The organism is Caballeronia sp. GAWG1-5s-s (genome assembly GCF_023631445.1).
GTDB lineage: Bacteria > Pseudomonadota > Gammaproteobacteria > Burkholderiales > Burkholderiaceae > Caballeronia.
In genome coordinates, this window is the sequence record NZ_JALQDC010000003.1 from 342,392 (window position 1) to 398,279 (window position 55,888).

At 64.5% G+C, this 55,888-nt stretch carries 51 protein-coding genes and 1 tRNA gene (1 of these 52 only partly in view); 32 read left to right on the top strand and 20 right to left on the bottom strand.

Annotated features, from left to right (window positions below):
• The 5 genes in view from NCR34_RS04025 to NCR34_RS04045 are tightly spaced (at most 14 nt apart) and all read left to right on the top strand, a layout consistent with a single transcriptional unit that may run on beyond the window.
• A protein-coding gene (locus NCR34_RS04025) for an amidohydrolase family protein (protein ID WP_250499125.1) crosses the window boundary here: on the top strand, nt 1-799 show its 3' portion. It extends 266 nt beyond the left edge of the window; 799 of the gene's 1,065 nt are visible here — the last part of the coding sequence; the start codon falls outside the window, past its left edge; it ends in the stop codon at nt 797-799.
• A complete protein-coding gene (locus NCR34_RS04030) occupies nt 796-2,082 on the top strand; it encodes an MFS transporter (protein WP_250499126.1) in 1,287 nt (428 codons plus the stop codon). The genes NCR34_RS04025 and NCR34_RS04030 overlap by 4 nt, the downstream gene beginning before the upstream one ends.
• Complete coding sequence (locus NCR34_RS04035) at nt 2,079-3,317, top strand: MFS transporter (protein ID WP_250499127.1); 1,239 nt, start codon at nt 2,079-2,081, stop codon at nt 3,315-3,317. Before NCR34_RS04030 ends, NCR34_RS04035 begins: the two co-directional genes overlap by 4 nt.
• Nucleotides 3,318-3,331: 14 nt before the next feature.
• Nucleotides 3,332-4,648, top strand: a complete 1,317-nt coding sequence (locus tag NCR34_RS04040; RefSeq protein ID WP_250499128.1) for an MFS transporter — start codon at nt 3,332-3,334, stop codon at nt 4,646-4,648.
• On the top strand, nt 4,645-5,589 hold the full coding sequence (locus NCR34_RS04045) for an amidohydrolase family protein (protein ID WP_250499129.1): 945 nt from the start codon (nt 4,645-4,647) through the stop codon (nt 5,587-5,589). The genes NCR34_RS04040 and NCR34_RS04045 overlap by 4 nt, the downstream gene beginning before the upstream one ends.
• Nucleotides 5,590-5,716: 127 nt before the next feature.
• Here the strand turns inward: NCR34_RS04045 and metG are convergent, their stop codons facing one another.
• Nucleotides 5,717-7,855: a methionine--tRNA ligase gene (gene metG, locus NCR34_RS04050; RefSeq protein ID WP_250499130.1), complete on the bottom strand. Its 2,139-nt coding sequence runs from the start codon at nt 7,853-7,855 to the stop codon at nt 5,717-5,719.
• Nucleotides 7,856-8,077: 222 nt separating this feature from the next.
• Here metG and NCR34_RS04055 point away from each other — a divergent pair, with 222 nt between their 5' ends.
• Together NCR34_RS04055 and NCR34_RS04060 are read left to right on the top strand one after the other, a co-directional pair.
• Nucleotides 8,078-8,257 (top strand): type II toxin-antitoxin system HicA family toxin, encoded by a 180-nt coding sequence (locus tag NCR34_RS04055; protein ID WP_248321540.1) that lies wholly within the window; start codon nt 8,078-8,080, stop codon nt 8,255-8,257.
• Between the two features lie 35 nt (nt 8,258-8,292).
• Nucleotides 8,293-8,712, top strand: a complete 420-nt coding sequence (locus NCR34_RS04060) for a type II toxin-antitoxin system HicB family antitoxin (RefSeq protein ID WP_250499131.1) — start codon at nt 8,293-8,295, stop codon at nt 8,710-8,712.
• Between the two features lie 227 nt (nt 8,713-8,939).
• On the opposite strand, the gene NCR34_RS04065 is transcribed toward NCR34_RS04060, so the two are convergent.
• Complete coding sequence (locus NCR34_RS04065) at nt 8,940-9,596, bottom strand: YiaD family glycine zipper/OmpA-like lipoprotein (protein WP_248321544.1); 657 nt, start codon at nt 9,594-9,596, stop codon at nt 8,940-8,942.
• 259 nt (nt 9,597-9,855) lie between these two features.
• Here NCR34_RS04065 and apbC point away from each other — a divergent pair, with 259 nt between their 5' ends.
• From apbC to NCR34_RS04085, 4 genes are all read left to right on the top strand, one after another.
• Nucleotides 9,856-10,944, top strand: coding sequence for an iron-sulfur cluster carrier protein ApbC (gene apbC / locus NCR34_RS04070; RefSeq protein WP_250499132.1), 1,089 nt, complete (start codon nt 9,856-9,858; stop codon nt 10,942-10,944).
• 119 nt (nt 10,945-11,063) lie between these two features.
• Nucleotides 11,064-11,609: a superoxide dismutase family protein gene (locus tag NCR34_RS04075; protein ID WP_250499133.1), complete on the top strand. Its 546-nt coding sequence runs from the start codon at nt 11,064-11,066 to the stop codon at nt 11,607-11,609.
• Between the two features lie 159 nt (nt 11,610-11,768).
• Nucleotides 11,769-12,338 (top strand): dCTP deaminase, encoded by a 570-nt coding sequence (gene dcd / locus NCR34_RS04080; protein WP_014190693.1) that lies wholly within the window; start codon nt 11,769-11,771, stop codon nt 12,336-12,338.
• Nucleotides 12,339-12,442: 104 nt separating this feature from the next.
• Nucleotides 12,443-14,728, top strand: coding sequence for an arginine/lysine/ornithine decarboxylase (locus NCR34_RS04085; RefSeq protein ID WP_250499134.1), 2,286 nt, complete (start codon nt 12,443-12,445; stop codon nt 14,726-14,728).
• Nucleotides 14,729-14,806: 78 nt separating this feature from the next.
• Here the strand turns inward: NCR34_RS04085 and gstA are convergent, their stop codons facing one another.
• Complete coding sequence (gene gstA / locus NCR34_RS04090) at nt 14,807-15,412, bottom strand: glutathione transferase GstA (protein ID WP_250499135.1); 606 nt, start codon at nt 15,410-15,412, stop codon at nt 14,807-14,809.
• 180 nt (nt 15,413-15,592) lie between these two features.
• Between gstA and NCR34_RS04095 the strand changes: the two genes are divergently transcribed.
• Together NCR34_RS04095 and NCR34_RS04100 are read left to right on the top strand one after the other, a co-directional pair.
• Complete coding sequence (locus NCR34_RS04095) at nt 15,593-16,081, top strand: type VI secretion system amidase effector protein Tae4 (protein ID WP_250499136.1); 489 nt, start codon at nt 15,593-15,595, stop codon at nt 16,079-16,081.
• Nucleotides 16,082-16,110: 29 nt separating this feature from the next.
• Nucleotides 16,111-16,464: a T6SS amidase immunity protein Tai4 family protein gene (locus NCR34_RS04100; protein WP_250499137.1), complete on the top strand. Its 354-nt coding sequence runs from the start codon at nt 16,111-16,113 to the stop codon at nt 16,462-16,464.
• Here the strand turns inward: NCR34_RS04100 and NCR34_RS04105 are convergent.
• The 3 genes from NCR34_RS04105 to NCR34_RS04115 all read right to left on the bottom strand — a co-directional run bounded on the left by NCR34_RS04105 (nt 16,451) and on the right by NCR34_RS04115 (nt 19,763).
• Nucleotides 16,451-17,383, bottom strand: coding sequence for a bestrophin family protein (locus NCR34_RS04105; RefSeq protein WP_250499138.1), 933 nt, complete (start codon nt 17,381-17,383; stop codon nt 16,451-16,453). The genes NCR34_RS04100 and NCR34_RS04105 overlap by 14 nt on opposite strands.
• Nucleotides 17,384-17,480: 97 nt before the next feature.
• Nucleotides 17,481-18,884 carry an argininosuccinate lyase gene (gene argH, locus NCR34_RS04110; RefSeq protein WP_250499139.1) on the bottom strand — a complete coding sequence of 468 codons (1,404 nt, stop codon included), beginning with the start codon at nt 18,882-18,884 and terminating at the stop codon, nt 17,481-17,483.
• Nucleotides 18,885-18,938: 54 nt separating this feature from the next.
• Entirely contained in the window at nt 18,939-19,763 is an 825-nt protein-coding gene (locus tag NCR34_RS04115) for a helix-turn-helix transcriptional regulator (RefSeq protein WP_250499140.1), read from the bottom strand.
• 158 nt (nt 19,764-19,921) lie between these two features.
• On the opposite strand from NCR34_RS04115, the gene NCR34_RS04120 reads away from it, so the two are divergent.
• Both NCR34_RS04120 and NCR34_RS04125 read left to right on the top strand, forming a co-directional pair.
• Complete coding sequence (locus NCR34_RS04120) at nt 19,922-20,683, top strand: class I SAM-dependent methyltransferase (protein WP_250499141.1); 762 nt, start codon at nt 19,922-19,924, stop codon at nt 20,681-20,683.
• 140 nt (nt 20,684-20,823) lie between these two features.
• Entirely contained in the window at nt 20,824-22,428 is a 1,605-nt protein-coding gene (locus NCR34_RS04125) for a tetratricopeptide repeat-containing glycosyltransferase family protein (protein WP_250499142.1), read from the top strand.
• Between the two features lie 21 nt (nt 22,429-22,449).
• Here NCR34_RS04125 and ppc read toward each other — a convergent pair whose 3' ends face one another.
• Entirely contained in the window at nt 22,450-25,557 is a 3,108-nt protein-coding gene (gene ppc, locus NCR34_RS04130) for a phosphoenolpyruvate carboxylase (RefSeq protein ID WP_250499143.1), read from the bottom strand.
• 280 nt (nt 25,558-25,837) lie between these two features.
• Here ppc and hemC point away from each other — a divergent pair, with 280 nt between their 5' ends.
• From hemC to NCR34_RS04145, 3 genes are read left to right on the top strand one after another with little or no spacing between them, the layout of a single operon-like run.
• Entirely contained in the window at nt 25,838-26,884 is a 1,047-nt protein-coding gene (gene hemC, locus NCR34_RS04135) for a hydroxymethylbilane synthase (protein WP_250499144.1), read from the top strand.
• A complete protein-coding gene (gene hemDX / locus NCR34_RS04140; RefSeq protein ID WP_250499145.1) occupies nt 26,884-28,932 on the top strand; it encodes a fused uroporphyrinogen-III synthase HemD/membrane protein HemX in 2,049 nt (682 codons plus the stop codon). Before hemC ends, hemDX begins: the two co-directional genes overlap by 1 nt.
• Entirely contained in the window at nt 28,932-30,125 is a 1,194-nt protein-coding gene (locus tag NCR34_RS04145) for a heme biosynthesis protein HemY (protein ID WP_206468200.1), read from the top strand. Before hemDX ends, NCR34_RS04145 begins: the two co-directional genes overlap by 1 nt.
• A 108-nt stretch (nt 30,126-30,233) precedes the next feature.
• Here NCR34_RS04145 and NCR34_RS04150 read toward each other — a convergent pair whose 3' ends face one another.
• The 5 genes from NCR34_RS04150 to trxB all read right to left on the bottom strand — a co-directional run bounded on the left by NCR34_RS04150 (nt 30,234) and on the right by trxB (nt 34,050).
• On the bottom strand, nt 30,234-30,557 hold the full coding sequence (locus NCR34_RS04150) for a rhodanese-like domain-containing protein (RefSeq protein WP_175939728.1): 324 nt from the start codon (nt 30,555-30,557) through the stop codon (nt 30,234-30,236).
• Nucleotides 30,558-30,630: 73 nt separating this feature from the next.
• The gene (locus tag NCR34_RS04155; RefSeq protein WP_244848127.1) at nt 30,631-31,284 is read right to left on the bottom strand and encodes a protein-L-isoaspartate O-methyltransferase family protein; all 654 of its coding nucleotides are present in this window, start codon (nt 31,282-31,284) and stop codon (nt 30,631-30,633) included.
• 115 nt (nt 31,285-31,399) lie between these two features.
• Complete coding sequence (locus NCR34_RS04160) at nt 31,400-32,020, bottom strand: trimeric intracellular cation channel family protein (RefSeq protein ID WP_175939730.1); 621 nt, start codon at nt 32,018-32,020, stop codon at nt 31,400-31,402.
• A 10-nt stretch (nt 32,021-32,030) separates the two neighbouring features.
• The gene (locus NCR34_RS04165) at nt 32,031-32,822 is read right to left on the bottom strand and encodes a Smr/MutS family protein (RefSeq protein WP_250499146.1); all 792 of its coding nucleotides are present in this window, start codon (nt 32,820-32,822) and stop codon (nt 32,031-32,033) included.
• A 220-nt stretch (nt 32,823-33,042) separates the two neighbouring features.
• Nucleotides 33,043-34,050, bottom strand: a complete 1,008-nt coding sequence (gene trxB, locus NCR34_RS04170; protein ID WP_175939732.1) for a thioredoxin-disulfide reductase — start codon at nt 34,048-34,050, stop codon at nt 33,043-33,045.
• A gap of 345 nt (nt 34,051-34,395) precedes the next feature.
• On the opposite strand from trxB, the gene NCR34_RS04175 reads away from it, so the two are divergent.
• Together NCR34_RS04175 and lolA are read left to right on the top strand one after the other, a co-directional pair.
• Entirely contained in the window at nt 34,396-36,723 is a 2,328-nt protein-coding gene (locus NCR34_RS04175; protein WP_250499147.1) for a DNA translocase FtsK, read from the top strand.
• Nucleotides 36,724-36,753: 30 nt separating this feature from the next.
• Nucleotides 36,754-37,425, top strand: a complete 672-nt coding sequence (gene lolA / locus NCR34_RS04180; protein WP_250499148.1) for an outer membrane lipoprotein chaperone LolA — start codon at nt 36,754-36,756, stop codon at nt 37,423-37,425.
• A gap of 45 nt (nt 37,426-37,470) precedes the next feature.
• On the opposite strand, the gene NCR34_RS04185 is transcribed toward lolA, so the two are convergent.
• Nucleotides 37,471-37,929 carry a hypothetical protein gene (locus NCR34_RS04185; protein WP_250499149.1) on the bottom strand — a complete coding sequence of 153 codons (459 nt, stop codon included), beginning with the start codon at nt 37,927-37,929 and terminating at the stop codon, nt 37,471-37,473.
• 404 nt (nt 37,930-38,333) lie between these two features.
• Nucleotides 38,334-39,638 (bottom strand): putative hydroxymethylpyrimidine transporter CytX, encoded by a 1,305-nt coding sequence (gene cytX, locus NCR34_RS04190; protein ID WP_250499150.1) that lies wholly within the window; start codon nt 39,636-39,638, stop codon nt 38,334-38,336.
• Nucleotides 39,639-39,870: 232 nt separating this feature from the next.
• Here cytX and NCR34_RS04195 point away from each other — a divergent pair, with 232 nt between their 5' ends.
• The 3 genes from NCR34_RS04195 (at nt 39,871) to NCR34_RS04205 (ending at nt 42,802) form a co-directional block, all read left to right on the top strand.
• A complete protein-coding gene (locus NCR34_RS04195) occupies nt 39,871-41,187 on the top strand; it encodes a replication-associated recombination protein A (protein WP_250499151.1) in 1,317 nt (438 codons plus the stop codon).
• 118 nt (nt 41,188-41,305) lie between these two features.
• A complete protein-coding gene (gene serS, locus NCR34_RS04200) occupies nt 41,306-42,601 on the top strand; it encodes a serine--tRNA ligase (RefSeq protein ID WP_250499152.1) in 1,296 nt (431 codons plus the stop codon).
• Between the two features lie 110 nt (nt 42,602-42,711).
• Nucleotides 42,712-42,802 (top strand) — tRNA-Ser (locus NCR34_RS04205).
• A 134-nt stretch (nt 42,803-42,936) separates the two neighbouring features.
• Here the strand turns inward: NCR34_RS04205 and NCR34_RS04210 are convergent.
• Entirely contained in the window at nt 42,937-43,287 is a 351-nt protein-coding gene (locus tag NCR34_RS04210; RefSeq protein WP_206467760.1) for a hypothetical protein, read from the bottom strand.
• A gap of 220 nt (nt 43,288-43,507) precedes the next feature.
• On the opposite strand from NCR34_RS04210, the gene map reads away from it, so the two are divergent.
• The 5 genes from map to minE all read left to right on the top strand — a co-directional run bounded on the left by map (nt 43,508) and on the right by minE (nt 47,064).
• Nucleotides 43,508-44,290 (top strand): type I methionyl aminopeptidase, encoded by a 783-nt coding sequence (map, locus tag NCR34_RS04215; protein WP_250499153.1) that lies wholly within the window; start codon nt 43,508-43,510, stop codon nt 44,288-44,290.
• Nucleotides 44,291-44,481: 191 nt separating this feature from the next.
• Nucleotides 44,482-45,006, top strand: a complete 525-nt coding sequence (locus NCR34_RS04220; protein ID WP_175939740.1) for a GNAT family N-acetyltransferase — start codon at nt 44,482-44,484, stop codon at nt 45,004-45,006.
• Between the two features lie 117 nt (nt 45,007-45,123).
• Nucleotides 45,124-45,906, top strand: coding sequence for a septum site-determining protein MinC (gene minC / locus NCR34_RS04225; RefSeq protein ID WP_250499154.1), 783 nt, complete (start codon nt 45,124-45,126; stop codon nt 45,904-45,906).
• A gap of 78 nt (nt 45,907-45,984) precedes the next feature.
• Nucleotides 45,985-46,800, top strand: coding sequence for a septum site-determining protein MinD (minD, locus tag NCR34_RS04230; RefSeq protein WP_175939742.1), 816 nt, complete (start codon nt 45,985-45,987; stop codon nt 46,798-46,800).
• Nucleotides 46,801-46,809: 9 nt separating this feature from the next.
• Nucleotides 46,810-47,064: a cell division topological specificity factor MinE gene (gene minE / locus NCR34_RS04235; RefSeq protein WP_106855712.1), complete on the top strand. Its 255-nt coding sequence runs from the start codon at nt 46,810-46,812 to the stop codon at nt 47,062-47,064.
• A 106-nt stretch (nt 47,065-47,170) separates the two neighbouring features.
• On the opposite strand, the gene NCR34_RS04240 is transcribed toward minE, so the two are convergent.
• Together NCR34_RS04240 and NCR34_RS04245 are read right to left on the bottom strand one after the other, a co-directional pair.
• Entirely contained in the window at nt 47,171-48,550 is a 1,380-nt protein-coding gene (locus NCR34_RS04240; protein ID WP_250499155.1) for a chloride channel protein, read from the bottom strand.
• A 262-nt stretch (nt 48,551-48,812) separates the two neighbouring features.
• The gene (locus NCR34_RS04245; RefSeq protein WP_250499156.1) at nt 48,813-48,992 is read right to left on the bottom strand and encodes a hypothetical protein; all 180 of its coding nucleotides are present in this window, start codon (nt 48,990-48,992) and stop codon (nt 48,813-48,815) included.
• Nucleotides 48,993-49,225: 233 nt separating this feature from the next.
• Between NCR34_RS04245 and opgC the strand changes: the two genes are divergently transcribed.
• Complete coding sequence (gene opgC, locus NCR34_RS04250; RefSeq protein ID WP_250499157.1) at nt 49,226-50,395, top strand: OpgC domain-containing protein; 1,170 nt, start codon at nt 49,226-49,228, stop codon at nt 50,393-50,395.
• Nucleotides 50,396-50,931: 536 nt separating this feature from the next.
• On the opposite strand, the gene NCR34_RS04255 is transcribed toward opgC, so the two are convergent.
• Both NCR34_RS04255 and NCR34_RS04260 read right to left on the bottom strand, forming a co-directional pair.
• Nucleotides 50,932-52,236 (bottom strand): MFS transporter, encoded by a 1,305-nt coding sequence (locus tag NCR34_RS04255; protein WP_248321584.1) that lies wholly within the window; start codon nt 52,234-52,236, stop codon nt 50,932-50,934.
• A gap of 290 nt (nt 52,237-52,526) precedes the next feature.
• Nucleotides 52,527-53,024, bottom strand: coding sequence for a TonB family protein (locus tag NCR34_RS04260; RefSeq protein WP_250499158.1), 498 nt, complete (start codon nt 53,022-53,024; stop codon nt 52,527-52,529).
• Nucleotides 53,025-53,157: 133 nt separating this feature from the next.
• On the opposite strand from NCR34_RS04260, the gene NCR34_RS04265 reads away from it, so the two are divergent.
• Nucleotides 53,158-53,316 carry a hypothetical protein gene (locus NCR34_RS04265; RefSeq protein ID WP_175939749.1) on the top strand — a complete coding sequence of 53 codons (159 nt, stop codon included), beginning with the start codon at nt 53,158-53,160 and terminating at the stop codon, nt 53,314-53,316.
• Between the two features lie 18 nt (nt 53,317-53,334).
• Here NCR34_RS04265 and NCR34_RS04270 read toward each other — a convergent pair whose 3' ends face one another.
• On the bottom strand, nt 53,335-53,652 hold the full coding sequence (locus tag NCR34_RS04270) for a hypothetical protein (protein WP_250499159.1): 318 nt from the start codon (nt 53,650-53,652) through the stop codon (nt 53,335-53,337).
• 894 nt (nt 53,653-54,546) lie between these two features.
• On the opposite strand from NCR34_RS04270, the gene NCR34_RS04275 reads away from it, so the two are divergent.
• Both NCR34_RS04275 and NCR34_RS04280 read left to right on the top strand, forming a co-directional pair.
• The gene (locus NCR34_RS04275; RefSeq protein WP_250499160.1) at nt 54,547-55,347 is read left to right on the top strand and encodes a hypothetical protein; all 801 of its coding nucleotides are present in this window, start codon (nt 54,547-54,549) and stop codon (nt 55,345-55,347) included.
• Entirely contained in the window at nt 55,340-55,825 is a 486-nt protein-coding gene (locus NCR34_RS04280; RefSeq protein WP_250499161.1) for a hypothetical protein, read from the top strand. Before NCR34_RS04275 ends, NCR34_RS04280 begins: the two co-directional genes overlap by 8 nt.
• Nucleotides 55,826-55,888 lie beyond the last annotated feature (63 nt).

Sequence of the window (55,888 nt, forward strand, 5' to 3'; positions counted from 1 at the left end):
CAACGGCATCGCCGCGATGTTCGCAAGCGGGGCGTATGGACCGACGAGAGCCTGCGATGCGATCGTCGGCGGCGCGGATCTCGCGCTGGGCGATGCGGTCGCGCCCGTGCTCGAAGCCATGCTTCAGGTCACGGGCGGCCGTTTGCGCGGCATCCGCAATCCGCTGGCGTGGCATTCGAGCGCGGACGTGGTTTCGAGCCCGGTGACGCCGCCGCGCGATCTCATGGCGAACGCCGACTTCCGGCGAGGCGTGAAGACGCTGGCGCGCTACGGGCTGTCGCTGGACGCGTGGGTCTATCACACGCAACTCGCGGAGCTGTACGAACTCGCGAACGCCGCGCCGGATGTGACCGTGGTCATCGACCACTTCGGCGGCCCGCTCGGCGTCGGACCGCACGCGAACAACCGCGAGCAGGTCATCGCCGCATGGCGGCAGGGGCTCGCGCGGCTGGCGAGCCTGCCCAACACGCGCATGAAGCTGGGCGGCGCGGGCATGACCGTGTTCGGCTTCGGGTTCGGCTTCGGGTTCGGCTTCGCGTCGCGCGAAACGCCGCCTTCGTCGGAGGAACTCGCCGCTGCGTGGCGTCCTTACTTCGAGACCTGCATCGAACTCTTCGGCGCGAAGCGTTGCATGTTCGAGAGCAACTTCCCCGTGGACAAGGGCATGTTCAGCTACGGCGTGCTGTGGAACGCCTTCAAGCGGCTGGCGCAGTCATTGTCAGCGGATGAAAAATCCGCGCTATTCAGCGGCACCGCCGCGGCGACGTATCGCCTGCGGCTACCAGGAGACGAGTCATGAAAACCAGCGCTAGCGTCGCATCGGGCGCAACCGGAAGGGAAATCGGCAGCCAAGCCGAAGGGAAGCGTTACAAGGACATCACGCGCGGGGAGTGGCGCTCGCTGTCGCTCGCCGGTCTCGGCTGGACGTTCGAGAGCTATGACTCGTTCCTCCTCTCGCTTCTCTTGCCGACGCTTGCGCTGCAGTTCGGTCTGTCGAAAGCCCAGCTCGGGCTTTTCACGAGCATCACGGCCGCCGGGCAGATTCTCGGCGGCATCCTGTTCGGCTATGTGTCCGACCGGCTGGGGCGCGTGCGCACGGCGCTGCTTTGCATCGGCATCTATTCGCTGTTCTCCGGGCTGCTCGCGTTTGCGCCGAACGAGCACTGGTTCGCGACGATCCGCTTCTTCGGCGCGCTCGGCATGGGCGGGACGTGGACGGCGGGCGCGGCGCTCATCGCCGAAACGTGGCACGCGAGCCGCCGTGGGAAGGGCGGGGCGCTGATGCAGATGGGACTGCCCATCGGCGCGATCCTCGCGATCACGATCTCGGGCATCGTCAGCGGCGTCAACGAGGGTCTCGCGGGCCACGGATGGCGCGTGCTGTTCCTGATCGGCGCATTGCCGTTCTTCATCCTGTTTTTCGTCGCGCGCAAGACGCCCGAGTCGCCCATCTGGCTCGAACGCAAACGCGCGAGGGCGCAGGCAAAGACCGCGCCCGTCGATGCGAAGCTGAACGTCCGCGGTCTGCTCACTGCGTTCATGTTCATCTTCTTTCTGCAATACCTGTACTGGGGCGTGTTCACCTGGACGCCGACGTTCCTCGTCACGGTGAAGCACCTCGATTTCGTGCATAGCCTCAAGTTCGTGCTCGCGCTGCAATTCGGCGCAATCGCCGGCTTTCTGATGTTTTCCGCTCTCGTCGATCGCCTCGGCCGCCGGCCGATGTTCATGGCGTATCTGCTCGTCGGCGCGGCGGCGGTGTTCGGCTACATCCTGTCGTCGAATGCGCTCGTGCTGATGGTCGCCATCTTCTTCACGGGCTTCAGCGTGAACGGCATCTTCGCGGGCGCCGGACCGTTTCTCGCCGAAATCATCGGCAATACGGCATCGCGCGGCTTTCTCATGGGCCTCGCGTACAACGGCGGGCGGCTCGGTGGATTCATCGCGCCGCTCGTCATCGGGACACTCGCAACGACTGCGGGCGGCTTCGTGCTCGGCTTGTCGACGACCATCGTCGCGTTCATCGCCGCCGCGATCGTCGTGTTCTTCGCGCCCGAGACGCGCGGCAAGACGCTCGCATGACGACCGCCGCACATCAGCCGGGATGGATCGGCAGGCTCTTTCCCGCTCTCAATGAAGCGTCGCTGCGGCGCTATCTGAGCGGGCAGGTCGCGTCGGTGCTGGGAAGCTGGACGCAGAACGTGACGCTGAACCTGCTCGTGTATCACCTGTCGGGTTCGGCGGCGATCCTCGCGCTGCTCAACTTCCTGTTGTACGGGCCGCAACTGGTCGTCGCGCCCGTCGCCGGATCGCGCATTCGCGCGGAGAACGCGCGTCGCGTGACGCTGTGCGTGCTCACGGCGTCGCTCATTTTGACGGGCAGTCTGATCACGCTGTCCGCATTGCATCTGCTGAATGTGCCGCTGATTCTCGCGCACGCGCTGGCGATCGGCATTTCGAGTGCGATCGAAGTGCCCGCGCGTCAGGTGTTGCTGCTGACGAGCCTGCGCGATACGAGCCTGACATCGAACGCGGTCGCGATGAACACCATGGTCTATAACGTCGGCCGCATGGTCGGCCCGACGATTGCGGGATTCGTCTATCCGACGCTCGGTCCGCGCGCATCGTTCGCGATCTACGCGCTCGCGCTGTGTTTCATGGCGATATGCGTGCGTTCGATTCGACTGTCCACGGAGGCACGGGCCTCGCGCGCGGACAGCAGCTTGCGCGACGCCGTGGGCTATGTGATGTCGGACGCGTTTTCCGCGCGCTATCTGCCGATCCTCGCTTGCATCGGCCTTTTCGCGGCGAGCTACCAGACGCTCGTGCCGCTTCTCGCGGACCGCGCGTTCCACGACGCCGCGCGTTTCACGGGCGTGTTCTTCGCTTGCGCGGGCGCGGGTTCGCTGAGTTCGGCCGTGCTGCTCTCGTCGGCGCTGGGTCCGCGCGCGTCGGCGCGGTTCATCGCGTGGGCGCCGTGGACCGCGATCATCGCGCTGATGGTGCTCGCCACGACGAGCGCGGTAGGCGCATCGATGCCCGCGTTCTACGCGCTGGGCTTCAGCCTCACGTTCGCGGCGACATCGACGAACGCGACCATCCAGCGCCGCTGCCCCGAGCACGTTCGCGGCGGACTCGTCGGCATGTACGGCATGGCCTACAACGGGACGATGCCGTTCGGTTATCTGCTCGTCGGCACGATATCCGAGGCGCTCGGCGTGCGCCACACATTCGCGGCGATGGCGGTGGTGCTCGCGGTGGGCGTCCTGTCCATCGTCGCGTGGCAACGATTCAAACTACAGCGCGAAGGCGCATAAAGTCGGAGACGAACATGTCAATTGCAAGCACCACGACACTCGAGCGGCATACGATGCGAAAGGTCATCTGGCGGCTGCTGCCGTTCCTGATGATCTGTTATCTGATGGCGTTCATCGATCGCGGCAACGTCGGCATGGCGTCGCTCCAGATGAATCACGACATCGGCATGTCCGCGAAAGTGTTCGGCTTCGGCGCGAGTCTGTTCTTCGTGTCCTACTTCATCTGCGAAGTGCCGAGCAACCTCGCGCTCGAAAAGTACGGCGCGCGCGTCTGGATCGCGCGGATCATGATTACGTGGGGGCTGGTGTCGGCGGCGACCGCGCTCGTGCACAACGCCACGACGTTCTATATCCTGCGCTTTCTGCTCGGCGCGGCCGAAGCCGGCTTTGCGCCGGGCGTGCTGCTCTATCTGTCCTACTGGGTGCCGAAGGCGTATCGCGCGCGCGTCGTCGCGACCTTCATGGTGTCGATTCCGGCGGCGAGCTTCATCGGGTCGCCCATCTCCGCGCTCTTGCTGCAGATGGACGGCATTGCGGGTCTGCGCGGCTGGCACTGGCTCTTTATCCTCGAAGGAGTGCCGACGGTGCTGCTCGGCATCGCGTGCCTCTTCATGCTGACCGACAAGCCCGCCAAGGCGACATGGCTGAACGAAGACGAGCGCACGTGGCTGCTCGGCGCGCTCGCCGCGGAGAATGCACAGCCGAAGAAGGTCGCGCCGATGCCGCTGACCAAGCTCTTTCGCAACCGCTACGTGCTGTGTCTCGCGCTCGTCGATACCTGTGCGTCCGCTGCGGGCAGCACGTTGTCGGTGTGGCAGCCGCAGTTGTTGAAGTCGTATGGCTTGACCGTGCTGCAGACGGGCATGCTGAACGCCGTGCCGTACGCACTGGCGTCGATTCTGATGATCTTCTGGGGCCGTCATTCCGACCGCACGAAGGAGCATCGCTGGCATACGGTCGTGCCGATGCTCTTGATCGGCGGCGGTCTCTTCGCCACGTCGCTCAGCGGCTCGCTGGTGCCCACCGTGTGCATGCTGTGCTGCGTGCTCGTCGGCGCCTATGCGTTCAAGGGACCGTTCTGGGCGCTCGCATCGGACATGCTGTCGAACAGCACGATCGCGGCGGGGCTGGCCACCGTCAATGCCATCGCGAACTTGCTGGGTGGCGGCCTGATGGTCAACGTCTACGGCTGGGTCAAGGCGGCGACGGGCAGCTATTCGCTCGCGCTGATGCCGCTCGGCATCCTGACGCTGGTCAGCGTCGCCACGCTGCTCCTTCTGACGCGCAAGGGTCAATCCGGGCGCATGGTCGGCAAGACGGAGGCGGCATGAGCAGCAAGGGTCTGTCGCGACGCGGCTTTCTGGAACTGGCTTGCGCGTCCCTCGCGACGGCCGCGCTGCCTCGCACGGCGGCGGCCGAGGAAACCTGGTCGAGCGGTTCGGAGCGACCGTCCTTCGCCTTGCCGGAGCATGCCGTCGATTGTCACATGCATATCTATGACGATCGCTTTCCGGTGGCGCCTGGCACCAAACTGCGGCCGCCCAATGCGACGGTCGAGCAGTATCGGCAGTTGCAGACGCGGCTCGGGATACGGCGCAACGTCGTCGTGACGCCATCGACATACGGCACCGACAACCGATGCACCGTGGAAGCGTTGAAGCGCTTCGGCAACGACGCGCGCGGCATTGCGGTCGTCGATACGTCGGTGACGGATGACGAGCTTCATGCGTTGAACGGCGCCGGCGTGCGCGGCATCCGATTCAATCTGAGCTATCCCGGCGCGACGACGCTGGAGATGCTCGCGCCGCTGGCAAAGCGCATCGCTCCGATGGGATGGCATATCGAACTCGTCGTGCAAGGCGCGAAGCTGCCGCAACTGGAGGGGCACCTCGCGGCGCTGCCTTGCCCGCTCGTCATCGACCATATCGCGCACGTGCCGCAGCCCGGTGGAGCCTCCAGCGACGCGCTGCGTACGGTGCAGCGTCTCGTCGAGAGGGGCAACACGTGGATCACGTTGTCCGGGCCGTACGTGGACAGCAAGACGGGCGCGCCCGGCTATGAAGACGTGGCGCCGGTCGCCAGGGCGCTCATCGCCTTGGCCCCTGAGCGCATGCTCTGGGGCACGGACTGGCCGCATCCGACGCAGACATCGGGCAAGCCGGACGACGCCAGCCTGGTCGATGTCATCGCGGGCTGGATCGCCAGGCCGGAGTGGCAGCGGATGATATTCGTGACGAATCCGACGAGGCTTTACGGGTTCGATGCCGCGTAGGCGGTGGTCCATCTCGGAACGCTCATCCTGTTCCAATCAGGCGAAGTCGGTCCCCGCAGATTGACGATCAACCAAAATAAAAGGGCACACGATCGCTCGCGTGCCCTTTCTTCCACGACGCCGCGCGTTACTTCACGCGCATGCCCGGCTTCGCGCCGCTATGCGGCTCCAGAATGTAGAGCCCCGGTTCGGCCTTTTCGTCCGTGGCGGACGCGGCGAGCACCATGCCTTCGGACATGCCGAACTTCATCTTGCGCGGCGCGAGATTGGCGACCATCACCGTCAGCTTGCCGACGAGGTCCTGCGGCTGATATGCCGACTTGATGCCGGAGAACACGTTACGCGTCTTCTCCTCGCCGATATCGAGCGTCAGTTGCAGCAGCTTGTCGGAGCCTTCCACTGCCTTGCAGTCGACGATCTTCGCGATGCGCAAATCGACCTTCGCGAAATCGTCAATGGAAATGACGCCGTTGTCCTGTTGCTTCGGCTCCTTCGTTGCCGCGGCCTTCGGCGCAGCTGCGCTCGCTTCCGGCGCGGCCGGTTGCAGCGATTCGCGGTTCGCCGCGAGCAGCGCCTCGATCTGCTTCGGATCGACGCGCGTCGTCAGATGCTTGTACGCGTTGATCGCATTCGCGGACGAGAGCGGGCGCTCGGCATCGGCCCATGCGAGCGGCGCGATGCCGAGGAACGCTTCCACGGATTCGACGAGCTTCGGCATCACGGGCTTCAGCGCCAATGAAAGCAGCCGGAACGCTTCGAGGCTCACGCTGCACGTCTCATGCAGCGCGACCGCGTTCGCGGGGTCTTTCGCCTGTTCCCACGGCTTCGCGGTATCGACGTATGCGTTGACGGCGTCGGCGAGTTCCATCGTCGTGCGCAGCGCGCGGCCGTATTCGCGCGATTCGTAGAACGCCGCGATCTGCGGAATGGCGCCGCGCAGTTGCGCGATAAGCGAATGCTGCATGGCGCTGTCCTGCACGCGGCCATCGAAGCGTTTGATGAGGAAGCCCGCCGCGCGGCTCGCGATGTTCACGTACTTGCCGACCAGATCGCTGTTCACGCGCGCCTGGAAGTCGTCGAGGTTCAGATCGATGTCTTCCATGGTGCTGTTCAGCTTCGCGGCGAAGTAATAGCGCAGCCACTCCGGATTGATGCCCGTGTCGATCACGCTTTGCGCGGTGATGAACGTGCCGCGCGACTTCGACATCTTCGCGCCATCCACGGTCAGGAAGCCGTGCGCGAACACGTTCGTGGGCGTGCGGTGGCCGGAGAACTGGAGCATCGCGGGCCAGAACAGCGTGTGGAAATACAGGATGTCCTTGCCGATGAAGTGATATTGCTCCGCCTTCGAGCCGGGCTTCACCCACGCGTCGAAATCCACGCCGATGCGATCCGCCAGATTCTTGAAGCTCGCGTAATAGCCGACGGGCGCGTCCACCCACACGTAGAAATACTTGCCCGGCGCGCCGGGAATCTCGAAGCCGAAATACGGCGCGTCGCGCGAAATGTCCCAGTCGGCAAGCTTGGCTTCGCCCTTGTCGCCGAGCCATTCGCGCATCTTGTTGGTCGCTTCGGCTTGCGCGAGTCCGCCGACCCAGCCGCGCAGGAAGTCTTCGCAACGCGGATCGGACAGGCGGAAGAAGTAATGCGTCGACGTCTTGCGGATGGGCGTCGCGCCCGACACCACCGAATACGGATTGATGAGCTCGGTCGGCTGATACGTGGAGCCGCAGACTTCGCAGTTGTCGCCGTATTGGTCTTTCGCGCCGCACTTCGGGCACTCGCCCTTGATGAAGCGGTCCGGCAGGAACATTTCCTTGACCGGATCGTAGGCTTGCTCGATATCGCGTGCTTCGATCAGGCCGGCTTGCTGAAGCGCGGTGTAGATGGAGTCGCACAGCACGCGGTTTTCTTCGGCGTCGGTCGAATAGTAGTTGTCGAACGAGATGCCGAAGCTGTCGAAATCGCGCTTGTGCTCCTTCCAGACGCGCTCGATCAGCGCTTTCGGCGTGATGCCTTCCTTTTCGGCGCGCAGCATGATGGGCGTGCCGTGCGTGTCGTCGGCGCCGACATAGTAGACCTCGTGGCCGTGCATGCGCAGCGTCCGCACCCAGATGTCGGTCTGGATGTACTCGACCATGTGGCCGATATGAATCTGGCCGTTCGCATAGGGAAGCGCGGACGTGACGAGAATCTGGCGGCGGCCGCCTTCGTTGGCCGAAGCGGCGGACGCGGTGGCGGAAATCGGTGCTGACGATGCTGACATGGAGGCGCGGCCCGAAGGAGTGCTGGAAGCGGGTGAAAAGGGGAATGTCGATTTTAGCAGGGCGGGCGGGCAGCACGCGCGGCTGCGGGTTGCGCCGGGCAAATCAACCCGCCAGGTGAAGCGCGCTACGCATCACGACAAAATGCAACGCAAATGTTGTGCTATGGTTGATCGAACGAGGCGAGAGACGCTGTACTGTGACTCCGGCACTGCAGGAGGCATATGAAGTACAGCGAATTCAAAAGGTGGCTGCGCCAGCAAGGAGCCGAGTTCAAGCCGGCGAAAGGAAGCCATTTTCGCGTGACCTTGCATGGAAGAACGACGATTTTCCCCGACCATGGAAGCAGGGAAATCGGTACCAAGCTAGTCGAACAGATCAAGAAACAATTGGGATTGAAGTGAAAGAAAGTCTCATGCACGTGGGAGCTGACACAGTCATGTTGTCTTATCCAGTCAACCTGGAGCTCGATACGAACAACAGCTACCTGGTGACGTTCCCCGACATTCCGGAAGCGGTGTCGGTAGGCGACGATGAAGAGGAGGCGCTTCTGAATGCGCTGGATGCGCTCGAAAGCGCCATCGAGATCTACTTCGATGAGAAACGCGAATTGCCGCCTCCGTCGAAGCCGCGCAAGGGCCAGGCCGTCGTTACTTTGCCGGCGCTCGTCGTCTCGAAGGTCCTGCTCGCTAACGAAATGGTGCGGCAAGGCGTGCGAAAGTCGGAGCTCGCGCGTCGGCTCAATGTTCACATGCCGCAGGTGGACCGGCTGCTGAATCCGCGTCATCCGTCAAAACTCGACGCTATCGAAGCCGCACTGAAATCGCTGGGCAAACGCCTCAGCATTTCTCTCGCGTAAGGGCGGCCTACGCGCGAAACGGCGATATTTGCGCCGCCCAAAAAAAACCGGGGTCCAATCGGGCCCCGGAGCAACAACGACAAGAGGAGAATGGCAGGCGATGGCCCAGCCATCCACCCACCGTAACGACAGACAAGCGGCGCGCCGGCAAGTTTCAAAAATTTTTCACTCGCCTCTGAAACGGTGCCGGATCACGCGCTCGTCGCCTTTCCCCTGTTAGTCAGGTCTTACTGAACCTGCCCCGGCTGCGCCGTCGCGCGCAGATAGATTTCCACGCGACGATTCTGCGCGCGGCCGGCTTCCGTCGAGTTGTCGGCGATTGGCTGGTTCTGGCCCATGCCCTGCGCCGACAGACGCTGCGCCGCGACGCCGTGGCTCGAAATATACGACGCCACGCTCTGCGCTCGGTTCTGCGACAGCGTCTGGTTGTACGCGGCCGTGCCGGTGTTGTCCGTATGGCCGACGACGCTCGCGATCAGTTCAGGATGTTGCTGCAACGTTTGCGTGACCGAGTTCAGAACCGGGTCGAAAGAGGGCTTGATCGCGTAGCTGTTGGTATCGAACGAGATGGAATTCGGGATGTTGACCTTCAGCGAGCCGTCCTGCTGCTCGGTCACCTGCGTGCCGGTGCCCTTCGAGTCGCCGGAAATCTTGTTGCGGATGGCCTGCCAGTTGTAGCCGGTGATGCCGCCGACCGCCGCGCCCGTGGCCGCGCCGATCGCCGCGCCCTTGCCGCCGCCGAAAATCGCGCCAATGCCCGCGCCCGTGGCCGCGCCGACGCCCGTGCCGACCGCTGCGTTGGTGCCTTGCTGCGACGCGCAGCCTGCGACGAGCGCGCCCGCCACGGCGAACACGGACAAACGGGTCAACATCTTCATCTTCATCTTGATCTCCTTGATTCAACAAGCGATTCGACGCGCACGCGCCGACAGTGCGAAAGGGTCTTCGGACGGGCTTTCGGACGAGCCTCTACAATATTGAGAAACGTCCGTTTTCCCGCGGCGATACGTCCCCGGAAAACGACAGCAGCGGCATAGTGCAGCGCGAAGCAAGTCGCGCGCAACGGCGCTAACAATTACTTGCAATTTCATCAGTTTGTTGCACGGCGACGCACGGCAGCAACCCTCGTTCCACGGAGTATCAATGAGCATTGACCGCGCGCAGATCGACACTGCACTCGCTAACCTGACCGATCCCAACACCAACCGCAAGTTCGTCGACACCAAGAGCATCCGCAACGTATCGGTCGAAGGCGGCAAGGTGTCGGTGAGCGTCGTGCTGGGCTATCCGGCCAAGACGCAGTTCGCGTTGATCGGCAAACTCGTCGAGGACGCGCTGCGTCAGGTGCCAGGCGTCACCGATACCGCCGTCGACGTTTCTTCGCAAGTGGTCGCGCATGCGGTGCAGCGCGGCGTGAAGCTGTTGCCCAACGTCAAGAACATCATCGCGGTCGCGTCGGGCAAGGGCGGTGTCGGCAAGAGCACGACAGCCGCGAATCTCGCGCTCGCGCTCGCGGCGGAAGGCGCATCGGTCGGCATGCTCGACGCCGACATCTACGGCCCCTCGCTGCCGATGATGCTCGGCATTTCCGGCCGGCCGGAATCGCCCGACAATCAGTCGATGAATCCGCTGACCGGACACGGCATTCAGGCGAACTCGATCGGCTTTCTGATCGAGCAGGACAACCCGATGGTGTGGCGCGGCCCGATGGTCACGTCCGCGCTCGAACAGCTGCTGCGCCAGACGAACTGGAAGGATCTCGACTACCTCGTCGTCGACATGCCGCCGGGCACGGGCGACATCCAGCTCACGCTGTCGCAGAAGGTGCCGGTGACGGGCGCGGTGATCGTGACGACGCCGCAGGACATCGCGCTGCTCGACGCGAAGAAGGGCCTCAAGATGTTCGAGAAGGTCGGCATTCCGATTCTCGGCATCGTCGAAAACATGAGCACGCATATCTGCTCGAACTGCGGCCACGAGGAGCATATCTTCGGCGCGGGCGGCGGCGAGCGCATGGCGAAAGAATATGGCGTGCAGATTCTCGGTTCGCTGCCGCTCGACATTTCCATCCGCGAGCGCACCGACGCCGGCCAGCCGACCGTCGTGTCGCAGCCGGAAAGCAAGATTGCGGAGACCTATCGCGCGATTGCGCGGCGCGTCGCGATCTCGGTCGCCGAGCGTCAGCGCGACATGACCTCGAAGTTCCCGAGCATCGTCGTGCAGAACACCTGATCCGCCGCAAAGCGGCCCTCTCGCGCGAGCCTTGTGCGGCGCGGCTCGCGGTATCATGTCGCCTTCGAGACGCGGCAGCGTCGACGCAACGGGTGTCGGCGGGCCGCCGAGAGGATCGCATGAGAGACAGAGTCAACGGGCGGACGCGCTCCGCCTGGTTCGCCTTGTTCGCCGTGGCCGCGGCGGTGTGCAGCGTGCTGCTCGGCGGCTGCGGCATCATCTTCCAGAATCACGAGAAACGCGCGGACGCCACGCTGACGCCCACGCCCGGCAACACGGCGCGCGGCACGGTGACGCTCATCGAGCGCGCCGACGGCGTGCAGATCTCGTACAACCTCGTCGACATGCCGCCCAACAGCGACCACGCTCTGCAAGTTCACGAACGCGGTGACTGTATCGCGGTGAACGGGGACGCGAGCCCGGTCTTTGCGCTGCCCTCCGACCGCGGGCGCGCAGGTAGCCGGCTCGAAGGCGAACTCGGCAACATTCACGCCGACGCCACGGGCGCGGCCACCGGCTTCATCGTGGCGACGGACGTGTCGCTCGACGGCGTGCGCTCGGTCATCTCCCGCGCGATCATGCTGCACCGCGAAGCGGCCGACCCCTACGCGATAAGTCCGCACAACGTGGGTCCGACGCTTGCGTGCGGCGTCATCAGGCGGTAACGGCATCGTCCGAACGGCCGATCTCGCGGCGGGCGTCGTTCGCGTAAAATACGCGCTTCCATTTTCGTCTGGCCGCACGAGGCCATGCGCCGTTTCACCGCAGGCCTGCAGTCCCGCCAAGTGCGCGACTTCGCGCCGCAACGTTGGGTACCGTCCCCTATGAGCATCAAGTCCGACAAGTGGATTCGGCGCATGGCCGAAGAGCACAAGATGATCGAGCCGTTCGTGCGCGATCAGGTGCGCGTGGCCGAGGACGGCCGCAAGATCGTGAGCTACGGCACGTCGAGCTACGGCTACGACATTCGCGTCGCCGACGAATTCAAGATCTTCACGAACATCAACTCGACCATCGTCGATCCGAAGGCGTTCGACGAGAAATCGTTCGTGGACTTCAAGGGCGATGTCTGCATCATTCCGCCGAATTCCTTCGCGCTCGCGCGCACGGTCGAATATTTCCGCATTCCGCGCTCGTGCCTGACCGTGTGTCTCGGCAAGTCCACTTACGCGCGCTGCGGAATCATCGTGAACGTCACGCCGTTCGAGCCGGAGTGGGAAGGCTACGTGACGCTCGAATTCTCGAATACGACACCATTGCCCGCCAAAATCTATGCGAACGAAGGGGTCGCGCAGGTTCTCTTCTTCGAAAGCGACGAGATCTGCGAGACGTCCTACGCCGACCGCGGCGGCAAGTATCAAGGGCAGCACGGCGTGACGCTGCCGAAAACCTGATCGCCCGGCGTCCCTAGAACCGCACACGGCACGCGCTTGTCGAAGGACCGCTGGCTCCGGGAAAAAGTCTCGGGCAGCGGTCGTTCCATTTGGAGATTCGCCTCATGAAGTTCCGCTTCCCCGTCGTCATCATCGACGAAGACTTTCGCTCCGAGAACATCTCGGGTTCCGGCATTCGCGCGCTGGCCGAGGCGATCGAGGGCGAAGGCGCCGAAGTGCTCGGTCTCACGAGCTACGGCGATCTCGCCGCTTTCGCGCAGCAGTCGAGCCGCGCGTCGTGCTTCATTCTGTCGATCGACGACGACGAGCTGCTGCCTTACGCCGACAATGTCGTCGTGGAAGGCGACACGCCCGAACTGGCGTCGGCCATCGTCGCGCTGCGCGCGTTCATCAACGCCGTGCGCCGCCGCAACGCCGACATCCCCATCTTCCTGTACGGCGAAACGCGCACCTCGCGGCACTTGCCGAACGACATCCTGCGCGAGCTGCACGGCTTCATCCACATGTTCGAGGACACGCCGGAGTTCGTCGCGCGTCACGTCATTCGCGAAGCCAAGGTGTATCTCGATTCGCTCGCGCCGCCGTTCTTCAAGGAACTGGTGCAGTACGCGGAAGAGGGCTCGTATTCGTGGCACTGTCCGGGTCACTCGGGCGGCGTCGCGTTCCTGAAGAATCCGCTCGGGCAGATGTTCCACCAGTTCTTCGGTGAGAACATGCTGCGCGCGGACGTGTGCAACGCGGTGGACGAACTCGGCCAGCTGCTCGATCACACCGGGCCGGTCGCGGCCTCCGAGCGCAATGCGGCGCGCATCTTCAGCGCGGATCATCTCTTTTTCGTGACCAACGGCACGTCGACCTCGAACAAGATCGTGTGGCACGCGACCGTCGCGCCGGGCGATATCGTGCTCGTGGACCGCAACTGCCACAAGTCGATCCTGCACGCCATCACGATGACGGGCGCGATTCCCGTGTTCCTCACGCCGACGCGCAATCACTTCGGCATCATCGGGCCGATTCCGCGCGACGAGTTCAAGCCCGAGAACATTCGCCGCAAGATCGAGGCGAATCCGTTCGCACGCGAGGCGCTCGCGAAGAACCCGAAGGTCAAGCCGCGCATCCTGACCATCACGCAGAGCACGTACGACGGCGTGATCTACAACGTCGAGATGATCAAGGACCTGCTCGGCGACATGCTCGATACGCTGCATTTCGACGAAGCGTGGCTGCCGCACGCCGAGTTCCACTCGTTCTATCAGGACATGCACGCGATCGGCGCGGGCCGGCCGCGCACCGGCGCGCTGGTGTTCGCCACGCACTCCACGCACAAGCTGCTCGCCGGCATTTCGCAGGCATCGCAGATTCTCGTGCAGGACAGCGAGAACAGCACGTTCGACCGCCATCGATTCAACGAGGCGTATCTGATGCACACGTCGACGTCGCCGCAATACGCGATCATCGCGTCGTGCGACGTGGCCGCCGCGATGATGGAAGCGCCGGGCGGCCCGGCGCTCGTGGAAGAGTCGATTGCCGAGGCGCTCGATTTACGCCGCGCGATGCGCAAGGTGGATGCCGAATACGGCGACGACTGGTTCTTCAAGGTCTGGGGCCCGGACGCGCTGGCCGAAGAGGGCATCGGCGACCGCGAGGAGTGGATGCTGAAGCCGAACGACCGCTGGCACGGCTTCGGCGCGCTCGCCGAAAACTTCAACATGCTCGACCCGATCAAGGCGACGATCATCACGCCGGGGCTCGACGTGGACGGCGAATTCGGCGAGACGGGCATTCCGGCCGCCATCGTGACGAAGTATCTGGCCGAGCACGGCATCATCGTGGAGAAGACGGGGCTGTACTCGTTCTTCATCATGTTCACGATCGGCATTACGAAGGGCCGCTGGAACTCGATGGTCACCGAGCTTCAGCAGTTCAAGGACGACTACGACAACAATCAGCCGTTGTGGCGCGTGCTGCCCGAGTTCATCGCGCAGCATCCGTCATACGAGCGCATCGGCCTGCGCGATCTGTGCGAGCAGATCCACAGCGTCTATCGCGCGAACGACATCGCGCGGCTCACGACCGAGATGTATCTGTCGAGCATGGAGCCCGCGATGAAGCCGTCCGAAGCGTATGCGAAGCTCGTGCACCGCGAGATCGACCGCGTGCCGATCGACGAACTCGAAGGACGCGTGACGAGCATTCTGCTGACGCCGTATCCGCCGGGCATTCCGTTGCTGATTCCGGGCGAGCGCTTCAACCGCACGATCGTCGATTATTTGCGATTCGCGCGTGAGTTCAACGAGCGCTTCCCGGGCTTCCACACGGATATTCACGGGCTCGTCGGTGAAATGATCAACGGGCGCATCGAGTATTTCGTCGATTGTGTGCGCGATTGATATCGCGTGATTCGCTGTTGCAAAGACAAACGGCCCTTCATCGAAGGGCCGTTTGTCGTTCTAGGAAGCGCGAACCGCTTAAATCAGTCCTTCCGCCTTCATCGCCGCCTGCACCGCCGGACGCGCCGCGACGCGCGCCCGATACGCGGTCAACGCCGGCCACTTGTTCAGATCGAGGTCGATGAACGGCGCCCAGCCGAGCACGGTGAAGAGATACGCGTCGCCGATGCCGTATTCGTCGCCCAGCAGATACTGCTTGTCGTCGATATGCTTCGCCACGTACGCGAGACGGCGCTCCAGATTGGCCATTGCGGCGGCTTTCCACTCGCTCGTCCCAGCCGGGCTGAAGAACGGCGTGAAATTCTTGTGCAATTCCGTGCCAATAAACGTCAGCCAGCCTTGCAGACGATAGCGCGCCATCGCGTCGGCGAGCGGCGCGAGATGCTTGGCCGGCGCCTGATCCGCGATGTACTGCATGATCGCCGGACCTTCGGTCAGCAGTTCGCCGTTGTCGAGCTGAAGCGCGGGCACGTAGCCCTTCGGGTTGATCGCCATGAAATCGGCGCCGCTTGCGGTGACTTTCGTCTTCAGGTCGACGGCTTCGATTTCGTACGGCAGACCGGATTCTTCGAGGACGATATGCGAGGCAAGCGAGCACGCGCCGGCTTTGTAGAACAGTTTCATTCAAATCTCCAAGGTGAAACGCGCGCCATTATGAACGATTCGGACGAGGGCGCGGCGCGAGCGATCGCTTCTGATATTCGGAGATCAATTTGCCGCAGCCGTGAATAGGACAAATCGTGTGTTGCTTCAAGCTGTTCACGACCATGCTGTTGAATCCAATAACAAAGCAAAGAGGTCATCATGAGCGGCAGGCCACCATTCGGGAGCGCATGGATCGCATTCACCCGTGTACACGTGAGCGTGGCGGATGTCGGGAAATTGATCGGCGGTCGCGTCGACGACAATATCAAGGCCCGTATCTTCCAGAACGCATGTCCGATAAGAATGAGCTACGTGCTGAACAGCACCGGGTTTCCCGTCAGGAAGGAAGCGGGCTATGCGACTGTATCGGGTGCGGACGGAAAGCAGTACTTGTTCCGGGTGAACGACATCATGGCCTATCTCGAGCGCGAGTTCGGAAGGCCCGATAAAACCGTCAAGTCTCCGAAGGAAGCAGATTTTCGCGGTCAGCGAGGCATCCTCGTCGTGCGCGGACACGGCTGGAAGGATGCGCGAGGGCACGTCACTCTTTGGAACGGCGCTGCATGTTCGGATTCCTGCCACCTGCTTCAGAATCCGGACAACGGCACGTTCATTCCTGATACGGCATCGCTGTGGGAGTTGCATTGATGCGCCTCTTCGTCGCAGGTGTCGTGCTCTTGGCGCTCGGCCAGCTTGCACTGGCCTCTCCGGCGTCAGTGACTGAGACGCAGCAGGCGCTCCTGAAGCGCTGGGCACTGAGCCGTTGTCTCGCGAAGGTCTATCCCGACTCACCGGCGAAGGACGACGCGAACGCAACAGCGAGCAGCTATCTCGAAGCTGGCAGCGTCGCGGCTGACGCCTACCTGGCTGTCGACAAGCTTGCGAGCGAGTATGCGAACCGGCGCTACTCCGGCGCGGTTCACTCGTCGTTCAGAACGAAGAAATGCATCGATCTCTTCGACAGCAAAGCGCTCGACGATCTCACCGCCCGAATCGTGACTGCGCCATCCGCCGCCGCTAATCGACGATGAACTTGCGCGATGAATCGCGCGACACGGGCGGCGCGGACGCGAACTCCGGGTCCGCCGCCATATCGTGCAGCGCCGCTTCGAGCGTCGCGCACATCGCATTCAGCGCGAGGTCGTTCTCCTCTAACCCGAACGGGTCTTCGATCTGCGCGGCGATCGCCTCCAGCGCCATGAACGCATACGCCACCAGCAACGCGAAAAGCGGCGTCAACAGGCCCGCGCCATCGACGAGGCCGAACGGCAGCATCACGCAGAAGAGGTAGATCGTGCGGTGGATCATCACCGAGTACGAGAAAGGCAGCGGCGTCGAGGTGAGCCGCTCGCAGCCGCCGATCACGGCCGACAGCGCGTTCAGGTTCGCGTCGATGGCGAGCACCGCGTAGCCGTCGAGCGCGCCTTCGCGTTTTCTCGCCGCGACCCATTCGCCGAGCCACAGCAGGATCAGCGCGGGCTTGTACTGCGCGGCGGCGACGCGCGCGTGCAGTTCCGGCGGCAGGCGCGGCGCGAGATCGCTCGTCGCGTCGGTGCCGCGCAACTGATGCCGCAACGCATGCGCCAGTCCGCCGATCGCCGCGAGAAAGCGCCGCGTGTCGCCGGCGTCGCGCGGATGCGGCATCGACAACGCCTGACGCGCGAGCGACCGCGCCGTGATGACGAGCGAGCCCCAGAGCTTGCGCCCCTCCCACCAGCGGTCGTAGCTCGCGCTGTTGCGAAAGCCCAGGAACACCGCGAGCGCGATGCCGACGAGCGCGAACGGCGGCGTGCCGAGCCCGATCGGATAGTGCCGCATGTGGTCGTGCATGAAGATCGCCGCGACCGACAGCGCGAAGATCAGCCCGAGCCGCGGCAGCAGTTGCGGCAGCACGGAGCCGCGCCAGACGAACAGCATGCGGAACCAGTGCAGCTTCGGGCGAATGATCATGTTTGAGAGGAAACGCGCGACTGTCTTGAAAATACGGCGACAAAAAAGGCCGTCCCTGCGGACAGCCCTTCATGCAACCGACGGCTTCTGCGCGGGCTCAAAGCGCCTCGCGTGCCGCCCTGGCCGCCGCGCGCACCTGATCCGGCGCGGTGCCGCCCGGATGATTGCGGCTCGCGACCGAGCCTTCGAGCGTCAAATACTCGAACACGTCCTCGCCGATCAGATGCGCGACGTTCGGCAGTTCGATGCGCATCGCGTCCAGCGAGAGATCCGCGATATCGCAGCCACGCTCGTCGCAGATGCGCACCGCGTGCGCCACGGCTTCGTGCGCATCGCGGAAGGGCAGGCCGCGCTTCACGAGATAGTCCGCGAGATCGGTGGCGGTTGCGAAGCCTTGCAAGGCCGCGGCGCGCATGGCCTGCGGCTTCACCGTGATGCCCGCGGCCATTTCCGCGAAGATGCGCAGCGTGTCGGCAACCGTATCGACCGTGTCGAAAAGCGGTTCCTTGTCTTCCTGATTGTCCTTGTTGTACGCGAGCGGCTGACCTTTCATCAGCGTGAGCAACGCCATCAGATGCCCGTTCACGCGGCCCGTCTTGCCGCGCGCGAGTTCCGGCACGTCCGGGTTTTTCTTCTGCGGCATGATCGACGAACCGGTGCAGAAGCGGTCCGCCAGATCGATAAAGCCGACGCGCGGGCTCATCCACAGCACTAATTCCTCGGAGAAGCGCGAGACGTGCGTCATGATGAGCGCGGCCGCCGCCGTGAATTCGATCGCGAAATCGCGGTCGGACACCGCATCGAGCGAATTGGCGCAGATGCCGTCGAAGCCGAGCGAGGCCGCCACCGCGTGACGGTCGATCGGATAGCTCGTGCCCGCGAGCGCCGCCGCGCCGAGCGGCAGCCGGTTCACGCGACGGCGGCAGTCGCGCATGCGCTCGGCATCGCGCGTGAACATCTCGACGTAGGCGAGCAGGTGATGCCCGAACGTCACCGGCTGCGCCACTTGCAGATGCGTGAAGCCGGGCATGATGGTGTCCGCGTGCTTCTCCGCCATGTCGATGAGCGCGAGGCGCAGGTCCTTCAGCAAGTCACCGATGCGATCGATCTCGCCGCGCAGCCACAGGCGGATATCGGTCGCGACCTGATCGTTGCGCGAGCGGCCCGTGTGCAGCCGTTTGCCCGCATCGCCGATCAGCGCGGTGAGCCGCGCCTCGATGTTCAGGTGCACGTCTTCGAGATCCAGCTTCCATTCGAACTCGCCGCGCTCGATCTCGCCCTTGATCTGCGCCATGCCGCGCTCGATGGCCGCGAGGTCGTCCGCGCCGATGATGTTCTGCGCCGCGAGCATCGACGCATGCGCGAGCGAGCCTTGAATGTCGACGAGCGCGAGCCGCTTGTCGAAGAACACCGACGACGTATAGCGTTTGACGAGCTCCGACATCGGCTCGGAGAAGCGAGCCGACCAGGCTTCGCCTTTTTTGTGAAGTTGGGACGTCATGGTGTGTTTTCGGCGTTCGAGGCGTCAGAAAGACGAGAATTTTAACATTCGGGGCTACGCGTCCCCGACCAGAATCACGAGCTTCAGGTCTTCGCGATGCGCCGGCTTGAACGTGATCTGATTGAACACCACGCGCCCGCGCGACGGATGATCGAACGCGCGCTCGCCGCCTTCCCGCTCGAACACGTCTTGCGAGGCCCAGTAGCGCGCGAAGGCATCGCTTGCGGCGCTCAGCGCGTCGATCAGTGCGCGCGTGGGCGGATCGTTCAGATGGCGGATGGAATCCGCGCGAAATTCGGCGGCGAGGCGCCGCGCGCGCGTTTCCCAGTCGACGATCAGCGTTCGCGCCGCCGGCGACGTGAACGTGTAGGTCAGGAGATTGCGGTCGTGCTCGCCGTCCAGCCAGCCGACGAACAGGTCCGCAGCCGGCGCGTTCCAGCGCAGCGCGTTCCACTGGCGGTCGAGCACGTAGGCGGGCGCGCCGATCAGGCCGACCGTCTGCAACAGCGCGGCGGGGACGTCCTGCGCGGCGGGATCGGGCTCGGCGGGATCGCGTTGCGCGGCGAGTTCGAACAGATAAGCGCGTTCGGCGCGCGACAGTTGCAGCGCGACGGCGATGCGCGCGAGCGCGTCGGCGGAGGCGGACACCGGCCGGCCCTGCTCGATCCACGTGTACCAGGTCGGGCTCACGCCACACAGTTGCGCGACTTCCTCGCGGCGCAGGCCGGGCGTGCGGCGGCGCGGACCCGACGGCAAGCCGACCGCGAGCGGCGACAGACGCTCGCGATGCGTGCGGATGAATTCGCCGAGCGCGCGGGCCGGCGTATCAGGGAGCGGTCCGGCGAGCGGTTCGGCGGGCTTGTTTTCGGTTCGGTTCATGCGGACTTCGGACGCAAACGTCGGCGCGCGACGGGTGGTTCGGATACCAGGATAACCAGTCAACTTGTACCGGTACAAGGCGGGCTCTATTGTATCGACACGCCGGCGCTGCGACGACCGGTATCCGATGCACAACACGTCCACCATGCGGAGTCACGATGAAACACCACGAACAGGTCGCCGACGCGTTCGGCAGCACTGCCGCCGCGTATCTCACGAGTCAGGTTCACGCGACCGGCGCCGATCTGCAAAACCTTGCCGCGACCTTCGCCGCGACGTGCGGCAACGCGACGGTGCTGGACATGGGCTGCGGCGCGGGTCACGCTAGCTTCGCGGTCGCGCCGCATGTGAAGCAAGTCGTGGCCTACGACATCGCGCCGCAGATGCTCGCCACCGTCGAAGCCGCCGCGAAAGAGCGCGGGCTGACGGCCATCCGCACGCAGCAGGGCACGGCCGAAACGCTGCCCTTTGACGACGCCTCGTTCGACTGGGCGATCAGCCGCATGAGCGCGCATCACTGGCGCGACGTGCCGAAGGCGCTCGCCGAGGTGCATCGCGTGCTGAAGCCGGGCGGGCGGCTCAAGTTCATCGACATCGCGGGCATCGACGATCCGCTTTTCGACACGCACATTCAGGCGATCGAAGTGTTGCGCGATGCATCGCATATCCGCGACTATCGCGCGGACGAATGGATCGCGATGCTCGGCGCCGCCGGCTTCGACGCGCGCGTGACCGAACGCTGGCGCATTCCGCTCCAATTCGACGCATGGGTGACGCGCATGCGCACGCCGCCCGAGCGCGTGACCGCGATCAGATCGATGTGGGAGCGGGCTCCGGATGAAGTGCGCCAGTACTTCGCGGTGAAGGAAGATGGATCGTTCGAACTGGATGCGTTGATGATCGAAGGGCGACGATCGTAGTCTTGCCGGCTGGCGTTTCATGGAACTTCACAAAGCGTGAGCGTCGCGATTCTACAATTGTCGCTTCGGGCAAGTTCTGCGCATCGGCCGCCGGGAACGGCGAAAACGGTTCGCGAGCCGATGCGTCGCGAGAATCCATCATGCAAGCCAACGAATTGGAAGTTCAGTTACGCAGCCGGCTGGAGCAGAGCCCGCACTCTGCCGCCGCGATGAACAACTACGGCGCGTTTTTGCGACAGCAGGGTCGCTACGCGGAATCCGAGGCGCTGCTTCAAAACGCTTTTCGCGTGAGACCAGATTCCGTGGAGATTTGCTTCAATCTGGCGCTCGTCCTGGTCGATCTCGGGCGGTTCGAGGAAGCCGAAGTGGCCGTGCGCCGCGCTTGCGCCCTGAAGCCGGACTTCGGCGATGCGCACGGCGTGCTTGGCGACGTGTTGAGCAAGCAAGCCCGCTGGGCCGAGAGCGAGAAGGTTTTCCGCGACGCAATTAATATCAAGCCGGACGATGCGAATTTATATAGCGCGTTGGGCAACGTTCTCCGGCTTCAGCGTCGTCTGCCCGAAGCAGAGGCCGTGCTGAAACATGCGCTGACGCTCGACCCCAACTCGTTCCAAACTTATCAAACGCTGGGCATCGTGCTGGATTCGCAGGAAAGGGTCGAAGAAGCGGAGGCTGCGACGCGACGCTCGCTAGCCATTCGCCCGGACAATCCGCCTGCAAAGTTGTTGCTCGGAATGATCCTGCTCAGCACGGGCCAGTACGCGGAAGGCTGGGCCCTCTGCGAGAGTCGGCTCGACACCGACTCCACCGCCTGGGATAGGGCGAACTTCGATTTTGCCGCTGCGGCCGCATCGGGCCTTTCGATCGTTCAGTGGCGCCACGGCGAGTCGATCGCGCGAAAATCGCTCCTTGTCGTGCAGGAGGCAGGTCTCGGAGACATGATTCAGTTCGCCCGTTTTCTGCCGATGCTAAAAGCGCGGGGTGTGAGCAGGCTGTCGGTCCTCTGTACTCCGAACCTGATCAGATTGCTGGAATGTGTCGACGGCGTGGACGAAGTCATTCCGTCGACGCAAGGGATCGACGTCGCCTCCTATGACCGGTGGTGCTTCATGATGAGCCTGCCGCACCGGCTGGACATTACGCTCGCGAACCTGCCGGCGGACGTGCCGTATTTTCGATTGCCGGATGCGCAGGTCACGCGGTTGAGCAAGACGTTCGCGCAACGCGCGCCGTCCCGATGGCCGAAGGTAGGACTCGTTTGGGGCGGCAGCCACAGATTAGGCTGCGCCCGGCCCGGACGGTTCGACACGACCGAGAACGAGCAGCGGTCCATCGCCTTGAGCAGCTTTATCGACTGTCTGCAGATACCGGGAATCGAGTTCTTCAGCCTGCAAATGGGCGGGCCCGAAGCCGAATTGACTCAGATACCGCCGCACCTCCGGCCGGTCGACCTGATGAGCGGCGTCACCGATCTCGCCGATACGGCGGCGCTCATCGAACAGCTCGATCTGGTCATCAGCGTCGATACATCCGTCGCGCATCTGGCGGGCGCGCTGGGCAAGCCGGTCTGGATACTGCTCCGCTTTGCAGGCGACTGGCGCTGGCTCGTCGGGCGGGAGGATTCGCCGTGGTATCCGTCGGCGCGCCTCTTCCGGCAATCGCGGCCTGACGACTGGAGCGACGTGATCGCCAAGGTCGGGCAGTGCTTGCGGGAATTGGCGCGTTCTGAAGCGCCGCCACGATAGACGGCGCTCCCCAACACAGGTTCAGCCCGTATTCCGCAAGCCTGCCGCAATCCCGTTGATCGTCAAATGAATCCCGCGCCGCAGCCGCACGTTCTGATCGCCCGCGCGGTGGCGCTTGAGCAGTTCCACCTGCAGGTGATTCAGCGGGTCTAGGTACGGAAAGCGGTTCTTGATCGAACGCGCGAGCAGCGGGTTGTCGGAGAGCCGCTCGCTTCGGCCAGTGATCTCGGTGAGCACGTGACAGGTGCGCTCGTGCTCGGCCACGATCTTATCGAACACCAGCTTGCGGAGCTTCTTGTCGCTGACGAGCTGCGCGTAACGCGACGCCACCGCGAGATCGGTCTTCGCGAGCACCATGTCCATGTTCGACAGCAGATTCTTGAAGAACGGCCAGGTCTTGTGCATCTTGCGAAGCGCGGCAAGACGCCGGGTGCGCTCGGCATCCGATCCGGCTTCGTCGAGATAAGCGGTCACGGCGCTGCCGAAGCCGTACCAGCCTGTCAAGAGCAGACGGCACTGGCCCCACGAAAAGCCCCACGGAATCGCGCGCAAATCCTCGATCTTCCGATGCTTCGGGTCCTGCAGCTTGCGCGACGCCGGCCGGCTGCCGATGTTTAGTTCCGCAATTTCCGCAATCGGCGTCGAGGAGAAGAAGTAATCGGTGAAGCCGGGCGTCTCGTAGACGAGCGCGCGATACGCGGACATCGCGGCATCCGAAAGCGTCTGCATCGTCGCTTCGAACTGCGGCAGTTGCGCCGGCGCGTTTTCGTGCGGCAACAGCGATGCTTCGAGCGTCGCGGCCACGACCGTCTCCAGATTGCGCCGTCCGATTTCCGCATTTGCGAACTTGCTCGCGATCACTTCGCCTTGCTCGGTCAGGCGAATCTGGCCGTCGACCGTGCCGGGCGGCTGCGAAAGGATCGCCTGATACGTCGGACCGCCTCCGCGCCCGACCGTGCCGCCGCGCCCGTGAAAGAGCCTGAGCGTCGTCTTGCGTTCCTTGAACAGCGCGACGAGCGCCAGTTCCGCGCGATACAACTCCCAGTTCGACGTGAGAAAGCCGCCGTCCTTGTTGCTGTCCGAATAGCCGAGCATGACTTCCTGCTCCTGGCCTTGATTCTCGATCAGCTTGTCGATGCCCGGCAGCGCAAAGAACTCGCCCATGATGACGGGCGCATTGCGCAAATCCGCGATGGTTTCGAATAGCGGGATCACCATCAAGCCGTCGCGCGCGGCGTCGTCCTTGCTGCCCAGACAGCCTTGCAGCACGCCGGTTTCCTTTTGCAGCAGCATCACTTCCAGCAGATCGCTGACGGTTTCCGTGTGCGAAATGATGTAGTTGCGCACCGCCCGCGCGCCGAACTTCTCGCGGATTTCCCGCGCCGCTTCCAGCACGCCGAGTTCGCTTTTCGCGAGATCGGAGTATTGCGCGTACGGCAGGCGCAGTGGCCGCGGCTGGCCGAGCTCCTTCAGCAGCACGTCGCGCTTCTGCGCTTCGTCGAGCGACCCGTAATCGGCGACGACGCCGCCGCGCGCGAGCAGTTCCGCGACGACCGCTTCGTGAATATCCGAGCTTTGCCGCAAGTCGATGCTCGCCAGATGAAAGCCGAACACTTCGGACGCCCGCGCGAGCGGCGACAGGCGCTGCGCCGCCAGCGACGCGCCGTGGTTCTGCGCAAGCGATTCGATCAGCACGTTTAGATCGCGCGTGAACTCGGCGGCGTCGGCATACGGCGTCGCGCGGATCGGGGCCGCGCCGCGCCCGGCGCTGCGCACGGCCACCACGCCTTCGCCCAGCCGCACGCGCGCGCTCGCCGCGAGCCGCGTGTAGATGCCGATCAGCGCGCGCCGGTACGGCTCGTCCGTGCGATGCGGCGAATGGTCCGGCGACGCATCGGCGAGCGCGAGCAGCGCATCGCTCGCGCCCGCGAGCAGGTTCGACACCGACAGTTCCGCGCCGAGCTTGTGCACCTCTTCCAGATAGTGTTCGAAGATCACGGTCGCCTGCCGCGTGATGGCGGCGTCGAGCGTTTCCGCCGTGACGTTCGGGTTGCCGTCGCGGTCGCCGCCGATCCAGCTTCCCATCTGGAAGAACGGCGGCAGGCGCGTGGGCAGGCCGTGCTCGGCGAGCGCGGCTTCGATATCGGCGTACAGCGCGGGAATCTCGGCGAGGAAGGTGGCGCGATAGTAGGAGAGCGCGTTTTCGATTTCATCGGCGACAGTCAGACGCGCGTCGCGCAGCATGCGCGTCTGCCAGAGCGACGTCACGCGCGCGCGCAGCACCGCCTCGTTCTGCGCGCGTTCGCGGGCGGTCAGTTCCTGATCGCGCTCGGCGAGCAGACGCGCGATGTCGTGTTGCGCGTCGAGAATGCTCTTGCGCTGCACTTCGGTCGGATGCGCGGTAAGCACCGGAACGATCAGCGCGTCGTCGAAGAACTTCTGCAGCATCTTGCGCGTGGCGCTGACGTTCTTCTGCTCGCGCATGCGCTCGATGGCATACGCGATAGTGCCCGGCTGCGGCGCCGAGCCCGCGAGCGCGTGAATGCGGCGGCGGCGGTTGTGGTGACGGTCTTCCGCGATGTTCGCCAGATGCGAGAAATAGCTGAACGCGCGCACGACGGACACCGTCTGCTCCGGCGACAACGCACGCAGGCGCTTTTCGAGCGTCTGCGAGGCGTCGACGTCGTCCTCGCGGCGAAACTTGACGGCGGTCTGACGAATCGCCTCGACCATGTCGAACACGGCGTCGCCTTCCTGCTCGCGCAGCACTTCGCCCAGCACGCGGCCCAGAAAGCGGATGTCTTCGAAGAGCGGACGGTCCTTGTCGTCGCGGGCGCGGCTCGCGGGCTTCGCGCGGTCGGCGGAATCGGTGAACTCCACGGCGGCGCTGTCATCGGCGGGAGAAGCGGCCTTCGCCTTCTTCGACGCCTTCGCCGGCTTCGGCGCTTTCACCATCACTTCGACGCCCGGCTTCTCCTGGACGGCGACGGCCGCCGTGGACGCTTTCGCGGCGCCTGCGGCCCGCGTCTTCGGAATGGAAGGCGACGCAGCCGTGATGGACGTGTCGGAGGATGAGTCGGGCGATGCGGCGTTGCGGCGCGCCGGGCGGGCCGAAGCGGAAGACGTCACGTTGAGTTCCTCTCTCTGCTCTCTGATAGGCGAAGCCAGGGACCATCGGCGAAACGGCGGCCTGTGCGGCGCCGCGCGAAGCAAGTCATGCGGACCAGCAAGATGAACGTGTGCGAGGCGTCCGCGCCCGGCGCATGTGTCTCCCCATGCGCCAAGCCCGCTTCCCGGCGCTCGGAAAGGCGCGCCGGACAAGGCTCTCGCGCGCCGCCCATGCCCGAATGGACCGTGGCGTGCGTGCTACCATTGTTCGTTATTTCATCCCGTATTCGATCGAGCATCAATGAATTCCGAGACGCATTCAACGACACCGCCCGCCACGCTTGTCATCGCTTCGCGGGAAAGCCGGCTCGCGATGTGGCAAGCCGAGCATGTGCGGTGTGCGCTGCACAAATTATATCCATCTTGCGACGTCAAAATTCTCGGAATGACGACACGCGGCGATCAGATTCTGGACCGCACGCTGTCCAAGGTCGGCGGCAAGGGTCTTTTCGTGAAGGAACTGGAAGCCGCGCTCGCGGAAGGCCGCGCCGATCTGGCGGTGCATTCGCTGAAGGACGTGCCGATGCAGTTGCCCGAAGGCTTCACGCTCGGCGCCATTCTCGAACGCGAAGACCCGCGCGATGCCTTCGTGTCGCCGCACTTCGAATCGCTCGATGCCTTGCCTGCGGGCAGCGTCGTCGGCACGTCCAGCCTGCGCCGCGAAGCGATGATCCGCGCGCGCTTTCCGCACCTCGACGTGCGGCCGCTGCGGGGCAATCTCGACACGCGCTTGGCCAAGCTCGATCGCGGCGATTACGCGGCGATCATTCTGGCGGCGGCGGGCCTGAAGCGGCTCGGGCTGGAGTCGCGCATTCGCGCATGCCTCGATGCGTCCGAGAGCTTGCCGGCGGCGGGGCAGGGCGCGCTCGGCATCGAGATTCGTGCGGACCGACCGGAACTCGCGGCGTGGCTCGCGCCGCTGCATGACGAAGCCACCGCGCTCGCCGTCGAAGCGGAGCGCGCGGTGTCGCGCGCGCTCGGCGGAAGCTGCGAAGTGCCGCTCGCCGCGTTCGCGCACTGGCGCGACGGCGCGCTGTTTTTGCGCGGCGCGGTGTCGATGCCCGATGGCAAACGCATGCTGCGCGCCGAAGAAGCGGTGCGCGCGCCCGATCTGGCCGGCGCGCTCGCGCTCGGTCAGCGGGTGTCGGCCGATCTCGAAGCGCAAGGCGCGGCCGAGATCGTCAACGCGCTTTCGACGATGAGCCGCGCCGACGCGCCCAACGAGCCGCCGTCCGCGAGCGGTTCGACGGACAATCCAGCGCCGCCGCCCGCGGCGAGCGCATCCTGATGGCGAGCGCGGTCCGCGCCACCGTCGTCATCACGCGTCCGGGCGGGCAGTCGTCGGCGCTCGTCGAGCGGCTTCAGGGCGCGGGCTTCGACGCGTTCGAGTTTCCGCTGATCGACATCGCGCCGGTCGCCGACGACGCGCCCCTTCGCGCCGCGCTCGACGAGCTCTACGCGCCCGAGCGCTACGCGCTCGTCGTGTTCGTGTCGCCGAACGCGGTCGATCATGCGTTCGGCCGCCTCTTCGCGCCGTGGCCGGCCGATGTGCCGGTGGCGGTCGTCGGGCCGGGCAGCGTCGCGGCGCTCGCGCGGCAAGGCGTGCATGCGCCGACGCATCGCGTGATCAGTCCGTCGGAAGAAGCAGACGATCCACGTTTCGATTCCGAGGCGCTCTACGCCGCCATCGAGTCGCACTTCGGGGCGAACGGGCTCGACGGCCGGCGCGTGCTGATCGTGCGCGGCGACGGCGGTCGCGAGTGGCTCGCCGAACGGCTCGAACAGGCCGGCGCGCGGGTGACGAAGGTCGCGGCCTACCGGCGTCTGCTGCCCGAGCCGTCGATGCGCAAGTGGGAGCGCATCCACGCGCTGCTGGGCGGGGATCACGCGTGGCTGCTCACGAGTTCGGAAGGCGTGCGCAATCTGGACGAACTCGCCCGCGAGCATCTGACCGCCGACGAAATCGCGCGGCTCAAGCACGCGCCCGTCGTCTGCCCGCACCCGCGCATCGCCGAAGCCGCGCGCCAAACGGGTTTTGATAGGATTACGGTGTCCGGCGCCGGCGACGAACGCATCGTGCATACGCTGGAGGCGCTGTTTCCCTACGCCTCGGCAGCGAATCAGGCGCCCGACGCGCAGGCGACGGCCGGCGCATTCTCTCGAGCGACCGACACATCGCCGGCCACGCCGCCGGCCCACCAAACGGCTCAATCACGCATGACTGACTCGAACGATTCCAAGAAAGCTTCACCTCAGCCGAACGTGACACCGCCCTTGCCGCCGAATACGCCCTTCACGCCGTATGAACAGCAGAAGCGGCGCGGCGGCGCGGGCACTGTGTTGTTGTGGTTTCTCGTCGTCATTCTGGCGGTGGCGGCGGGCGCGGGCGGCTACGCGCTGAACCGCAAAGTGGACCGCAAGGAACAGGAAATGGCGCAGCGCGTCGAGGAAGCCGATGCGCAGAACGCCGCTCTGCGCGCGAAGGCCGATCAGGCGGCGAGCGCCATGTCCGCGCTGAACACGCAGTTGATCCAGTTGCAGGGCAAGCTCGCCGATGCCGAAGCGCACAGCCAGGCGTTGCAGCAGCAGTATCAGGATCTCGCGAGCAACCGCGACGACTGGACGATCGCGGAAGTCGAGCAGATTCTCTCCAGCGCCAGCCAGCAGTTGCAGTTGACCGGCAACGTCCAGCTCGCGCTCTTCGCGCTGCAAAGCGCCGACACGCGCCTCGCCGCGACGACCGGCCCGCAAGTCGTGGCAATCCGCAAGGCCATCGCGCAGGACATCGACAAGCTCAAGTCGACGCAAACCACCGACCTCACCGGTCTCGCCATCAAGCTGGACACGGCCATCGAGCAGATCGACGGCTTGCCGCTCGCGGGCGAGGCGCCGATCGAGCGCGCGCGGGCGCAGGCCGCGGCGCCGGGCGACAGCGCGTCGATCGCGGCGGCCACCGGCGAGCCCCGCTGGAAGGTGCTGTGGCGGCAGATCACGAGCGGCATCGGACAACAGTTGTCGAGTCTCGTGTCGGTGCGACGCATCGACAATGCGGACGCCATGCTGACGTCGCCCGATCAGGGCTACTTCGTGCGGGAGAACGTGAAGCTGCGCCTGTTGTCGGCGCGTCTGTCGCTGCTTTCGCGCAGCGAGTCCACGCTGAAGTCGGATCTCGCGGCAGCGGATGCCGCGCTCGGCCGCTACTTCGATCCGTCGTCCAAAAAGGTCGCCGCCGTGCGCGATCTCGTGAAGCAGGTCGATCAGGCGTCGCTCGCGGTCGCCGTGCCGAACCTGGACGCGAGCCTTGCCGCCGTGCATCAGTTCAAGCGAGGCGGATGATGACGATTCGAGGACTCATTTGGCTCGCGCTGCTCTTCGCGGTCGCGGTGATCGTCGCGACGGTCGGCGGCTTCAATGGCGGGCAGGTATTGATCGTCGTTCCGCCGTATCGCGTGGACGTGTCGCTCAATCTGTTCGCGGTGGCGCTCGTCGTGCTGTTCATCGCGCTGTACGCGCTGATTCGGGCGGCGCGCGGCGTCTGGAAAATGCCGCAGCGCGTGGCCGCTTACCGCGCCCGCAGCCGGCTCGCGAAGGCGAACGCTTCATTGCGCGATGCCATCGGCCACCTGTACGCCGGGCGTTTCTCGAAGGCGGAGAAGGCCGCGCGCGATGCGCTTTCCGTCGCGGAGAACCAGGGCGCGGCGGGGCTGATCGGCGCGAACGCGGCGCATCGGCTGCATGAATACGGGCGTCGCGACGAATGGCTCGCGCAGATCAGCGGCGCGGACTGGCAGGACGCGCGTCTGATGGCTACCGCCGACATGCGCGCCGATGGCCGCGACGCGGACGGCGCGCTCGTCGCGTTGACGGAGATCCAGGCGCAGGGCGGGCGGCGCATTCACGCGCAGCAGATCGCGCTGCGGGCGCAGCAGCAGTTGAAGAACTGGGCCGAAGTGCTGAAGCTCGTGCGCATGCTGGAGAAACGCGAGGCGTTGCATCCGGCGGTCGCGGTGCGTTTGCGGCAGGTGGCGGCGGAGAATCTGCTGCGTGACCGGCGGCACAATCCGGACGCGCTGCTCGAATTCTGGCAGTCGCTCTCCGCGACGGAGCGCCAGTCGCCGCGGCTCGCGGATCTCGCCGCGGAACTGCTGATCGCGCTGGACCGCCGCGCGGAGGCGAGGAAGATCGTCGAGGAGGCGCTCGCGCATAACTGGGACGCGCGGCTGTTGCGGCGCTATCCGGATTGCGTCGTCGGCGGCGATGCGTTTCCGCTCATTCAGCGCGCCGAAGCCTGGCAGAAGGAGCGCACGGAAGACGCGGACCTGCTTTTCACGCTCGGGCGCTTGTGCCTCCATCAGCAGTTGTGGGGCAAGGCGCAGGCGTTTCTGGAGTCGGCGCTCAAACTGGCCGACAACGAGCCGCTCAAGATCCGGACGCATCGCGCGCTCGCGCGCCTGCATGAGCAACTGGGCGATGCCGAAAAGGCCGCCGAGCATTATCGGGCGAGCGCGCTGGCGATGAACGTCGTCTAGGTCGTGGGTTCAGCGTGACAAGGCCGCATGCGTGAGAGCGCATGTGGCCTTTGTTTTGTGGGGCGCCGAAAAAGCAGTATGAGACGCGGGCGAGGGCGCCCGCAGAAATCAATACGTCGGAACCGAAGGATCGACTTGACGCGACCACGCGTCGATGCCGCCGTACAGATTGAAGATATTCGTGAAGCCGCGCGATTCGAGGAACATGCCGACCTGGGCGCTGCGCGCGCCGTGATGGCAAATGCAGACGATTTGCGCGTCGTCCTCCAGTTCCTCGCTGCGCGCGGGAATGTCGCGCATCGGAATGGACACGACGTTCTCCATCTTCGCGGTTTGCAGTTCCCACGGCTCGCGCACGTCGAGCAAAACGGGAGCGGGGCGGGAAGAATCCGCGAGCCACGCGGCGAGTTCGGATGCGGTCAAGTTTTGCATGAAGTACCGGGCGCGGAAGATGTGGGTGAAGCGGACGCCGGGCGCATGCGGCCCGGCGGCGAGACAGGAGCTCTTAGAACTTGAACGCGGGCGGATGCAGCGCGTTCTTCAGCGGCGCGACGAAAGTCTCGAACACGGCCGACACGCGGAACTGCTTTTCGTCGATGCGCGTGATGATCTGCGCTTCCATCACCGGGGCCGTACCGACGAAGGCCGCGATGCGCCCGCCGATGTTCAGCAGTTCCAGAAATTCCTGCGGCATCACGGGCAGGCCGCCCGACACGCAGATCACGTCGAACGGCGCACCCTGGCTCCAGCCGCGCGCGCCGTCGCCGACGACTACTTCAGCATTCGTCACGCCATTCGCCGCGAGATTCTGCTTCGCGAATTCGGCGAGTTCCGGCGAGATCTCGACGGTCGTCACGCTGCGTCCGCGATGCGCGAGGAGCGCGGCCATGTAGCCCGAGCCCGCGCCGATTTCGAGCACCGTCTCGCCCTTGTGCACCGTCAGTTCCTGCAGGATGCGCGCTTCGATCTTCGGGGCCAGCATGCGCTCGCCGCCCGGCAGCGGAATTTCGAGGTCCGCGAAAGCGATGTTGCGATAGGCGGCGGGAACGTAGTTCTCGCGCTTGACGATCGACAGCAGGTTGAGCACGTCCAGGTCCAGCACATCCCAGGGACGAATCTGTTGCTCGATCATGTTGAAACGCGCTTGCTCGATGTTCATGTTCTGTGTGCGTGTTGACGACAGGAAACCGGTGCCCCGAAGCACCGGCGCGAGCGGCCGGACGGGGCGGATTGACTTCGCGATTGTAGCAAACGGACGGGTTTTCCCGCCCGCCCTAATGCGGCAGGCGAATGTCCAGCTTGAACGTGGCGAGCCGCGCGACGAGGATGAACGCCGTCGAAAGCAGCACGTTGTAGATGGTGTCGACGTCCAGTTGCGCGAGGCCGAGATAGATCCAGCAGCCCGCGAACGCGCATACCGCGTAGGGCCGCGAATCGCGCAGAATCAGCGGAATCTCGTTGCACAGCACGTCGCGCATGATGCCGCCAAAGACGCCGGTCGTGACGCCCATCATCGTCGCGGTGAACGCGGGCATCTGCGCATCGAGCGCGATGGACGTGCCCGACACGCTGAAGAGGCCGAGCCCGATCGCATCGGTGACGAGGAGCGCGCGCTGGTCGAACAGGCGCGAAGTCAGGCGTAGAAAGAGCGGCGCGAAGATCGCCATCGCGAAGATCGCGAGCACGTAATCCTGATGCTCGACCCAGTAGAACGGGCGGCGCGAGAGCAGCACGTCGCGCACCGTGCCGCCGCCGAATGCCGTCGCGAGCGCGACGAGAAAGGCGCCCACGGCATCCAGCCGCCGCTTTCGTGCTTCGATGAGGCCGGAGAGCGCATACGCGAAGATCGCGAACGCCTCCATGATGGAAATGGCGAGGGTGAGTCTCGGATGCACGGTCGTTCAGTCAGCGGGTCTTGTCTTGGGGATGATTGTGATGCCGCGGCGTGCCGCCCGGCTGCAACAGGACGAGCACGGCGCCCGCGCCGCCGTCGTGCGGACGCGCCTGACAGAAGGCAATCACTTCGGCCTTTTGCGTGAGCCACGCGCGCACTTTGCCCTTGAGAATCGGTTCCTTGCCGATGGAGCCGAGCCCCTTGCCGTGAATCACGCGCAGGCAGCGCAGGCCGCGCTTCACCGATTCGCGGATGAACTCCGCGAGCGCCTCGCGCGCTTCTTCGCGCCGCATGCCGTGCAGATCGAGTTGCGCCTGAACGATCCACGCGCCGCGCCGCAGCTTCTTCACGACTTCCTGGCTGATGCCCGGCCGGCAATAGGAAAGCGTCTCGTCGATATCGAGCAGGCTTTCCGGGTCGTACTCGTCGGAGAGCGCCTCCTGCAACACGGCTTCCTCGTCGCGGCGACTTTGCAGCGGAAGCGGCGGCGGGGGAACGCGCGTCACGGTCATGCGCGGCGGCGTCTTGAGCGGCTCGATCTGGCCGATGGACCGGCGAAACTCGTCCGCGTGCGCGGCCGCTTCGCGCTCGGCGAGCACCGCTGCGGCGCGTTCGGCGGCGCGCTTGTCGGCGTCCGACTTCAGCGCGTCCTTCAGCGCGGCGAGGCCCGCGAGCCCGTCGCGCTTGACGGCGTCCTTGACATCGCGCGGATCGGCGGCCGGCGGCTTTTCGACAGCGGCCGCGCGCGGCGTCTGCGGACGGCGAGGCTTCGGTTCGTTCGGGTGAGGATGATTTTTCGGCATCGTTCGGCCACAAAGTACGGCTGCGCGGGCAGCGGCGGACGGAAGACGGCGATCCGACGCAGCGCGCCGATTGTGCCACGGGCGCGGTCGTCGCCGAATGCGCCGGCGGGAAACAGCCTTCGACAATGCTGGAAACAAAAAACGGGCCGGCGGCGCGAACCGGGGCCCGTTTTTCGACGAAATGCATCGTCAAGGGTGAAGGCGCGCCGCGCCCTCGTGCTTACCGATCCTTTTCGTGGCTCATCGAGTGCGGCGTCGGCGTTTCGTCGATCGCTTCGAGATAACGCTGCGCGTCGAGCGCGGCCATGCAGCCGGTTCCCGCGCTGGTGATGGCCTGGCGGTAGATATGGTCCTGCACGTCGCCCGCGGCGAACACGCCGGGGATGCTGGTTGCCGTCGCGTTGCCGCTCGTGCCGCCCTTCGTGATGATGTAGCCGTTCTTCATTTCCACCTGACCCGCGAAGAGCTCGGTGTTCGGCTTGTGGCCGATCGCGACGAACACGCCTTGCAGCGGAATGTCGGTGGTTTCGCCGGTCTGCGTGTGCTTGACGCGCAGGCCCGTGACGCCGGATTCGTCGCCGGTCACTTCGTCGAGCACGTGATTCCACTTGATGTCGACGACGCCTTCCTTTTCCTTCGCGAGCAGGCGGTCGATCAGGATCGGCTCGGCGCGGAACTTGTCGCGGCGGTGAATGACCGTCACCTTCTTCGCGATGCCCGACAGATACAGCGCCTCTTCAACCGCCGTGTTGCCGCCGCCGATCACCGCCACTTCGCCGTTGCGATAGAAAAACCCGTCGCAGGTCGCGCAGGCCGACACGCCTTTGCCCATGAACGCCTGTTCCGACGGATTGCCGAGATACTGCGCCGACGCGCCCGTCGCGATGATGAGCGAATCGCACGTGTACTCACCGGCGTCGCCAATCAGCCGCAGCGGACGCTCGTTGAGCTTCGCGGTATGGATGTGGTCGAAGACGATTTCGGTGTTGAACCGGCGCGCGTGTTCTTCCATGCGCTGCATCAGTTCCGGACCCTGCACGCCCGAAGGATCGCCCGGCCAGTTTTCGACGTCGGTGGTGGTCATCAGCTGGCCGCCTTGCGCGAGGCCGGTGACGAGCAGCGGCGCCAGATTCGCCCGGGCCGCGTAGACGGCGGCGGAATAGCCGGCGGGGCCGGAACCGAGAATCAGCACTTTGGCGTGTTTGGGCGCGGGTTGCGGTGATGACATGATGGTGGTCCGTTATGGATGGTCGGATCGGCAGTGCATGCGCTCTGCTTCGCGCAGCAAGTTCGGCACCTGATGCGTGCCGGCCGATGACCCGTAGTTGGATGTGAAACGTCAATTATAAAGGCCGCTGCGAAAGCGTTCTGAGTGAACCTTTCAATCGCTTTGATAGGCGCCCGTCGCAGATTTCACGCAGAAACGGGCGATGAACGGCATGTGAGGAGTGTTACAGGTTGCAAGAACGCGGCCGTTTTTGCGCCTTTCACCGCAATGCAGCGTTTACAATAGGTCACCGTTCATGCGGCCCCGATCTAACTGACGAAGGCCGCGACAAGCGACACCGAATCAATGGCCAAAGCATCCTATTCCGCGAGCCCGCAGGCGTTGCCGCACCGCATGTCGCGGCTCTTCACCGAGATTCGCTGGATTCTCCAGGTCGCCCTCGGGCTTTTCCTCGTCATGGCGCTGATTTCGTACAGCCGGAAAGATCCGAGCTGGACGCACGCGGTGAGCGTCGATCACATTTCCAACTGGGCCGGGCGCGTCGGCGCGTACACGTCGGACATTCTGCTGCTCGTGTTCGGGCTGTCGTCGTACTGGCTCGTCGTGCTGCTCGGGCGGCGCATCGTCGCGAATTACCGGCGCATCGCGGAGCCGGCGGCGCAAGCATCGTCGGACGATGAAAACGCGCCGCGCGACCGCACCTGGCTTGCGGAAGCGTTCGCATTCGTGCTCGTCTTGCTCGCAACGGACGGCATCGAGGCGCTGCGCATGTGGTCGCTCAAGGTGCCGCTGCCGCGCGCGCCGGGCGGCGTGGTCGGCGACATGATCGCGCGTCACGTGTCGCATGCGCTCGGCTTCACGGGCGCGACACTGTTTCTGCTGATTGCGCTCGCCATCGGTCTCTCGCTGTACTTCCGGTTCTCGTGGCTCTCGGTGTGCGAGAAGGTCGGCGAGGGCATTCTGAACGCGATCACCGGCGCGCAACTGCGCCGCGAAGCGGGCCGCGACCGCAAGCTCGGCGAAGAAGCCGCATCGAAGCGCGAAGGCAAGGTCGTGCGCTCCCGCGTGACGAGCGAGGATCACGAGCCGATCGTGATCGTGCCGCCGGTCGCCACGCCGCCGCGCTCCGAACGCGTCGAGAAGGAAAAGCAGGTGCCGCTTTTCGCCGATCTGCCGGGCGATTCCACATTGCCGGCCATCGCGTTGCTCGATCCGCCGCCGAAGACGCAGGAAACCATCGCCGCGGATACGCTCGAATACACGTCGCGCCTCATCGAAAAGAAGCTGAAGGACTTCGGCGTGGAGGTGAGCGTGGTCGCCGCGTATCCGGGGCCGGTCGTGACGCGCTATGAAATCGAGCCGGCGACGGGCGTGAAGGGCAGCCAGATCGTCGGACTCGCGAAGGATCTGGCGCGCTCGCTGTCGCTGGTGTCGATCCGCGTGGTCGAGACGATTCCGGGCAAGAACTACATGGCGCTCGAATTGCCGAATCAGCGCCGGCAGACGGTCAAGCTCTCCGAAATTCTGGGTTCCGAAGTCTACGCGGCGGCGGCCTCGCCGCTCACGATGGGCCTCGGCAAGGACATCGGCGGCAATCCGGTGTGCGCCGACCTCGCGAAAATGCCGCACTTGCTCGTCGCGGGCACGACGGGCTCGGGCAAGTCGGTCGGCATCAACGCGATGATCCTCTCGCTTCTCTATAAAGCGAGCGCGGAGCAGGTGCGGCTCATTCTGATCGATCCGAAGATGCTCGAAATGAGCGTCTACGAAGGCATTCCTCATCTGCTGTGCCCGGTCGTCACCGACATGCGGCAGGCCGGTCACGCGCTGAACTGGGCCGTCGCCGAGATGGAGCGCCGCTACAAGCTGATGAGCAAGATGGGCGTGCGCAATCTCGCGAGCTTCAACTCGAAGATCGACGAAGCGAAGAAACGCGACGAGAAGATCCCGAATCCGTTCAGCCTCACGCCCGACGATCCCGAGCCGCTCACGCGCCTGCCGAACATCGTCGTAGTGATCGACGAACTCGCCGATCTGATGATGGTCGTCGGCAAGAAGGTGGAAGAACTCATCGCGCGTATCGCGCAAAAGGCGCGGGCGGCGGGCATCCATCTGATTCTCGCGACGCAGCGCCCTTCGGTGGACGTGATCACCGGCCTTATCAAAGCGAACGTGCCGACGCGCATGGCGTTCCAGGTGTCGTCGAAGATCGACTCGCGCACGATTCTCGATCAGCAGGGCGCCGAATCGCTGCTCGGCATGGGCGACATGCTGTATTTGCCGCCGGGGTCGGGCCTGCCGGTGCGCGTGCACGGCGCGTTCGTGTCGGACGAGGAAGTGCATCGCGTGGTCGACAAGCTGAAAGAGCACGGCGAGCCAAATTACATCGAAGGCATTCTCGAAGGCGGGCTTGCGGGCGAGGGCGACGAAGGCGCGGCGGGCGCGGGCGGAACCGGCTCGACCGATGGCGAGTCCGATCCTTTGTACGATCAGGCGGTCGAGGTCGTGATCAAGAACCGGCGCGCGTCCATTTCGCTCGTGCAGCGGCACTTGCGCATCGGCTATAACCGCGCCGCGCGCCTTTTGGAACAGATGGAGAATTCGGGTCTCGTGTCCGCCATGTCGTCCAACGGCAACCGCGAGATCCTCACGCCCGCGCGCGAGTCGGAATAGCGGGGGCGGCAACGGAAGGAGAACAACAGCATGAAGCAGTACACGGGGAAGAAGGCATTCGGCGCGGCGCTGCTGTCGGCGTCGATGCTGTTTGCGTCGCACGCATTCGCAAGCGGCACCGAGCAGTTGAAGATGTTCGTGTCGCAGGTTCACGCGGCGCGCGGCGACTTCACGCAGCAGGAAGTCAAGGCGCCCGGCAAGGCCAACAACGGCGCAAGCAGCACCACGACGCCGACCAAGGGCGCGACATCGAGCGGCACGTTCATGTTCGCGCGGCCCGGCAAGTTCATCTGGTCCTACGAGAAGCCGTATTCGCAGTTGTTGCAGGCCGACGGCGACAAGCTCTACGTCTACGACAAAGACCTGAACCAGGTGACGGTGCGCAATCTCGGCGGCGCGCTCGGCGCGAGCCCGGCGGCCATTCTCTTCGGCAGCAACGATCTGGAGAAGAACTTCACGTTGCGCGATGCCGGCGTGAAGGGCGGCATCGACTGGCTCGAACTCACGCCGAAGGCGAAGGACACGCAGTTCCAGACGGTCGGCATCGGCTTCAAGGATGGCAATCTCGAAGCGATGGAACTGCACGACGTATTCGGCAACGTGACCCTGCTCACGTTCTCGAACATCCAGAAGAACCCGCCGGTCAAGGCCGACACCTTCAAGTTCAACGTGCCGAAAGGCGCGGACGTCATCAACGGATGATGTCGCGGCGCGGCTCTTCGGAGCCGCGCGTCGTTTGCGTCGCGTCTAGCGATATTCCGTGACGAGCGTCACTCGCATCGCTGACGGCGATCTGTTTTGCATCGACAACAGTCCGCCCGAAGCGCCGACGCCGAATGCACCGTCGCTCGCTGCCGCGATGCGATGGCCGTTGCCGTCGACGAAGTCCGCGACCAGGGCATCCGGTTTCGCACGATGGTTGTCGACCATCAGCGAAACCACGGCGTTGGGGGTGCTGTTCGGAAAAGCGTCGAACGCGACGGTGGCTGTTCGTCCGTTTTGCCTCAGCGTGGTCGATGCGCCTGCGTGCATGCCTGGTCCTGCCGATATTGCCGATACCACTAAAGGTGGCGAGACAAGCGCGCCTCGGAACGTGATCGTGCCGCCCGGCATGGTGTAGGCGTTCGCCGATAGGGCGAAACAGGCGGCCACGCCTGCCATTGCGATTCGCCAGCTTCCCGTTCTGCGCAGCGTCATGTTGTTCATCGTGTTCCCCTAATTGGTCGTGTTGTCGCGGTTCGATACCGCGCGCATCGGCGGATACGGTCTTACTCGATCCTTCAATGCGTCAGACGATAATAAGAGGACTCCGATCGATTCGACAATGACTTTTCGCTGGCGCGGATGAAAAAAGCGCGATGCGTGTCGTCTGGGCAGATGTCGGATAGTTTCGACTGCTAACAAGCCGCAATCGTGACGCGCGATGAAGGCATCGACGACACTTCTCTAACGCGATGCGACAGCGCTTGGGGTTCAGCGCCGCGAACGGAAATCACAGCGCGCGCCAAGCACTTCTCCACAACTTCTGTGCAACGCCCTGTGGAAAAGCGCCTGACAAGTCGCCTAGCGCGTTGATTCTCGAGCCGAATCCGCGCGCGCTGGCGTTGCGGTCACGAGGCGACCGCAGCCCGCCGCGTCGACACCAGCAGCAGATAGCACACCGCGCCGAGCGCGAGCGCCGGCAGCGTCGCGCCTAGATTCGGCAGCCATGCGTTGATCGCGTGATAGGCCGCGATCCCGACCGCCCACGCGATGAACGCGCTCACGTGCCAGCCGCCCGAGTAGCCGTAGCGTCCGTCGAGCCGGCCGACCGCGGCAGCATCCACGCGGCGCTTTCGCACGATGAAGTGATCCGCCAGCACGACGCCGAAAAGCGGCGCGAACACCGAGCCGATCAGGAGCAGAAAGTTCTGATACTTGCCCATCGCCACGACGAGCGCGACCAGCGTGCACAGCGCGCCGAACGCCGCCGACAACATCGGCACGCTCGCGCGCGCCCAGAACGTCCCGGTGGACACGGCGGCCGAGTGAATGTCGGCGAAGGCGTTGTCGATTTCATCGATCAGAATCAGCAGCAGCGCAATGCCGCCGCCCGCCTGCGCGAGCGCGACGGTCAGCAGCGTGTCGCCGCCGCCCGCAGCGAGCCCATACACCGCGCCGAGCGCATAGAACCACAGATTCGCAATGCCGTAGCCGAGCAGCGTGCCGCGAAACGTGCCGCTCGCGCTGCGGCCGAAGCGCGTGTAATCGGCGATGAGCGGCAGCCACGACAGCGGCATCGCCACCACGAGGTCGATGCCCGCGCCGAACGCCATTTCGCCGGTGCCGGGGCGCGCCATCAGCGCGGCGAGATCGTGCTTCGACAGCAGATTCCACGACAGCCAGCCGGCCCCGCCGAGCAGCAGCCAGATGCCCCATGTGCGCAAGAAGCGCCGCACGAACGAGAGCGGTCCGCTCACCGCAAGCAGCGTCGCGAGCACGCCGAAGATGAGCGTCCAGACGAGCTGCATCGAAAGATGGAAGGATTGTTTGGCGAGCGCGTCGGCGGAATCGCGCATCACGATGATCTCGAACGATCCCCAGCCGACCAGTTGCACCGCATTGAGCACGGCGGGCACCGACGCGCCGCGCACGCCGAGCGTCGGGCGCAGCGAGGACATGGCCGCGAGCCCGGTATCCGTGCCGACCACGCCCGCGAGCGCCAGCAGCACGACGCCGATCACCGTGCCGATGGCGATCGCGGCGAGCGCGTGCGGCAGCGAAAGGCCCGGCACCAGCAAGGCGCCCGCCTGCGCGACGAGCAAGCCGATGCCGAGCGAGAACCACAGCGCGAAGGCGTCGCTCATGCCGAAGGCGCGGCGCTCGGAGGGCACCGGCACGAGCGGCGCGTAGGTGGAGGTGTTCTCTTGCTGCATCGAAAGGTCTGCCTATAGAAGTCGGTTGGAGCGGCGCCGGTCGCGCCCGGCGCGCGGCTGTCATAATCACCCGAATCGTGCGCGATTGTGCCTGCCGTCGTCCGGCTTGAAAACTAGGCCGAACGGCCGATGCCGGGCGCACGGCAAAAAGCGCAAGATTATCGCCGCCTGCGGATTCTGCGCGAGACCCCGCATCCATTGCTTCAACCGCCTGAAATTGCGTCCACAGCACATGTTCGAAGAAAACCGTGGCACCGTTCCGCTCGCGGAGCGTCTGCGTCCCCGCACCATCGACGAAGTCATCGGGCAGAAGCATTTGCTCGGGCCGAGCAAGCCGCTGCGCGTCGCGTTCGAGTCGGGCGAGGCGCACTCGATGATTCTGTGGGGCCCGCCCGGCGTCGGCAAGACCACGCTCGCGCGCCTCATGGCAGCAGCCTTCGACGCCGAGTTCATCTCGCTGTCGGCGGTGCTCTCCGGCGTGAAAGACATCCGCGAGGCCGTCGAGACGGCGCAGATTCATCGCGCGAACGGGCGGCAGACGCTCGTGTTCGTCGACGAGGTGCATCGCTTCAACAAGAGCCAGCAGGATGCGTTCTTGCCGCATGTCGAGTCGGGACTTTTCGTGTTCGTCGGCGCGACGACGGAAAATCCGTCGTTCGAAGTGAACAGCGCGTTGTTGTCGCGCGCGGCCGTGTATGTGCTGAAGAGTCTCGATGCCGACGAGCTGAAGGAATTGCTCGAACGGGCGACGGCCGAGCTCGGCGGACTGACGTTCACGGACGAAGCGCGCGAGGCGCTCGTCGGTTCGGCCGACGGCGACGGCCGCAAACTGCTGAACAATCTGGAGATCGTCGCGCGGGCGGCGGCGCAGCAGAAGAAGACCGAGGTGGACGGCGCGCTGCTCGGCAGCGCGCTCGCCGAAAATCTGCGCCGGTTCGACAAGGGCGGCGACGCGTTCTACGACCAGATCAGCGCGCTGCACAAGTCGGTGCGCGGCAGCAATCCGGACGCCGCGTTGTACTGGTTCTGCCGCATGCTCGACGGCGGCGCGGACCCGCGTTATCTCGTGCGGCGCATCGTGCGCATGGCGTGGGAGGACATCGGGCTCGCCGATCCGCGCGGCGCGCGCATCGCGCTCGACGCCGCCGAAACGTACGAGCGTCTCGGCACGCCGGAGGGCGAACTCGCGATCGCGCAGGCGCTCATTTATCTCGCCGTCGCGCCGAAATCGAACGCGGGCTACAACGCGTACAACGAGGCGCGGCGTTTTGTCAGCCGGGATCAGTCGCGTGGCGTGCCGGTGCATCTGCGCAACGCGCCGACCAAGCTGATGAAAGAACTCGGCTATGGTCACGAGTACCGCTACGCGCACGACGAGCCGGACGCGTACGCCGCGGGCGAAACGTATCTGCCGGACGGCATGCGCGATCCGCACTGGTATCAGCCGACGCCGCGCGGCCTCGAAGGCAAGATTGGCGAAAAGCTCGCGCGGCTTTCCGAACTCGACGAAGCCTGGCGCCTCGAGCATCCGGACCCGAAGAAGCGTTGAGCGTCGTTTCGCGGCGGCACCAGGCGCATTTCGCGACGCGATCCCGCGATGCCGGCGAACGCCTGAGCCCGTGCGCTAGAATCGGCGTTTCCGAATACTTAACAAACGCAGCCCCGCCATGCTCGACATTCAACTCCTCCGCAAAGACCTGGACGGCGTCGCGAAGCGCCTCGCCGATCGAGGCTACACGCTCGACGTCGCCGCCTTCGCCGCGCTCGAAGCCGAGCGCCGCGAGATTCAGACGCGCACCGAAGAACTGCAGGCGCGCCGCAACAGCCTGTCGAAGCAGATCGGCGCGATGAAGGGCCGCGGCGAGGACACGTCGGCGGTGATGGCGGAAGTGAGCGGCATCGGCGACACGATGAAGGAATCGGCGGCGAAGCTCGAAGACATTCAGAAGCGCCTGTCGGACCTCATGCTGACGGTGCCGAACCTGCCGCACGAAAGCGTGCCCGTCGGCCAGGACGAGACGCACAACGTCGAAGTGCGGCGCTGGGGCGCGCCGCGCGCGTTCGACTTCGAGGTCAAGGACCACGTGGACGTCGGCGCGCCGCTCGGCCTCGACTTCGAGACGGGCGCGAAGCTCTCAGGCGCGCGCTTCACGCTGCTGCGTGGGCCGATTGCGCGGCTGCATCGCGCGCTCGCGCAGTTCATGATCGACACGCATACGGAACAGCACGGCTACACCGAGGCGTACACGCCATACATCGTGAATCCGGAGATTCTGTACGGCACGGGCCAGTTGCCGAAATTCGCCGACGACATGTTCCGCGTGGAGAAGGGCGGCGACGAGAACACGGTCACGCAGTACCTCATTTCGACGTCCGAGATTTCGCTGACGAATACGGTGCGCGACAGCATTCTCGAAGCGAGCGCGCTGCCGGTGAAGCTGACGGCGCATTCGCCGTGCTTCCGCTCGGAAGCGGGTTCTTACGGTCGCGATACGCGCGGTCTCATTCGCCAGCATCAGTTCGACAAGGTGGAGATGGTGCAGGTCGTCGCGCCCGAACACTCGTACGCGGCGCTCGACGAGATGGTCGGACAGGCCGAAGCCATTCTGCAGAAGCTGGAACTGCCGTATCGCGTGATCACCCTCTGCACGGGCGACATGGGTTTCTCGGCAGCGAAGACGTTCGATCTCGAAGTGTGGCTGCCGGCGCAGAACACGTATCGCGAGATCTCGAGCTGCTCGAACACCGAGGCGTTCCAGGCGCGGCGCATGCAGGCGCGCTTTCGCAACGCGCAGAACAAGCCGGAGTTCGTGCACACGCTCAACGGCTCGGGGCTCGCAGTCGGCCGTACGCTCGTCGCCGTGCTGGAGAACTTCCAGAATGCGGACGGCTCGGTAACCGTTCCGGCGGCGCTGCGTCCCTACATGGGCGGGGCGGAGCGCATTGAAGCGCCGGCTGCGTGATGTTTATTTGCAAAAAGGTGCTTGGAAACCTTTAGCGACTTCGATATACTTCGATTCTTCGTTGAGCAACGACCCGTTCAGCGAAGGCCGGCAGCAGCAAGCTGGTAGACGGAAAGGTGGCAGAGTGGTCGAATGTACCTGACTCGAAATCAGGCGTACGGTTTCCCCGTACCGTGGGTTCGAATCCCACCCTTTCCGCCAAAATTCAAAACCCCGCAAGTCGTCAGGCTTGCGGGGTTTTTCCTTTTGGGGCTGCCGTTGGAACGCATGGATGCCATGCGTTCATGTTCCACAGACCGGCGAACAGGCGGGCGCGCGTATCGTCTGAAGCGCTCTCAAACCGCGCAGCGCGCCACATCGAAGCGCAGTTCGGGCTCGGGCACGCCACCGTCGTCCGACGCGGCATGCTGCACCTTCACGATCGACCCATAGCCCGACGGCGTCAGCGTCACGAGCCACGCGTTCGATCCTACGAGAAGCTCCGTCGAGCCCTGATCGCGCGTGATCTGCGCCGATGGCAGCATGCGCTGAAGGCAACTGGATACATCCGACGCCGTGCGCGCCGAAGACACATAGATCACAGGTTTCGATGCCCGCAGTTCCGGGCCACTCGTCGATCCACACGCGGCGAGCGCCGCCGCAGCCGACGCCAACACGCAAGCCAAACTCAAGCGATACAAGCTCATAACGCTCCGTACGAAAAGTCGATTCGTCGCACTTGAACACAGACGAAGACGCATCGCAAGGGCAGCGATCGGGCGAGAGACGCAGCCCGAAAGCAGCCGGCGACGAAAGCGGGAATGCTATCATCGGCCTCATTGTCCTCGTGCGCGGCGCGCGTCGAACGTTCGCGAACGGCGGCCCGGCGCCCGCATGCAGGCGGCACGAATCCATCCGCATCGCTCAATGGCCATCACGCTCAAGACCCCCGCCGACATCGAAAAGTTGCGCATCTCTGGCCGCATGGCCGCCGAAGTTCTCGCGATGATCGCCGAACACGTCCGCCCCGGCGTCACCACGGACGAACTCGACGCCATTTGCAACCGGTTCATCGTCAACGAACTCAAGGCCGTTCCGGCGAATGTCGGCTACATGGGCTTTCCGAAGACCGTCTGCACGTCGGTGAACCACGTGGTCTGCCACGGCATTCCGGGACCGAAGGAACTCAAGGACGGCGACATCATCAACATCGACGTCGCCATCATCAAGGACGGCTACTTCGGCGACACGAGCCGCATGTATTACGCGGGCACGCCCGGCAAGGAAGCGCGCCGCCTCACCGAGACGACCTACGAAGCGATGCTCGCAGGCATCCGCGAGGTGCGTCCCGGCGCGACGCTCGGCGATATCGGCTTCGCGATTCAGTCGGTCGCGCATCGCGAAGGCTTTTCGGTCGTGCGGGAGTACTGCGGCCACGGCATCGGGCGCGTGTATCACGAAGACCCGCAAGTGCTGCACTACGGCCAGAAGGGCGCCGGTCTGCGACTGAAGCCGGGCCTCGTCTTCACGATCGAGCCGATGATCAACGCGGGCCGCGCGGCCACGCAGCAATCGCGCGATGGCTGGACGGTGACCACCAAGGACCGCTCGCTCTCCGCGCAGTGGGAGCACATGGTCGCCGTCACCGACGACGGCTACGAAGTGCTCACGCCGTGGCCGGACGGCACCGGCGCTTATGAGACGCCGTGAGCGGCGCCTTCTGCCGCAAGCTCTGCCGGCCTCGCGCGCCGCGCAGACGATGTGCGCTGTAAGGCACTTTCCGACGATTTAGGAATTGACGGGTTCGCCCGTTCGGTTGAAGCTACGCGAATGGGCCATGTGTACGAGCCGCCGCAAGGCGTTCGAAGCACAGCCAGAAAGCCAGAGAGATAATTGCCCGCATGAGTCCCTCACTGACCGTCAGCCGCATTGCCGCGCAACAAGGTTCGGTTCTGCGCGAGCTTCGCACGGCGTCGCTGCGCGAAGCGCCCTACGCGTTCGGCGAGACGCTCGAAGATGCACTGCTCGTCGATCCCGCATCGTTCGATCAGACCGCCGCGCTGCACGCCAGCTCGCCCCGGCTCGCGACGTTCCTGCTGTACACCGAAGGTCATCCCGCGGGGCTCGTGCATGCGTACATCGAGGAGAGCGGCGACAAGCGCGCGTTCGTGAGCGCGCTGTGGGTCGCGCCGGCCGTGCGTCATCTGCGCGGCGGTGAACTGCTCGTGAACGTCGCGTCGCAATGGCTCGCCGAGCAGGGCGTATCCGAAGTGCATGCGTGGATCGCCGATGAAAACCGCACCGCGATGCGCTTCTACGAACGGCTCGGCTTCGGTCCCACGGGCGATCGCCGCGCCATGCCTCCGAGCGAGCAGGAAGCCGAATCGCTCTATGTGCGTCACGTGAAGCCCGGACACGACGCCTGAGACTTTCGGGCGCATCTCGTCGCGCGTTCTTCCTTTCCAGCGCCTGCAAATCGGTCTTAAAAACTATGGCCGCGAGCGTGTACGCCTGTAAAATACGCAAAATTTTTGGCCGTTCCTATGTCGCTCAACAAAACGCCCTTCTTCGAACTGCGCAGCGGCTCCGTCGACACGCTTCTCTTCGTCGTCAAGACTCCAGACCTCGATGCCCTGCGCACAGAACTCACGCGGCGCTTCGAGGCGACTCCCGAATTCTTTGCTAATGATGTCGTCGCCATCGACGTGCGGCGTCTCGCGGCTTCGGGCAACGGCGGCGAAGGCGAACCCATCTCGCTCGCGGAACTGGAGACGCTGCTCAAGAGCGTGCGCATGCGGCCGGTCGGCGTCGTCGCGCTGCCCGCGCAAACGTGGGCGATTCAATGGGCGAATGCGGGCGGCCTGCCGATTCTCGAAGCACGCGATCGCCGCGGCGCGCCGAAGCCATCGGTGGACGAAGCCAAGCCCAACACCGAAGCCGCAGCCGTTATCGAAGCGGCTGTCGCCAAGGAACCGCCGCCCGCGGTGCCGCAACCGGCGACCATCATCGACCGGCCGCTGCGCTCGGGGCAGCAGGTCTACGCGAAGGGCGATCTCATCGTGCTCGGGCTCGTGTCGTACGGGGCGGAAGTCATCGCGGAAGGCAACATCCACGTCTATGCGCCGCTGCGGGGCCGCGCGCTCGCCGGCGTGCACGGCAATCTCGACGCGCGCATCTTCTGCACCTGTCTCGAACCGGAACTGATCTCCATCGCGGGAATCTACCGGACGACCGAGAACCCGCTGCCCGCCGACGTGGCGAGCAAGCCCGTGCAAATCTGGCTGGACGAAGAAAAACTCATGATCGAACCGCTGCGGCTGACCTGAAGCCGCGCGCCCGGTGCGTTGGCGCGCGCTCATGAAGGGAGCGCAGGCGGACCCATTTGACGAACACAAGGTACTTGTATGGCAAAAATCATTGTGGTGACTTCGGGGAAGGGCGGCGTCGGCAAGACGACCACGAGCGCGAGTTTCGCATCGGCGCTCGCGATTCGCGGCCACAAGACAGCCGTGATCGACTTCGACGTCGGTCTGCGCAACCTCGACCTCATCATGGGCTGCGAACGCCGCGTGGTGTACGACCTGATCAACGTGATCCAGGGCGAGGCGAACCTGCATCAGGCGCTCATCAAGGACAAGAAGTGCGAGAACCTCTACATCCTTCCGGCGTCTCAGACTCGTGACAAGGACGCGCTCACGCTGGAAGGCGTCGAGAAGGTCATCAACGAACTCATCAAGATGGACTTCGAGTACATCGTGTGCGATTCGCCGGCCGGTATCGAGTCGGGCGCGCTGATGGCCATGCACTTCGCCGACGAGGCGCTGATTGTGACGAATCCGGAAGTCTCGTCCGTGCGCGACTCGGACCGCATTCTCGGCATTCTCGCGTCGAAGACGAAGCGCGCGATGGAAGGCAAAGAGCCCGTGAAGGAGCACCTGCTCATCACGCGCTACAACCCGAAGCGCGTGTCCGAAGGCGAGATGCTGTCGCTCAACGACATTCAGGAGATCCTGCGCATCGACCTGATCGGCGTGATTCCGGAATCGGAAGCGGTGCTGCATGCATCGAATCAGGGCTTGCCGGCCGTGCATCTCGACGGCACGGATGTCGCGGAAGCCTACAAGGACGTGGTGTCGCGTTTCCTCGGCGAGGACAAGGCGCTGCGTTTCACCGACTATCAAAAGCCTGGTCTGCTGCAACGCATCTTCGGCACCAAGTAAGGGGACGCAATGTCGATTCTTTCGTTTTTGCTGGGCGAGAAGAAGAAGTCCGCTTCGGTCGCGAAGGAACGCTTGCAGTTGATCATTGCGCACGAGCGCGCGGGTGGCAAAGCCGCCGCCGATTACCTGCCGGCGTTGCAACGAGAACTCGTTGCCGTGATTTCGAAATACGTGAAGATTTCCGATGACGATATTCGGGTGAGCCTCGAACGTCAGGACGATCTCGAAGTGCTGGAAGTCAAGATCGAGATTCCACAGGCCTAATGCCGCCATCGGTCCGCGCGGCGCCTGCTGTCGCGGACTCGCAAACGAAAAAGCCAGGATCGGGCGATCCTGGCTTTTTGTTTTGGTGCGCTATCGTTTGCGCGCGCTATTTCTGCGAAGCGGCCGCCTCCGCAGCGGCCTCCGTCTTCGGGTCCGGCACTTCGGGCGAAGGCGCGGCGGGACTCGCGAGCGGCGTCATGTAACGCTCCGACAGCGCCTCGTAGAGCGGCGGGGCGAACACGCGCGACACGCGGCTCGAAATGAGCGCGGTCGCCATCAGAGAGATGACGAGCGCGTGCCCGTTGCTCATCTCCATCACGATCACGAACGCGGTAATCGGCGACTGCGTGACGGCGGCGAGATAGCCGACCATCGCGAGCGCAATCAGCATGGGCAACTGCATGTCCGAGAACACCATGTGCAGGACGTTGCCGAAGCCCGCGCCGATGGACAGCGACGGCGCGAAAATTCCGCCCGGAATGCCGGGCAGATACGAGCCGATCATCGAAACCATCTTCAAGAGCGGATAGAACGCCGAAAGATGCTCGCGTCCTTCCAGCAGGCCGCGCGCTTCCGCGTAGCCGCTTCCGAACGTATTGCCGCCCGACACGATGCCGACCGCCGCGATCACGAGCCCGCATAGCGCGGCGAACGCGACCGGCTGCGACGCGTGCAGTTTGCGCAGCGGCGCGGGAATCCACTTGCTCGTGTTGAGCAGCAGCCAGCAGAACACGCCGCCCGCGATGCCGGTGACGATCGCCGTGACGACGACGGCCACGGCCAGCACCTTCGGAAAATGCGCGCCGACGTCGATGGTGCCGAAGTAGGTGTAGTTGCCGTTGAGCCCGAGCGCGACGATACCCGCGATGATGATGCCGGTGATCAGCACGCCGCTCGCGCGCACTTCGAAGCTGCGCGTGAGTTCCTCGATGGCGAACACGATGCCCGCGAGCGGCGTGTTGAATGCCGCGGACAATCCGGCCGCCGCGCCGGCGAGCACGAGCTGGCGCTCGATCAGGGAATTCGAGCGAGGATAGAAGCGCCGCATGTTGAACATCAGCGCCGCGCCGACCTGCACCGTCGGCCCTTCGCGACCAATGGTGAAGCCGCCGAGAATCGCGAGGAACGAAACGGCGATCTTGCTGGCGAGAATCTTGAGCGTGAGTAGCCGCCCGCCCGCCGCCGATGTCGGGCTATGCAGAACTGCGATCACCTGTGGAATGCCGCTGCCTTCCGAGCCGCGAAAGAACGCGCGCGTGACAAGAACGCAGAGCGCCGCGACGGCCGGCGTCACGATGAGCGGCAGCCACGTATGTTCCGCGCGAAAGCCCATGAAGAGGCCGTATCCCCAGTCGATGAGCCGCGCGTAATACACGGCGACGAGACCGACGAGGATCGCGCCCAGCCAGAAGATGCCGTAGCGGCGCCACAGGCTGCGCGTTCGGCGCGTGGTGACAGTCGAGAGGGAACGAAGCGCGCGGATCATGCGAAGACCATCGGCAAAGCGCCGATTATAACGACGATCTCGAAACGCAATCCGCGTCGCCGGCGTGACGACAGGAAAGCGGGCGCGGAAAAAGAACAGGCGCGAGGCTTTCGCCAGGCGCCCAGGAAACGCCCCTATCAATCAGGAGCGGAGAGGAGAAGAGAGCCGGGCGCGCCGCAATCAGCGACACGAACGGCAATTACACCCTCGGACCGCGCCCGCTCGCCAGAGTTCAAAGAAATCGAAAGTAGTCCGCAAAAAATCAGGCTGTCAGCATTTCGAAAGCGACGACCGCCGCGATCGCGCTCAGGTTGGCGAGAAGCGCTTCGCACACCACGCCGCGCCAGGTCGCAGGCCGAAACCGGATCGCGAGCAGCAACGCGACCGAGAGCGCGATGGCGATCATCGCGACGAGATGGGAGCTGGTCAGGCGCAGGGACATGATGGTCTCGATGCAAGTCCGTTGTTGTCCAGGATCGGTCTAACGGGGCGCGGCGAAACCGGCGAAAAAGCCATGTCGCCGCCAGCTTGCCGACCGTCTGCCGGTGTTACCTTGAAAGTACGTACCTGATTACGTTGCCACGGGAATTTTGTTTCGACGCTAGGTACAAACCCCGTATGCGCGCGATCGCTTCGACAGGCGCGCCCGACTGCAGTCCGAGGAGCATTCGACAGATGACTTCCCCGCCGGCACGTTCGCTCGAAGTCGATTTCTTTCGGGGAATCGTGCTTCTGATCATCGCGGTGGACCACATATCGGGAAGCGTGCTGTCGCGCTTCACGCTGCATCAGTACGCCTTTTGCGATTCCGCGGAAGTGTTCGTGTTTCTGGGCGGTTACGCGTCGGCGGCGGCTTACACGGCGCTTGCGACGCGCCGGAGTGATTCGGCCGCTCGCCGTCGCTTTTTCCGGCGCAGCTGGGAAATCTACCGCGCGTATCTACTGACGGCGGTCTTGATGCTCATCGGCGGGGCGCTCTTGATGCTGCTGCGGATCGATTCGCCGATGCTCCAGTACACCGAATGGCCGGCGTTTCTCGCCCGCCCGTTCGGCCTGCTCTTCGATGTCGCGCTGCTGCGGCAGCAGCCGTATCTGTCGTCGGTCCTGCCGATGTATTCGCTTTTCGCGCTCGCGGTGCCGGTCGTCGTGCCGCTCGCCGCGCGCAGGCCGGTCGTCGCGATGTTCGGCAGCCTTCTCCTTTGGCTCGCGGCCACGCCGCTTGCCAACGCGCTTCCGGCTTCCTATGCGCAGGCGTGGGCGTTCAATCCGTTCGCGTGGCAACTGATGTTCGTGACCGGCGTGCTCGCGCGCGTGCAGCCGATCAGCGACGACTTCCACGCGGGCCGCGTCGCGCGGGCGCTGACTTGCCTGGCGGTTGCGTTCGCGCTGACGTTCGCGTTCGCGAAGCTCTTCCTTGAAACGCAGGCGCCGCCGGGATACATGAAGCAGAACCTCGCGACGCTGCGCATCGTGAGTTTCGGCGCAGTGGCGTGGATCATCGCGCGCGCGGTCTACGCGGGCTGGATCGGCACGCTCGCTCGCCGATTTCCGGGCATCGTGACGGTCGGGCAGCAGGGGCTCGTATGCTTCATCGCGGGCGCGGCGGTTTCGCTCGTGCTGGATTCGGCGTTGCGCGCGATGGGCGTCGAGAACCTCGGGCGGTATCCGTCGCACTGGCTGGCGGGGATCGCCGCGGATGCGATCGCTGTCGGCTTCCTGCTGTGGCTTGCGCGGTTTTGGGCGGAGCGCAAGGCGGCGAGTGCGTGTCGGGAGACGGCGCGGCGGCGTGCCTTGATCGAACGGCGGCCCGTGCCGGCGCATGCGGTCAATCGGCGCGACCGGTGAAGCGGAGCGGCCCCGCGCGTGTCAGCGCGGTGGCCGCCAGGCGCCGATGATCCCCGGGTTGCGGCGCGTCGACCGTCAGACTTTCAGGAGCCAGCAGGCCAGGCAGAGACGGCGACCTTTAGTGCCCGGACATCGCGTTAGCTGGCGAGATCGTTGAGCGGCGTGCGGCTTTCATCGAGGGGGACAAGGAGCGCACTCAGCCGAACGTATGCGAACGGCGTGGCTCGCGCTGCGCACGATGTTGATCGGCGCGATCGTCGGACGCAGCCACGGCTTTCGTGCAAGCGTGATATCGGGCGTACTGGCACGCCGCGCAGCAGAGCGTGCCGCTTGTGCCGTGCGCAATGCAGACGCCGCTGCCCATTCGTTCGACGTGATTCAGAGAGAAACCGACACGCCGACCGCGCAACGCGACTGCCTGCGGAAGCGATCGACAGACAATCGCCCACGGATAGCGTAATTTCGCGAAGGCGCACGCCGCCCGGATAACAGCGGCGGCCGGCCCGCGCCGTCGACCGCGACCGCCGCTGCCGCCCTCATTCCATCACGATGTCGCGCGTCTCGCGCATGGCGAGCACCGCGAGCAGGCTGACCGCCGCTGCCGCCGACACGTACCCGCCGACCCACGCCAGCCCGCCGCGATTGGCGAGCAATTGCGCGATATACGGCGCGACCGACGCGCCCAGAATCCCGCCGAGGTTATAGGCGACGCCCGCCCCGGTGTAGCGCACGTTCGTCGGGAAAAGCTCGGGAAGGAGCGCGCCCATCGGTGCGAACGTCGCGCCCATCAGGAACAGCTCGATCGTGAGAAAGAGCGCCACGTAAGCCGTGTTGCCGCTGCCGAGCAGCGGAGACATCGCGAAACCGGACAGAATCGCCGCGATGCAACTCACGATCAGCACCGGCTTGCGGCCGAACCGGTCGCTGGCGATGGCCGAGATCGGCGTGGCGATTGCCATGAACAGCACCGCGAAGCAGAGCAGCCCGAGGAACTTCTCGCGCGAGAAGTGCAGCGTTGCGACGCCGTACGACAACGAAAACACCGTCGAGATGTAGAAGAGCGTGTAGCAGACGACCATCGCGAGCGCGCCCAGCAGCGTCGGCGCGAGGTAGCGGCTGAACAGCGTCGCAATCGGCACCTTCACGCGCTCATGGCGCTCCAGTGCGGCGCGGAACGCGGGCGTTTCGGCAATCTTCAGGCGCACGTACAGCCCGAGCGCCACCAGCACCGCGCTGACGAGGAACGGCACGCGCCAGCCCCAGCTGCGAAACTGCTCGTCCGACAGCGAGAGCGCGAGGCCGAAGAACAGACCGTTCGACGCCAGAAAGCCGACCGACGGCCCGAGTTGCGGGAACATCCCGAACAGGCCGCGCTTGCCTTGCGGCGCGTATTCGGTGGCGAGCAGCGCCGCGCCGCCCCATTCTCCGCCGAGCCCGATGCCCTGCCCGAAGCGCAGAATGCACAGCAGCACGGGCGCGAGGCTGCCAATCGATGCGTAGCCGGGAACGAAGCCGATGAGCGTCGTCGAGAGACCCATCACGAGCAAGGACGCGACGAGCGTCGATTTGCGGCCGACGCGATCGCCGAAATGTCCGAACAGAAACGAGCCGACAGGCCGCGCGAGAAACGCGATGCCGAAGGTCACGAACGCGGACAGCGCCTGTGCGGCGGGCGATCCATGCGGAAAGAACACCGGCCCGATGACGAGCGCGGCGGCGGTCGCGTAGACGTAGAAGTCGTAGAACTCGATCGCGGTGCCGATGAAACTCGCGAAAATCACGCGCGACGTGCTTTGGGCTTTGTCGCCGGGCTTGGCGGCGGAAAGCGAGGGTGATGACATGCTGTCTCCGTTTATAGCGTTGTAGTGTCTGTTGCTGCGGTCGCACTCGCGGGACGTGCTCGACGGGCGCTGCGTCGTGCGTCTGGGGAATCGGGCGCGATAGCTCGGGCTCGCGCTGGGCGTGGTGCGCGAGACGGGGGCGGGCGGGCCATGCCTGGAGGCGCTTCGCACGGCGCGCGGGGTAAGCGCGTGGCGAAGGCCGGCCGGTGTAGAACCGGCAAGGGGATGCCAAAAATTATAACGATCGGGCCCGGCAAGCGCCAATCTGCACCGACGCGCGCCGATCCGCGCTAGTCGATGCTCGTCGCTTGCGGCGAGTGCGACGTCTGCAACTGGAACTGTCCGTTGTCGTTGAACATCCATCCTTCGAACAATTCGACCTGGCCTTTGCCGTTCAGCAGGCGGGCGGGCGGCGCGGGCAGCGGGGCGGAACGGCGCAGGGAGGCAAGCGCGGTGGCTTCGGCTTCGTCGTCGCCGTTGGTCCGATACACGGACGATTGGACGAGCCGCCCGCTACGGTCCACCGTGAACGCGACGAGCACGAACGACCGCAGCATCGCCTGCGGCGTGCCGTGCAGCACGAGCGACGGATTGCGCTCGAAGATTCTCTCCGCGATGCGCGCCTTGTACTGATCGAGCGTCAGCCCCGGCGCCGGCGACGGCGCGGCGGCGCGCGCCTGAACGACGCTCGGCGGCGGCGTGAACGTGCAGGCGGTCGTCGGGAGGATCAGCGCGATGCCGAGCCAGGCAGCGGCGATCCGAACGGGCGATGCGGACGTCGCGATCATGATTCCTGAGGACGAGTGGCGCGAAGGGCGATACTCAAATAGTAGCCGCTGCCGAAGCCGCCCGGTATTAGCTCTTTCCGGGTGCGGGTCTTGCTCCGCTACTCGGATACTTCGAACGTACAAGGAGGGAGCCATGACTGGTGAAACGAATCGTCCCGACGACGCGCAGCCTGCCGAACACAGCGACAACGAGAAGAGCAAGCTGCCGGAGCGTGACGATCAGGGGCGCAAGCAGGCGCCGCACGATAACCCGGGCCAGCAGCCCGGCGAGGGCGAACCGCCCGTGGGTTGAGCGCGGTGGCGCGCCGGGCTAGTCGGAGTAGGGCTTGACGAGCTCGGCGCAACGCAGCGGCGGCGTCGAACGCGTCGCTGCGGATTCGGCGGCGCGTGTCTCGACACAGCGGTACACGCTATTGGTTTTCTGCAGGATGTACGTGTCCTCGGGCGACGCCGGGCTGCGCGCGGGCGCGCTCGTCATCGCGACGATGGTGTAGCCGTTTTGGACAAGATCGAAGAGTGTGGTGTCGGCGCGGCGCCATTGGGCGTTGGGCGATCTGTCCGCCTGCGCCGACGCTTCGCCGCAGCAGGCAAGCGCCAACAGAAGGGGGATGCTGCGAGTGCGGTGCATCGTCAGGTCTCCGCGCTGAGTGGTGAGCGCGGTTAGATGCGGCAGCGGGCGCGGCGTTCAATCGGTGCTGCGAACAGACCGTGGCGGCGAAAAAAGCCTCGCGCTCGGCGAGGCTCAAACCAACCTACCATTGAAGGCTCCCGTCACGCGGATACGGGGGAACGCGTGAAGAAGCTTTGCGACGATACGTGGGGGCGAGTGGGGGGGCAATGCGGTTTGTCTGAAACTCGAACGCTTCTATGCGACGGATCACGGCGCGTTTGTGACGAACGCGCAGGCCGACGCGTGATTGCGCTTTCCGGACCCGCTTTAGCTATCCTAAATGTTAATCGAGTCGAGCGTCGGAATCTTCCGGCCCAATCTTTGAATGGTCGAGTGGGCGTCAGAGCCGCAAAAAGATTGTGTTGAGTAATTCCGAAGGATGGCACGTCGACTCGCTCAAACCTTCATGCCGCAGATTCGACGATTCCGGTCGGCCGGATCAATGCGAGAAACGCATCGCGTTGCGCTGTCCGTCGGCACCGAAGCTACGCGAGACCTTTGTCTTTCCGTCACCACGCAGGCGATTTGTCAGCGACTGTTTCTAACGTCCTTTCTTCGCCGCGTGCAAGCGAAGACGATAGGCCGGACGCATCGCCACGGCCCACGGCTTTCGCAGCAGCTTCCGCGCTTGGGCCAGCGACCGGACTGCGCTCATGACGTTGCTGAACTCGCTCGCGCATACCGTGGCGAACTAGGTCAAAGCGGTGTTCTCATCGCTTTGAAACAAACAATAGCCCTGCCAGCCCATAGTCAACTGCGCCACATTTCGGACAAACGCACTATTCCCCTGCCACGGCTACGTGCTACTTCTGTCGTTTCCTTTCGAGACGCAGGAAGTGGGGAACACGATTCATGTTTTACCTTGTTCCGGGATACGACACGCATGGCGCTTACACGGAATATGCACATCTCTTCTGGGTAAGCCTCCAACAATCGCTCGCTGTGAGCGTGCAGAACCCATGCATGTTTTCCGCCGCCGATCATTATTGTTTTGGGACGAGCCGGAGCGCCGCCGATGTCACCCGCGACGAGATCGCCGGAATCGCGTCGGCGATGCAAGCCGCAAGACAGGCATTTCTTCTGGGTTTTGACGGCATGCGAATGGCGCACTCACGCGAAGAACTGCGCTCCGTGCTGGGACGCTCCAGCGAATCGTTTCCGGAATGGGTATGGCAGGACCAACGGCAGATGGCCGAAGCCGTGCGCGAGGAAGTAGAAAAAGGCCGCTTGGTCTTCGTTCCGGAGCCGGAGAATTTGCGCAGATGCGCCCGAGCCATCCAGGCGGACCGGCAGAAGCAGTGTTCACACGCAGTGCAGCAGCATGACTCCAACCCTTACGCGACCGTGCAGCAGATGATGAGCAAGCCGCCGCGCTTGCCGCAAAATCTCGACATCGCGTCTTCGTTCGGTGACGCGGAACCGTTCGAGTATCAGCCGGATGATCCCGGTGGAGCCGTGGATACTTTGGCAGGTGGGGAAGGCACTCCGAGCAATAATCAAGCACAGAACAAGCAGTTCAGAGCCGTAGTGAGGGCGTTGGGTCTCGACAAAGATCAAGCGCAAGAACTCCACATGGAAATTAGTAAGCAGGGGCTGGGTTATCACGAAATCATGGAGCGCGCGCAGGACATTTTTGGAGGTGCAGGTGACTGACACGAAAAGCGAAATCACTCAACGCCTGTCAGTGCTCATCGGACTCGACGTGAGTGCAGTCAGCCATGCGGCAGATATGCTGACGATACATTTTGGCCCACAAAAGCAGTACACAACGCGCAGAGGCGCTGTTCTACAAGGCGGTACTTGGGCCCTACATGTTCAATGTCAGTGGCAGATCGCGCGAGCCGGTGTTGTCGTGGCAACGCAAGCCGTGCTTGCCCGTTCCGATGATGCGGCCCATCGTAGTGCGACTTGGCTCAACGGGCTTTTGGTGACGGACGGACCAACGATTGTAAAAAGCCTATCGGCAACTGAGTTCGGCGGTTTTCAACTCGAAATGTCGAATAGTTTTTGTTTAGAAGTCGTTGCGGGGACGATGTCAGATGAGGAAGATTGGCGGCTCTTTGAACCGGGCAGTGGCATCAAGCATTTCATCGTCGAAGGAGGAAATATCGACCCGTGGTCGTTGTCTTAACGCGAAGATGGATTGACGGAGGCGGTGACCGTCAAGGGTAAAGGGTTTGGAGGCAGTCATCAG

What these genes read in the sequence shown, in the direction of transcription:
- NCR34_RS04120 (WP_250499141.1), top strand. Translation starts at nt 19,922, where the DNA reads ATGAAACACCACGAACAGGTCGCCGACGCGTTCGGCAGCACTGCCGCC.
- NCR34_RS04240 (WP_250499155.1), bottom strand. Translation starts at nt 48,550, where the DNA reads ATGATCCGCGCGCTTCGTTCCCTCTCGACTGTCACCACGCGCCGAACG.
- lolA (WP_250499148.1), top strand. Translation starts at nt 36,754, where the DNA reads ATGAAGCAGTACACGGGGAAGAAGGCATTCGGCGCGGCGCTGCTGTCG.
- NCR34_RS04040 (WP_250499128.1), top strand. Translation starts at nt 3,332, where the DNA reads ATGTCAATTGCAAGCACCACGACACTCGAGCGGCATACGATGCGAAAG.
- NCR34_RS04075 (WP_250499133.1), top strand. Translation starts at nt 11,064, where the DNA reads ATGAGAGACAGAGTCAACGGGCGGACGCGCTCCGCCTGGTTCGCCTTG.
- NCR34_RS04035 (WP_250499127.1), top strand. Translation starts at nt 2,079, where the DNA reads ATGACGACCGCCGCACATCAGCCGGGATGGATCGGCAGGCTCTTTCCC.
- NCR34_RS04065 (WP_248321544.1), bottom strand. Translation starts at nt 9,596, where the DNA reads ATGAAGATGAAGATGTTGACCCGTTTGTCCGTGTTCGCCGTGGCGGGC.
- NCR34_RS04125 (WP_250499142.1), top strand. Translation starts at nt 20,824, where the DNA reads ATGCAAGCCAACGAATTGGAAGTTCAGTTACGCAGCCGGCTGGAGCAG.
- metG (WP_250499130.1), bottom strand. Translation starts at nt 7,855, where the DNA reads ATGTCAGCATCGTCAGCACCGATTTCCGCCACCGCGTCCGCCGCTTCG.
- hemC (WP_250499144.1), top strand. Translation starts at nt 25,838, where the DNA reads ATGAATTCCGAGACGCATTCAACGACACCGCCCGCCACGCTTGTCATC.
- NCR34_RS04085 (WP_250499134.1), top strand. Translation starts at nt 12,443, where the DNA reads ATGAAGTTCCGCTTCCCCGTCGTCATCATCGACGAAGACTTTCGCTCC.
- NCR34_RS04275 (WP_250499160.1), top strand. Translation starts at nt 54,547, where the DNA reads ATGTTTTACCTTGTTCCGGGATACGACACGCATGGCGCTTACACGGAA.
- NCR34_RS04175 (WP_250499147.1), top strand. Translation starts at nt 34,396, where the DNA reads ATGGCCAAAGCATCCTATTCCGCGAGCCCGCAGGCGTTGCCGCACCGC.
- NCR34_RS04210 (WP_206467760.1), bottom strand. Translation starts at nt 43,287, where the DNA reads ATGAGCTTGTATCGCTTGAGTTTGGCTTGCGTGTTGGCGTCGGCTGCG.
- NCR34_RS04270 (WP_250499159.1), bottom strand. Translation starts at nt 53,652, where the DNA reads ATGCACCGCACTCGCAGCATCCCCCTTCTGTTGGCGCTTGCCTGCTGC.
- NCR34_RS04185 (WP_250499149.1), bottom strand. Translation starts at nt 37,929, where the DNA reads ATGAACAACATGACGCTGCGCAGAACGGGAAGCTGGCGAATCGCAATG.
- map (WP_250499153.1), top strand. Translation starts at nt 43,508, where the DNA reads ATGGCCATCACGCTCAAGACCCCCGCCGACATCGAAAAGTTGCGCATC.
- NCR34_RS04115 (WP_250499140.1), bottom strand. Translation starts at nt 19,763, where the DNA reads ATGAACCGAACCGAAAACAAGCCCGCCGAACCGCTCGCCGGACCGCTC.
- NCR34_RS04055 (WP_248321540.1), top strand. Translation starts at nt 8,078, where the DNA reads ATGAAGTACAGCGAATTCAAAAGGTGGCTGCGCCAGCAAGGAGCCGAG.
- NCR34_RS04045 (WP_250499129.1), top strand. Translation starts at nt 4,645, where the DNA reads ATGAGCAGCAAGGGTCTGTCGCGACGCGGCTTTCTGGAACTGGCTTGC.
- minC (WP_250499154.1), top strand. Translation starts at nt 45,124, where the DNA reads ATGTCGCTCAACAAAACGCCCTTCTTCGAACTGCGCAGCGGCTCCGTC.
- argH (WP_250499139.1), bottom strand. Translation starts at nt 18,884, where the DNA reads ATGACGTCCCAACTTCACAAAAAAGGCGAAGCCTGGTCGGCTCGCTTC.
- gstA (WP_250499135.1), bottom strand. Translation starts at nt 15,412, where the DNA reads ATGAAACTGTTCTACAAAGCCGGCGCGTGCTCGCTTGCCTCGCATATC.
- NCR34_RS04220 (WP_175939740.1), top strand. Translation starts at nt 44,482, where the DNA reads ATGAGTCCCTCACTGACCGTCAGCCGCATTGCCGCGCAACAAGGTTCG.
- trxB (WP_175939732.1), bottom strand. Translation starts at nt 34,050, where the DNA reads ATGTCATCACCGCAACCCGCGCCCAAACACGCCAAAGTGCTGATTCTC.
- NCR34_RS04060 (WP_250499131.1), top strand. Translation starts at nt 8,293, where the DNA reads ATGTTGTCTTATCCAGTCAACCTGGAGCTCGATACGAACAACAGCTAC.
- NCR34_RS04155 (WP_244848127.1), bottom strand. Translation starts at nt 31,284, where the DNA reads ATGAACATCGAGCAAGCGCGTTTCAACATGATCGAGCAACAGATTCGT.
- NCR34_RS04165 (WP_250499146.1), bottom strand. Translation starts at nt 32,822, where the DNA reads ATGCCGAAAAATCATCCTCACCCGAACGAACCGAAGCCTCGCCGTCCG.
- NCR34_RS04030 (WP_250499126.1), top strand. Translation starts at nt 796, where the DNA reads ATGAAAACCAGCGCTAGCGTCGCATCGGGCGCAACCGGAAGGGAAATC.
- NCR34_RS04150 (WP_175939728.1), bottom strand. Translation starts at nt 30,557, where the DNA reads ATGCAAAACTTGACCGCATCCGAACTCGCCGCGTGGCTCGCGGATTCT.
- dcd (WP_014190693.1), top strand. Translation starts at nt 11,769, where the DNA reads ATGAGCATCAAGTCCGACAAGTGGATTCGGCGCATGGCCGAAGAGCAC.
- apbC (WP_250499132.1), top strand. Translation starts at nt 9,856, where the DNA reads ATGAGCATTGACCGCGCGCAGATCGACACTGCACTCGCTAACCTGACC.
- hemDX (WP_250499145.1), top strand. Translation starts at nt 26,884, where the DNA reads ATGGCGAGCGCGGTCCGCGCCACCGTCGTCATCACGCGTCCGGGCGGG.
- opgC (WP_250499157.1), top strand. Translation starts at nt 49,226, where the DNA reads ATGACTTCCCCGCCGGCACGTTCGCTCGAAGTCGATTTCTTTCGGGGA.
- NCR34_RS04105 (WP_250499138.1), bottom strand. Translation starts at nt 17,383, where the DNA reads ATGATCATTCGCCCGAAGCTGCACTGGTTCCGCATGCTGTTCGTCTGG.
- NCR34_RS04255 (WP_248321584.1), bottom strand. Translation starts at nt 52,236, where the DNA reads ATGTCATCACCCTCGCTTTCCGCCGCCAAGCCCGGCGACAAAGCCCAA.
- NCR34_RS04245 (WP_250499156.1), bottom strand. Translation starts at nt 48,992, where the DNA reads ATGTCCCTGCGCCTGACCAGCTCCCATCTCGTCGCGATGATCGCCATC.
- NCR34_RS04265 (WP_175939749.1), top strand. Translation starts at nt 53,158, where the DNA reads ATGACTGGTGAAACGAATCGTCCCGACGACGCGCAGCCTGCCGAACAC.
- minE (WP_106855712.1), top strand. Translation starts at nt 46,810, where the DNA reads ATGTCGATTCTTTCGTTTTTGCTGGGCGAGAAGAAGAAGTCCGCTTCG.
- minD (WP_175939742.1), top strand. Translation starts at nt 45,985, where the DNA reads ATGGCAAAAATCATTGTGGTGACTTCGGGGAAGGGCGGCGTCGGCAAG.
- cytX (WP_250499150.1), bottom strand. Translation starts at nt 39,638, where the DNA reads ATGCAGCAAGAGAACACCTCCACCTACGCGCCGCTCGTGCCGGTGCCC.
- NCR34_RS04095 (WP_250499136.1), top strand. Translation starts at nt 15,593, where the DNA reads ATGAGCGGCAGGCCACCATTCGGGAGCGCATGGATCGCATTCACCCGT.
- NCR34_RS04145 (WP_206468200.1), top strand. Translation starts at nt 28,932, where the DNA reads ATGACGATTCGAGGACTCATTTGGCTCGCGCTGCTCTTCGCGGTCGCG.
- NCR34_RS04260 (WP_250499158.1), bottom strand. Translation starts at nt 53,024, where the DNA reads ATGATCGCGACGTCCGCATCGCCCGTTCGGATCGCCGCTGCCTGGCTC.
- NCR34_RS04195 (WP_250499151.1), top strand. Translation starts at nt 39,871, where the DNA reads ATGTTCGAAGAAAACCGTGGCACCGTTCCGCTCGCGGAGCGTCTGCGT.
- serS (WP_250499152.1), top strand. Translation starts at nt 41,306, where the DNA reads ATGCTCGACATTCAACTCCTCCGCAAAGACCTGGACGGCGTCGCGAAG.